The 48,119-nt window shown below is 73.5% G+C and carries 49 protein-coding genes, 2 tRNA genes and 1 riboswitch (1 of these 52 cut by a window edge); of the genes, 30 read left to right on the top strand and 21 right to left on the bottom strand.

Annotated elements, in window-relative coordinates; all coding sequences use genetic code 11:
- Nucleotides 1-30: 30 nt before the first annotated feature.
- The 6 genes from RB150_00710 to cutA are packed head-to-tail and all read right to left on the bottom strand — an operon-like array spanning nt 31 to nt 6,071.
- Nucleotides 31-480: a hypothetical protein gene (locus RB150_00710; GenBank protein MDQ7819062.1), complete on the bottom strand. Its 450-nt coding sequence runs from the start codon at nt 478-480 to the stop codon at nt 31-33.
- Between the two features lie 36 nt (nt 481-516).
- Nucleotides 517-1,413: an EamA family transporter gene (locus RB150_00705; protein ID MDQ7819061.1), complete on the bottom strand. Its 897-nt coding sequence runs from the start codon at nt 1,411-1,413 to the stop codon at nt 517-519.
- Between the two features lie 22 nt (nt 1,414-1,435).
- Nucleotides 1,436-2,287 carry a DUF2877 domain-containing protein gene (locus RB150_00700; protein ID MDQ7819060.1) on the bottom strand — a complete coding sequence of 284 codons (852 nt, stop codon included), beginning with the start codon at nt 2,285-2,287 and terminating at the stop codon, nt 1,436-1,438.
- A 12-nt stretch (nt 2,288-2,299) separates the two neighbouring features.
- Nucleotides 2,300-2,863 carry a (2Fe-2S)-binding protein gene (locus RB150_00695; protein MDQ7819059.1) on the bottom strand — a complete coding sequence of 188 codons (564 nt, stop codon included), beginning with the start codon at nt 2,861-2,863 and terminating at the stop codon, nt 2,300-2,302.
- Complete coding sequence (locus RB150_00690) at nt 2,863-3,732, bottom strand: xanthine dehydrogenase family protein subunit M (GenBank protein MDQ7819058.1); 870 nt, start codon at nt 3,730-3,732, stop codon at nt 2,863-2,865. Before RB150_00690 ends, RB150_00695 begins: the two co-directional genes overlap by 1 nt.
- Entirely contained in the window at nt 3,729-6,071 is a 2,343-nt protein-coding gene (gene cutA, locus RB150_00685) for an aerobic carbon-monoxide dehydrogenase large subunit (GenBank protein MDQ7819057.1), read from the bottom strand. Before cutA ends, RB150_00690 begins: the two co-directional genes overlap by 4 nt.
- A gap of 158 nt (nt 6,072-6,229) precedes the next feature.
- On the opposite strand from cutA, the gene RB150_00680 reads away from it, so the two are divergent.
- From RB150_00680 to RB150_00650, 7 genes are all read left to right on the top strand, one after another.
- Nucleotides 6,230-8,359, top strand: a complete 2,130-nt coding sequence (locus RB150_00680; GenBank protein MDQ7819056.1) for an acetoacetate--CoA ligase — start codon at nt 6,230-6,232, stop codon at nt 8,357-8,359.
- Nucleotides 8,259-8,651, top strand: coding sequence for a carbon monoxide dehydrogenase subunit G (locus RB150_00675; GenBank protein ID MDQ7819055.1), 393 nt, complete (start codon nt 8,259-8,261; stop codon nt 8,649-8,651). Before RB150_00680 ends, RB150_00675 begins: the two co-directional genes overlap by 101 nt.
- Nucleotides 8,652-8,655: 4 nt before the next feature.
- On the top strand, nt 8,656-10,977 hold the full coding sequence (locus RB150_00670) for a xanthine dehydrogenase family protein molybdopterin-binding subunit (protein MDQ7819054.1): 2,322 nt from the start codon (nt 8,656-8,658) through the stop codon (nt 10,975-10,977).
- A gap of 98 nt (nt 10,978-11,075) precedes the next feature.
- Complete coding sequence (locus RB150_00665) at nt 11,076-12,023, top strand: MoxR family ATPase (protein ID MDQ7819053.1); 948 nt, start codon at nt 11,076-11,078, stop codon at nt 12,021-12,023.
- A complete protein-coding gene (locus RB150_00660; GenBank protein ID MDQ7819052.1) occupies nt 12,023-13,165 on the top strand; it encodes a VWA domain-containing protein in 1,143 nt (380 codons plus the stop codon). The genes RB150_00665 and RB150_00660 overlap by 1 nt, the downstream gene beginning before the upstream one ends.
- A gap of 22 nt (nt 13,166-13,187) precedes the next feature.
- Nucleotides 13,188-14,324 (top strand): XdhC family protein, encoded by a 1,137-nt coding sequence (locus RB150_00655; GenBank protein ID MDQ7819051.1) that lies wholly within the window; start codon nt 13,188-13,190, stop codon nt 14,322-14,324.
- A gap of 83 nt (nt 14,325-14,407) precedes the next feature.
- A complete protein-coding gene (locus RB150_00650; GenBank protein MDQ7819050.1) occupies nt 14,408-14,995 on the top strand; it encodes a nucleotidyltransferase family protein in 588 nt (195 codons plus the stop codon).
- 69 nt (nt 14,996-15,064) lie between these two features.
- On the opposite strand, the gene RB150_00645 is transcribed toward RB150_00650, so the two are convergent.
- From RB150_00645 to RB150_00630, 4 genes are all read right to left on the bottom strand, one after another.
- A complete protein-coding gene (locus RB150_00645) occupies nt 15,065-16,948 on the bottom strand; it encodes a phosphodiester glycosidase family protein (GenBank protein ID MDQ7819049.1) in 1,884 nt (627 codons plus the stop codon).
- A gap of 305 nt (nt 16,949-17,253) precedes the next feature.
- A complete protein-coding gene (locus RB150_00640; GenBank protein ID MDQ7819048.1) occupies nt 17,254-18,618 on the bottom strand; it encodes an HD domain-containing protein in 1,365 nt (454 codons plus the stop codon).
- A gap of 3 nt (nt 18,619-18,621) precedes the next feature.
- Entirely contained in the window at nt 18,622-20,667 is a 2,046-nt protein-coding gene (locus RB150_00635) for a HEAT repeat domain-containing protein (protein ID MDQ7819047.1), read from the bottom strand.
- Between the two features lie 93 nt (nt 20,668-20,760).
- Nucleotides 20,761-21,567, bottom strand: coding sequence for a dihydrofolate reductase family protein (locus RB150_00630; GenBank protein ID MDQ7819046.1), 807 nt, complete (start codon nt 21,565-21,567; stop codon nt 20,761-20,763).
- Between the two features lie 96 nt (nt 21,568-21,663).
- Here RB150_00630 and RB150_00625 point away from each other — a divergent pair.
- From RB150_00625 to RB150_00600, 6 genes are all read left to right on the top strand, one after another.
- Nucleotides 21,664-21,742: transfer RNA gene (locus tag RB150_00625), tRNA-Asp, on the top strand.
- A 1-nt stretch (nt 21,743) separates the two neighbouring features.
- Nucleotides 21,744-21,819: transfer RNA gene (locus RB150_00620), tRNA-Phe, on the top strand.
- A 30-nt stretch (nt 21,820-21,849) separates the two neighbouring features.
- Nucleotides 21,850-21,914: riboswitch (Fluoride riboswitch) on the top strand.
- A 21-nt stretch (nt 21,915-21,935) separates the two neighbouring features.
- Complete coding sequence (locus tag RB150_00615; GenBank protein ID MDQ7819045.1) at nt 21,936-22,385, top strand: hypothetical protein; 450 nt, start codon at nt 21,936-21,938, stop codon at nt 22,383-22,385.
- Nucleotides 22,379-22,807: a hypothetical protein gene (locus RB150_00610; protein MDQ7819044.1), complete on the top strand. Its 429-nt coding sequence runs from the start codon at nt 22,379-22,381 to the stop codon at nt 22,805-22,807. The genes RB150_00615 and RB150_00610 overlap by 7 nt, the downstream gene beginning before the upstream one ends.
- A gap of 3 nt (nt 22,808-22,810) precedes the next feature.
- On the top strand, nt 22,811-23,551 hold the full coding sequence (locus RB150_00605) for a DUF6062 family protein (protein MDQ7819043.1): 741 nt from the start codon (nt 22,811-22,813) through the stop codon (nt 23,549-23,551).
- A complete protein-coding gene (locus RB150_00600) occupies nt 23,548-24,738 on the top strand; it encodes an MFS transporter (GenBank protein ID MDQ7819042.1) in 1,191 nt (396 codons plus the stop codon). The genes RB150_00605 and RB150_00600 overlap by 4 nt, the downstream gene beginning before the upstream one ends.
- On the opposite strand, the gene RB150_00595 is transcribed toward RB150_00600, so the two are convergent.
- Nucleotides 24,739-26,166 (bottom strand): FAD-dependent oxidoreductase, encoded by a 1,428-nt coding sequence (locus tag RB150_00595; protein ID MDQ7819041.1) that lies wholly within the window; start codon nt 26,164-26,166, stop codon nt 24,739-24,741. It lies immediately after the preceding gene.
- Between the two features lie 198 nt (nt 26,167-26,364).
- Here RB150_00595 and RB150_00590 point away from each other — a divergent pair, with 198 nt between their 5' ends.
- The 4 genes from RB150_00590 (at nt 26,365) to RB150_00575 (ending at nt 28,322) form a co-directional block, all read left to right on the top strand.
- Nucleotides 26,365-26,685 carry a YtxH domain-containing protein gene (locus tag RB150_00590; protein MDQ7819040.1) on the top strand — a complete coding sequence of 107 codons (321 nt, stop codon included), beginning with the start codon at nt 26,365-26,367 and terminating at the stop codon, nt 26,683-26,685.
- Nucleotides 26,686-26,879: 194 nt separating this feature from the next.
- The gene (locus RB150_00585) at nt 26,880-27,188 is read left to right on the top strand and encodes a metalloregulator ArsR/SmtB family transcription factor (protein MDQ7819039.1); all 309 of its coding nucleotides are present in this window, start codon (nt 26,880-26,882) and stop codon (nt 27,186-27,188) included.
- Nucleotide 27,189: 1 nt separating this feature from the next.
- On the top strand, nt 27,190-27,639 hold the full coding sequence (arsN2, locus tag RB150_00580; GenBank protein MDQ7819038.1) for an arsenic resistance N-acetyltransferase ArsN2: 450 nt from the start codon (nt 27,190-27,192) through the stop codon (nt 27,637-27,639).
- The gene (locus tag RB150_00575; protein MDQ7819037.1) at nt 27,636-28,322 is read left to right on the top strand and encodes a methyltransferase domain-containing protein; all 687 of its coding nucleotides are present in this window, start codon (nt 27,636-27,638) and stop codon (nt 28,320-28,322) included. The genes arsN2 and RB150_00575 overlap by 4 nt, the downstream gene beginning before the upstream one ends.
- Before the next feature lie 49 nt (nt 28,323-28,371).
- Here RB150_00575 and proC read toward each other — a convergent pair whose 3' ends face one another.
- Nucleotides 28,372-29,256 carry a pyrroline-5-carboxylate reductase gene (proC, locus tag RB150_00570; GenBank protein MDQ7819036.1) on the bottom strand — a complete coding sequence of 295 codons (885 nt, stop codon included), beginning with the start codon at nt 29,254-29,256 and terminating at the stop codon, nt 28,372-28,374.
- Between the two features lie 239 nt (nt 29,257-29,495).
- The gene (locus tag RB150_00565) at nt 29,496-30,152 is read right to left on the bottom strand and encodes a hypothetical protein (protein MDQ7819035.1); all 657 of its coding nucleotides are present in this window, start codon (nt 30,150-30,152) and stop codon (nt 29,496-29,498) included.
- Between the two features lie 163 nt (nt 30,153-30,315).
- On the opposite strand from RB150_00565, the gene RB150_00560 reads away from it, so the two are divergent.
- Both RB150_00560 and RB150_00555 read left to right on the top strand, forming a co-directional pair.
- Entirely contained in the window at nt 30,316-30,519 is a 204-nt protein-coding gene (locus RB150_00560; protein ID MDQ7819034.1) for a hypothetical protein, read from the top strand.
- 4 nt (nt 30,520-30,523) lie between these two features.
- Nucleotides 30,524-30,904 (top strand): cupin domain-containing protein, encoded by a 381-nt coding sequence (locus RB150_00555; protein MDQ7819033.1) that lies wholly within the window; start codon nt 30,524-30,526, stop codon nt 30,902-30,904.
- Here RB150_00555 and RB150_00550 read toward each other — a convergent pair.
- The 5 genes from RB150_00550 to solA all read right to left on the bottom strand — a co-directional run bounded on the left by RB150_00550 (nt 30,898) and on the right by solA (nt 35,664).
- Nucleotides 30,898-31,818: a cobalamin-binding protein gene (locus RB150_00550; protein MDQ7819032.1), complete on the bottom strand. Its 921-nt coding sequence runs from the start codon at nt 31,816-31,818 to the stop codon at nt 30,898-30,900. The two genes, RB150_00555 and RB150_00550, sit on opposite strands and share 7 nt — an antisense overlap.
- Nucleotides 31,819-31,903: 85 nt before the next feature.
- On the bottom strand, nt 31,904-33,049 hold the full coding sequence (locus RB150_00545) for a DEAD/DEAH box helicase (GenBank protein ID MDQ7819031.1): 1,146 nt from the start codon (nt 33,047-33,049) through the stop codon (nt 31,904-31,906).
- 203 nt (nt 33,050-33,252) lie between these two features.
- Nucleotides 33,253-33,630 carry an RNA-binding protein gene (locus tag RB150_00540; protein ID MDQ7819030.1) on the bottom strand — a complete coding sequence of 126 codons (378 nt, stop codon included), beginning with the start codon at nt 33,628-33,630 and terminating at the stop codon, nt 33,253-33,255.
- A 36-nt stretch (nt 33,631-33,666) separates the two neighbouring features.
- Nucleotides 33,667-34,485: a hypothetical protein gene (locus RB150_00535; GenBank protein ID MDQ7819029.1), complete on the bottom strand. Its 819-nt coding sequence runs from the start codon at nt 34,483-34,485 to the stop codon at nt 33,667-33,669.
- Nucleotides 34,486-34,527: 42 nt separating this feature from the next.
- The gene (gene solA / locus RB150_00530) at nt 34,528-35,664 is read right to left on the bottom strand and encodes an N-methyl-L-tryptophan oxidase (GenBank protein MDQ7819028.1); all 1,137 of its coding nucleotides are present in this window, start codon (nt 35,662-35,664) and stop codon (nt 34,528-34,530) included.
- Nucleotides 35,665-35,803: 139 nt separating this feature from the next.
- On the opposite strand from solA, the gene RB150_00525 reads away from it, so the two are divergent.
- The 4 genes from RB150_00525 (at nt 35,804) to RB150_00510 (ending at nt 40,990) form a co-directional block, all read left to right on the top strand.
- The gene (locus RB150_00525) at nt 35,804-38,050 is read left to right on the top strand and encodes a DEAD/DEAH box helicase (GenBank protein ID MDQ7819027.1); all 2,247 of its coding nucleotides are present in this window, start codon (nt 35,804-35,806) and stop codon (nt 38,048-38,050) included.
- A 157-nt stretch (nt 38,051-38,207) separates the two neighbouring features.
- Nucleotides 38,208-38,939 (top strand): ImmA/IrrE family metallo-endopeptidase, encoded by a 732-nt coding sequence (locus RB150_00520; GenBank protein ID MDQ7819026.1) that lies wholly within the window; start codon nt 38,208-38,210, stop codon nt 38,937-38,939.
- 136 nt (nt 38,940-39,075) lie between these two features.
- Nucleotides 39,076-40,236 carry a C45 family peptidase gene (locus tag RB150_00515; protein MDQ7819025.1) on the top strand — a complete coding sequence of 387 codons (1,161 nt, stop codon included), beginning with the start codon at nt 39,076-39,078 and terminating at the stop codon, nt 40,234-40,236.
- A gap of 1 nt (nt 40,237) precedes the next feature.
- Nucleotides 40,238-40,990 (top strand): sulfite exporter TauE/SafE family protein, encoded by a 753-nt coding sequence (locus RB150_00510; protein ID MDQ7819024.1) that lies wholly within the window; start codon nt 40,238-40,240, stop codon nt 40,988-40,990.
- Between the two features lie 75 nt (nt 40,991-41,065).
- On the opposite strand, the gene RB150_00505 is transcribed toward RB150_00510, so the two are convergent.
- Nucleotides 41,066-42,055: a Gfo/Idh/MocA family oxidoreductase gene (locus tag RB150_00505; GenBank protein MDQ7819023.1), complete on the bottom strand. Its 990-nt coding sequence runs from the start codon at nt 42,053-42,055 to the stop codon at nt 41,066-41,068.
- Entirely contained in the window at nt 42,052-42,690 is a 639-nt protein-coding gene (locus RB150_00500) for an exopolysaccharide biosynthesis protein (GenBank protein ID MDQ7819022.1), read from the bottom strand. Before RB150_00500 ends, RB150_00505 begins: the two co-directional genes overlap by 4 nt.
- A gap of 110 nt (nt 42,691-42,800) precedes the next feature.
- Here RB150_00500 and RB150_00495 point away from each other — a divergent pair, with 110 nt between their 5' ends.
- The 7 genes from RB150_00495 to RB150_00465 all read left to right on the top strand — a co-directional run bounded on the left by RB150_00495 (nt 42,801) and on the right by RB150_00465 (nt 47,679).
- Nucleotides 42,801-43,187: a hypothetical protein gene (locus tag RB150_00495; protein ID MDQ7819021.1), complete on the top strand. Its 387-nt coding sequence runs from the start codon at nt 42,801-42,803 to the stop codon at nt 43,185-43,187.
- A complete protein-coding gene (locus RB150_00490; GenBank protein ID MDQ7819020.1) occupies nt 43,184-43,609 on the top strand; it encodes a hypothetical protein in 426 nt (141 codons plus the stop codon). The genes RB150_00495 and RB150_00490 overlap by 4 nt, the downstream gene beginning before the upstream one ends.
- The gene (locus tag RB150_00485; GenBank protein MDQ7819019.1) at nt 43,599-44,108 is read left to right on the top strand and encodes a GAF domain-containing protein; all 510 of its coding nucleotides are present in this window, start codon (nt 43,599-43,601) and stop codon (nt 44,106-44,108) included. The genes RB150_00490 and RB150_00485 overlap by 11 nt, the downstream gene beginning before the upstream one ends.
- 27 nt (nt 44,109-44,135) lie before the next feature.
- Nucleotides 44,136-44,840, top strand: a complete 705-nt coding sequence (locus RB150_00480; protein ID MDQ7819018.1) for an SDR family NAD(P)-dependent oxidoreductase — start codon at nt 44,136-44,138, stop codon at nt 44,838-44,840.
- A 111-nt stretch (nt 44,841-44,951) separates the two neighbouring features.
- On the top strand, nt 44,952-45,764 hold the full coding sequence (locus tag RB150_00475) for an ABC transporter ATP-binding protein (GenBank protein ID MDQ7819017.1): 813 nt from the start codon (nt 44,952-44,954) through the stop codon (nt 45,762-45,764).
- Nucleotides 45,761-46,639, top strand: coding sequence for an ABC transporter permease (locus RB150_00470; GenBank protein ID MDQ7819016.1), 879 nt, complete (start codon nt 45,761-45,763; stop codon nt 46,637-46,639). Before RB150_00475 ends, RB150_00470 begins: the two co-directional genes overlap by 4 nt.
- A gap of 17 nt (nt 46,640-46,656) precedes the next feature.
- Nucleotides 46,657-47,679, top strand: a complete 1,023-nt coding sequence (locus tag RB150_00465) for an ABC transporter substrate-binding protein (GenBank protein MDQ7819015.1) — start codon at nt 46,657-46,659, stop codon at nt 47,677-47,679.
- 47 nt (nt 47,680-47,726) lie between these two features.
- Here RB150_00465 and RB150_00460 read toward each other — a convergent pair whose 3' ends face one another.
- Nucleotides 47,727-48,119: the 3' portion of a fumarylacetoacetate hydrolase family protein gene (locus RB150_00460; protein MDQ7819014.1), read on the bottom strand. It continues 312 nt past the right edge of the window; 393 of the gene's 705 nt are visible here — the last part of the coding sequence; its start codon lies off the right edge, out of view; its stop codon occupies nt 47,727-47,729.

Raw genomic sequence — 48,119 nt, 5'->3', positions numbered from 1 at the left:
TCCCTCTTCCCTCTTCCTTCTTCCTTCCTCTTACTGCGCCACCAGCTTCATCAACTCCGCGACTCCGCGGGCGGCGTTCTTTGCCTGATCCAGCGCCTGCGCCTTCAGCCCGGCCACCGCCAGGTCGGCGGCCGCCTGGACCACCAGCGCCCACGCCATCCCCTGGGGATCGGCCCGCAGGTCCACCAGCACTCCTCCGCCCTGTCCCTGGCAGGGATTGTCCCACGCCGGGTTGACGTTCTTGCCTTTGGGGCCCTCCAGGCAGGCGATGGCGTGCCCCAGGTGCTCCCGCACGTAGCTCAGCGACGTCCCCTCCGAGGCGAACGACGCGTGGGCGGCGGCAGTGCGGGCCTGCGCCTTGTAGGCTCCGGCGGTGGTCTGCTGCGGTCGGGTCTGGGTGTGGTAGGGTGCGTATGCCACTCCGCCCAGGCCGGCGACCAGGCCCAAGGCTACCGCGATGACGACGACCGTGCGCACCATGGCTGTCACCCCCCACAGAACTGTGAGCGGGCATGCTCACAGATCTGTCACATCCCGGTCAGCCCGCGCCGGGTCGGGAGTCTGCACGAGGAGGACGCCGGCGAGGATGGCCAGGGCGCCGGCCACCTGGACGGCGCCCAGCGCCTCGCCGAGGATGAGGACAGCCGCCGCGCTGCCCACCACCGGTTCCACCGTGGCGGTCAGGCTGGCCACGGTCCCGCTGATGGAGCGCAGGCCGTACAGGAACAGACCGAACGGCACCACGGTCCCGCAGACGACGATGAGGGCCATCAGGACCCACTCGGCCGGCGTGTACGGCCGGCCGTAGGCCGACCAGGGCGGGACGATCAGGCTCCACACGACGGCGCCCGTTCCCAGGGCGTACAGCAACATGCGGGCGGCCCCCGCCTCCCGGGCCGGGCCGCGGCCCAGGAGGACGTACGCGGCGAATGCGACGGCCGCTCCCATGCCGCTCAGCACGCCCAGGGGGTCCGCGCGGAGGCCCTCGCCCCCGGTGACCAGGGCGTACGTTCCGGCGACGGTCAGCGCGATGGCCGCGGCCCGCCGGGGCGTCAGCGGCTCGCCGCCGATCAGGCGGCCGTACACCGCCACCAGGACCGGTGCGGTGTACTGCAGGAACAGGGCGGTCGGCACGCCGGCCAGGTGGATGGCCAGGTAGTACGCGCTCTGGGCGCCGGTCATGGACAGTCCCAGCAGGACCAGGGGGACCGCCAGGCGGCGGGGCACCCGCACCGGCATCCGTGAGGCGGCGAACGCCGCCAGGAGGACCGCGCTGGCCGCCGTCAGGCGGATCTCCACCAGCGTCCAGGGGTCCACGCCGCGGGTGAACAGAATCTTGGCCACCACCCCGGACAGGCCCCAGCAGGTGGCGGCTCCGGCCACGCACAGGATCCCGCGCAGGCGGGGGGTCATGGACCGGCGGCCGATCGGACGGTCAGGCCGGGGGCACCAGCGCCTGCGCGGCCAGGAGGAATCCGCCCAGCATGTCGGCCCCCGACGTCTCGCCCAACGCCAGGAGGCGCGCGGCGGCCCGGCGGACGGCGTCGGGGTCGGACTCGGCCAGGGCATCCCGCAGGTGGTGCCAGTCCCCTCCGGCTTCCCCCCGCGCGGCCGCGGCCAGGTAGGCGGCGCTGATGCGCGTCGTGCGGGAGATGGCTTGTCCGGCGATCAGGGACCTCAGGTCGGGCCGCCGGGTCGGCCAGAGGGACAGGGCGAGCAGGCACCCGGTGAGGACGTCGTCCCCGGAGGGGGTCAGGCCCGGGCCCAGTCCTGCCAGCCCTCGGGCGGCCGCGCCGAGGGCGCGGGCGTCCCGGTCGCGGAGCCCCGTGGCCAGGGCTGCCAGTGCCGGCTGTGCCCGTCGGGCGAGAGGGCCATCGTCCGTCCCTCCCGCGGCCACGCGGCCCAGTCCGTTGGGGGACGCGCCGTCCAGGAGCAGGCGTCGCAGGAGGGCGAGGTGATCGTCCAGGTGCGCCGGCATGCCGGCCCAGGGAGCAAGGAGCGGATCCCAGGGAACAGCCGGGCGCAGGTCCACCTCAAGGGCATCTCCGATCCGGATCCGGTCGCCACCTGCGGCCGCGGGCGCGCCCGCGGGCACGCCGGCCAGCGGCGGGGTGCCCTCCACCACCACGGCGAACGGGCCGGCCGGCAGGTCGCCCGCGACCACCGCCACCACCTCCCCGTCCAGATCCAGGTAGCAGCTGCGGGCGAACGTGGCCAGAACCCCGCCCCGGCATTCGGCGCTCAGGCGCGGCAGGACCGTGCGGCCCACCAGCCGCGCCCGCCACATAAGCTTCAACCTTCAACCCCCACCGCTCTCGCCACGCATCCGCCGGGCGGCATCGGCGATGGCCGCCACGATCCCCTGATACCCTGTGCACCGGCACAGGTTGCCGGCGATGGCCTGGCGGATCTCCTCGGTGGTGGGGCGGGGATTCTCCTGCAGAAACGCCAGCGCCGTCATCAAAAATCCCGGGGTGCAGAACCCGCACTGCAACCCGTGGTGTTCCCGGAACGCCTCCTGCAGGGGGTGCAGGCGCTCGGGGGTGCCCAGGGCCTCCACCGTCGTGACCTCGGCACCGTCCGCCTGGACCGCCAGCATCAGGCAGCTGCGCACCGGCTCCCCGTTCAGCAGGACCGTGCACGCCCCGCACACGCCGTGCTCGCAGCCCAGGTGAGTGCCCGTGAGGCCCGCGTGGCCGCGGATGAAGTCGGCCAGCGTGGTCCGCACGTCCACCTCGGCCTGGTACACCGTGCCGTTGATGCGCACGGCCACGTCCTGCCGGCTGACGGGGACCGGGGCGGAGGGCGACGGCTGCCGGGAGCGCCGGGTGCCTCGCCGCGCAGGAGTCACGCCGCGTCCCATCACTCCACCTCCCGGGCCCGCTGGACGGCCAGCCGCAGGGCCCGCTCGGCCAGCACGCCGGCCACCTCGCGCCGGTAGGCGGCGGAGGCGTGGATGTCGCTGTCGGGCTGCAGCCGCGCCTCCACCGCCGTGCGCACCTCCGCGCACACCGCCGCCGTCAGCTCGCGCCCCTCGGCCGCCTCCTCGGCCTCGGGCACGCGCACCGGTGTCGGCCCCACACCCGTGAACGCCAGGCGCACTCCCCGGCAGCGGTTCTCCGATACTCGCGCCAGCACCGCCACCCCCACCAGGGCAAAGTCACCGTGGCGGCGGGCCACCTCCAGGAAGGCCGTGCCCGCGTCCCCGTGGGCCGGCAGGCGCACCTCCACCAGCAGGTCCTCCGGCCCGAGGACGGTGGTCAGGTAGGAGACGAAGAACTCCGCGGCCGGGACCGTCCGGGTGCCCCCGGGGCCCCGCACCACCACGGAGCCGTCCAGCGCCACCAGGACCGCCGGCAGCTCGGCAGAGGGGTCGGCGTGGGCGATGCTGCCGCCCACCGTCCCGCGGGTGCGGATGGGCGGATGCCCGATCAGGGGCAGCGCGTCCGCCAGCAGGGGCAGCCGCCGGCGCACCACCGGGGACCGCTCGGCAGTCCGCTGCCGGGTCATGGCGCCAATGATCACCTGGCCGTCTTCCTCCCGGATGTAGTCCAGTTCCCGCACCCGGTTCAGGTCCACGAGGACTGCCGGACGGGCCAGGCGCAGGTTGAGCAGGGGCATCAGGCTCTGGCCTCCCGCCAGGAGCTTGGCCTCCGGGCCGTGGGCGGCCAGCAGGCTCACGACCTGGTCCACCGACGCGGGCGCGGCGTACCGGAAAGGCGGCGGTTTCATGACGGAGTGCGCTGACGCGCGGCGCGGATCAGCTCCCGCAGCCGGTTGGGGCTCAGCGGCATCTCGGTGATCTTCACCCCGAACTCCGCCAGGGCATCCTCCAGCGCCTGGGCGAACAGGGCCGGCACCGGGATGACCCCCGCCTCCCCGGCGCCCTTGATGCCCAGGGGATTCAGCGGTGAGGGGGTCTCCAGGTGCGCCACCTCCACCTCCGGGATCTCCATGGCGGTGGGCAGCAGGTAGTCCATGAAGGTCTGGGTCAGCAGCTGGCCGCTGCTGTCGTACACCAGCTTTTCGTAAAACACCCCGCCGATGCCCTGGGCCACCCCGCCCCGGATCTGGCCCTCCAGGATCTTGGGATTGATCACCCGGCCGCAGTCGTGCACCACCACGTACCGCAGAAACCGCACCTGGCCCGTCTCGGGGTCCACCTCCACCAGGGCGGCGTGGACGCCGTTGGGGAAGGTGCCCCGGGGCGGGGCGAAGTAGCGGCTGGCCTCCAGCCCCGGCTGTTCCCACTCCGCGGGGATGGTGCCGCGCAGGGGATTGGCGAGGACGGCGATCTCCCCCAGGCTGAGAGACCGCGCCGGGGCGCCGCGCACGTACACCCGCCCGCCTTCCAGGACCAGGTCCTCGACCCGCGCCTCCAGCGCCGTGGCGGCCACCTTCAACGCCTTCTCCCGCACCGCCTGGGCGGCCAGGTGCACGGCGGTGCCGGCCACCACCGCGGCGCGGCTGGCGAAGGTCCCGGTCCCCCACCCGAACGCCCCGCTGTCCCCGGTGGTGACCACCACGTCCTCCACCGGCACGCTCAGCGCGTCGGCGATGATCTGGGCGAAGGACGTGAAGTGCCCCTGTCCCTGGGTGCCCACGCTGGTGGCCGCGTGCACCTTGCCCGAGGGCTCCACCGTCACCCGGCACCCCTCGTAGGGGCCGATGCCCGAGCCCTCCACATAGCAGGCCACCCCCAGCCCCACGTACCGGCCCTCCCGGCGGTAGCGGGCCTTCTCCTCCGGCCAGCGGTCATAGCCGATCATCTCCAGGGCCCGCTCCAGGGTGGCCGGATAGTTGCCGCTGTCGTAGATCAGCGGCGCATTGTCCTGGTAGATCAGCCCCACGTTGTAGGGGAACTCGTGGGGCTGGATGAAGTTGCGCCGGCGCACCTCCACCCGGTCCAGCCCCAGGGTCTCCGCCACCCGGTCCAGCAGCCGCTCCATCACGAAGACGCCGTGGGGCCGCCCCGCTCCCCGGTAGGGGCTGACGATGGTCTTGGTGGTGAACACCGCCCGGAACTCGCAGTGGTAGTTGGGGATCTTGTAGGGCCCCGGCAGGGTGGTGCTGGCCACGATGGGCACGATCAGGCCGTAGGGGATGTAGGCGCCGGCGTCATACAGGAAGTCGGTGCGCACGGCGAGGATGCGGCCGTCCCGGTCGGTGGCGATGGCCGCGTCGTGGATCTGCTCCCGCTCCTGGTTCATGGCCAGGAAGCACTCCCGGCGGTCCTCGATCCACTTGACCGGGCGGCCCAGCCGCATGGCGGCGTAGGGGACCAGCACCTCTTCCGGGTAGAACATCATGATCTTGGGGCCGAACCCGCCGCCGATGTCGGGGGCGATGACCCGCACCTGCGCCTGGGACAGCCCCAGCAGCCGGGCCAGGCCGTTGCGGATGGGGATGGGGGCCTGGGTGGAGTCCCACACCACCAGCTGGCGCATCCGCGGGTCCCACTGGGCCACCACGCCCCGGGTCTCCAGGGGGGCGGCGGTTCCCCGGTCGATCACAAAGCGCTCCCGCACCACCACCGGCGCCCGGGCAAAGGCGTCTTCCACGTTGCCCACCCGCTGGGCGTAGTGGGCGCACACGTTGGTGCCGATGTCCTCGTGGACCAGCGGGGCGTCGGGCTGCACCGCCGCCAGGAGGTCCACCACCGGCGGCAGGGGCTGGTAGTCCACCTCGATGAGCTCGGCGGCGTCCTCGGCCCGGTACCGGCTGTCGGCGACCACGAATGCCACCGGCTCGCCCACGTGGCGCACCTTGTCGGCGGCCAGGGCGTACTGGGTCTTGTGGTGCACCAGGGCCGGGTGGGGGATCAGTTTCGGCAGCGGCCCGGCCAGGGCGGGGGGCAGGTCGGCGTGGGTGAACACCGCCACCACGCCCGGCGCCTGGAGGGCCCGGCTGGCGTCGATGCGGCGGATGCGGGCGTGGGCGTGGGGGCTGCGCAGCACGGCCGCGTGCAGCATGCCCGGCAGGGTGATGTCGTCCACGTAGGTGCCCCGACCGGTGAGCAGCCGGGGGTCTTCCAGGCGGGAAATGGGAGCGCCGAAATACCGCGTCGCCATGGTTGAGCTCAGAACGCCGCCCGCCGCGCGGGGCGGCGGGAACGATAGGAGAAGTTCTACGCCCGGCGGGAGACTCCTGGAGGCGGCGGGGTCATGGACGGTCGGCGGCGGCGGATGGTACAGTACGGAGTGCGCACGGTGTGCGCGGTCAGACGCCTATGATCCAGCCCCTGTGGGTGCCCTCCGAGGACCGGATCCGTGCGGCCGCCATGACCGCGTTCATGGAGGTGGTCAACCGGCGGCACGGCCTGGCCCTGCGGTCCTACCGGGAGCTGTGGGGGTGGTCGGTCGACCACATCGCCGACTGCTGGGCCGCGGTGTGGGACTTCGTGGGCATCATCGCCTCCCGGGGCTACGACCAGGTGGTGGACGACCTGACCCGGTTCCCGGGGGCGCGCTGGTGCGTGGGCGCGCGGCTGAACTTCGCCCAGAACCTGCTGCGCCATGGGGACAGTCCCCACCCGGCCCTGCTGTTCCGCTCCGAGGACGGCCGGCGGCGGGTGCTCACCTACGCCGAGCTCCGGCGGGAGGTGGGGCGGCTCGCCGCCTCGCTGCGGGCGGTGGGCGTCCAGCCGGGGGATCGGGTGGTCGCCTACATGCCCAACGTGCCCGAGACCGTCATCGCCATGCTGGCGGCCGCCAGCCTGGGGGCCACCTGGGCCTCGTGCGCCACCGACCTGGGCCCCGCGGCCGCCCTGGACCGGCTGGGGCAACTCAGCCCGGTGGTCCTGTTCACCGCCGACGGCTACGTCTACAAGGGGGAGCGCTACGACACCCGGGAGAAGGCCGCGGCGGTGGCCGCCGGGATCCCCTCCCTGCGCCAGGTGGTGGTCGTGCCCTCTGCCGCCGGGGACGGGGAGCCCGGGCCGATCCCCCGCGCCGTCCGGTGGGAGGAGTTCCTGGCGCCGGAGGCGTCCCCGGAGTATGTCCAGCTGCCCTTCGACCACCCGCTCTACATCATGTTCTCGTCCGGCACCACCGGCAAACCCAAGTGCATGGTCCAGGGCGCCGGCGGCGTCCTGCTCAACCACCTCAAGGAGCTGGTCCTGCACACCGACCTGACTGCCCGCGACCGCATCGTGTACCTGACCACGTGCAGCTGGATGATGTGGAACTGGCTGGTGTCCGCCCTGGCGGTGGGGGCCACGGTGGTGCTGTACGACGGCCACCCGGCCTGGCCGCGCCCGGACGCCCTGTGGAAGATGGTGGAGGAGGAACGGCTGACGGTGGTGGGGGTGAGCGCCAGCTACCTGAACGCCCTGCGGGCGGCGGGCGTGCGGCCGGCGGCCACCTGCGACCTGTCGTCGCTGCGGGAGATCTCCCAGACCGGGTCGCCCCTGTCGCCTGAGGGCTTCGCCTACGTCTATCGGGAGATCAAGGCCGACGTCCACCTCAACTCCATCTCGGGCGGCACCGACATCAACGGCTGTTTCGCCGCCGGCAGCCCCACCCTGCCGGTGTATCCCGGCCAGACCCAGGGCCCGGCGCTGGCCATGCGCGTCCGGGCCTACGACGAGGAGGGATCCCCCGTCTACGACCGGCCCGGGGAGCTGGTGTGCGAGGCGCCGGCCCCGTCCATGCCGCTGTACTTCTGGGACGATCCCGACGGCCGCAAGTACCTGGAGGCGTACTTCACCTTCTACCCGCACCGCCGGGTGTGGCGGCACGGGGACTACATCACCATCCACAGCGACACCGGCGGGATCACCTTCCACGGCCGGTCCGACACCGTGCTGAAGCCGTCGGGGGTGCGGATCGGGACGGCGGAGATCTACAACGTGGTGGAGAAGCTGGAGGGGGTGGCCGACAGCCTGGCGGTGGGGCAGCCCTGGGGCGGTGACCAGCGCATCGTCCTGTTCGTCAAGATGGCTCCGGGGCACGCCTTCGGCCCCGAGGTGGCGGACCGGATCCGGCGCGCCCTGCGGGAGCAGGCGTCTCCCCGCCACGTCCCCGCGGTGATCCTGGAGGCGCCGGACATCCCCTACACGTTGAATATGAAGAAGGTGGAGAGCGCGGTGGCCAACATCCTGGCCGGCCGGCCGGTGGTCAACCGGGAGGCGCTGATCAACCCGGAGACGCTGGCCTACTTCGAGAGGATCCGGGACGAGCTCCTGCGTCTTCCGGACCAGCGAGGAGGCGCCCATGAAGGTGGAAGGGACGTACACCCTGGCGGCTCCCCGTCAGAAGGTGTGGGAGCTGCTGAACGACCCGGAGGTTCTGGCGCGGGCCACTCCGGGGATCACCCGTCTCGTCCCCCAGGGAGTGGACACGTACCGGGCCACCATTGAGGTCGGGGTGGGCCCGGTCCGGGGAACCTACGAAGGACAGGTGAGGATCGCCGACCGGGCGCCCCCGGAAAGGATCCGCCTGGAGGTGGAGGGCGGCGGCCGGCCGGGGACCATCCGGGCCGTGGGCGAACTGCGCCTGGAGGAGCGGGACGGCCAGACGCTGGTGACCTACACCGGGGACGCCCAGGTGACCGGGCTGATCGCCAGCGTGGGGCACCGGCTTATCGGCGGGGTGGCCCGGCAGATGGCCGTGGAGTTCTTCAAAGCCCTCGAGCGCGAGCTGGCCCGCTGAGCCCATGGCCCTCTCCCGCGCGCTGGGCGCCCGGATCCGACGCCGCGAAGATCCCCGGTTGATCACGGGCACGGCCACCTACGTGGACGACATCGTCCTGCCGGGGATGCTGCACGTGGTCCTGGTCCGCAGCCCTCACGCCCACGCCCGCATCGCCGCCCTGGACCTCTCCGCCGCCCGCCGGGCCCCCGGCGTGGTGGCGGTGTGGACGGGGGACGACATCCGCGCGCGCTGCGGCCCCCTGCCCGTCGGCCCGCGCATCCGGGAGATGAAGGTCCCCCGGCGGTATCCGCTGGTGGTGGACGGCGTGGTCCGCCACGTGGGCGACCCGGTGGCGGCGGTGGTGGCCACCACCCCCGCACTGGCCCGGGATGCGGCCGACCTGGTCGAGGTGCGCTACGACCCGCTGCCCCCGGTGGTGGACGTGGAGCAGGCGGCCGCCCCGGGGGCGCCGGTCATCCACCCCGAGCTGGGCACCAACGTCTGCTACCGGATGACGTTCGGCGAGCCGGTGGACGACGCGCTGGGCGGCGCCGACGTGGTGGTGTCCCTGCGCATCGTCCAGCAGCGCCTGATCGCGGTGGCCATGGAGACCCGGGGGGTGGTGGCCGACCCGCGCGGCGGGGAGCTGACCGTGTGGACGTCCACCCAGATCCCCCACGTGGTCAAGACGGCCCTGGCGGAGATGCTGCGCCTGCCCGAGCACCAGGTGCGGGTGATCGCCCCCGAGGTGGGAGGCGGGTTCGGCAGCAAGCTGGATGTGTACGGGGAAGAGGCGCTGGTGGCGGCCCTGGCCCTGGCCCTGGGCCGGCCGGTCAAGTGGGTGGAAACCCGCCGGGAGAACTTCCTGGCCACCGTCCAGGGCCGCGGCCACGTGGAGTACGTGGACCTGGGCGCCCGCCGGGACGGCACCCTGCTTGCCCTGCGGGTGCGCGTGCTGGCCGACCTGGGCGCCTACTCCCAGCTGCTGACCCCGGGCGTGCCCACCAATACGGGGTTGATGGCCTGCGGCTGCTACCACATCCCCCGCGCCTTCGCCGAGGTCACCGGGGTGTTCACCACCCTGCCGCCCACCGACGCCTACCGGGGGGCCGGCCGCCCGGAGGCCACATTCCTCATCGAGCGGGCCATGGACGTGCTGGCGGCCCGGCTGCGGATGGACCCGGCGGAGGTGCGGCGGCGCAACTTCATTCCGCCCGACGCGTTCCCGTACCGCACCCCCACCGGGGCCACGTACGACACCGGCAACTACGCGGCGGCGCTGGACCGGGCCCTGCAGATGGTCGGCTACGCGGCCCTGCGGGAGGAGCAGCGCCGCCTGCGGGAGCGGGGGCGGTACCTGGGCATCGGGATCAGCAGCTACGTGGAGATCACCGGCCTGGGCGCGGCGGCGGGGCTGCCCGGCGGGCGGTGGGAGAGCGCCACGGTGCGGGTGGAGCCCACCGGCTCGGTGGTGGTCCTGACGGGGGCGTCACCCCACGGCCAGGGGGAGGAGACCACCTTCGCCCAGATCGTCAGCGATCGCCTGGGCGTGTCCGTGGAGGACGTCCGGGTGGTCCACGGGGACACCCGCGCCGTGCCCTACGGCGTGGGCACCTTCGGCAGCCGCACCACTCCCGTGGGGGGCTCGGCGGTGTACCTGGCCTGCCAGCGGGTGCGGGACAAGGCACTCCGGCTGGCCGCCCACCTGCTGGAGGCGTCGCCGGCGGACATCGTCTGGGAGAGCGACCGCCTGGCCGTGCGGGGCAGCCCGGACCGGGCGCTGTCGTTTGCGGAGGTGGCCCGCGCCGCCTACAAGGGGGCGCGCCTGCCGCCGGGGGAGGAGCCCGGGCTGGAGGCCACGGCGGTGTTCGGCTCGCCGGAGACGGTCTTCCCGTTCGGCACCCACGTGTGCGTCGTGGAGGTGGATCCCGAGACCGGGCAGGTCCACGTCCTCCGCTACGTGGCGGTGGACGACTGCGGGACCGTCCTCAACCCCCTGCTGGTGGCCGGACAGGTGCACGGCGGCGTGGTGCAGGGGCTGGCCCAGGCCCTGTTCGAGGAGGCCGTCTTTGACGGCCAGGGGCAGCCGCTGACGGCGAGCCTGCTGGACTATGCGGTGCCCCGGGCCACCCACGTGCCGGTGATGGAACTGGCCCACACCGTGACCCCCACGCCCCACAACCCGCTGGGGGCCAAGGGCGTGGGAGAGGCCGGCACCATCGGCGCGACCCCCGCGGTGGTGAACGCGGTCCTGGACGCCCTGGATCCGGCCGGGGTCGAGCACCTGGACATGCCCCTCACCCCGCGCAAGATCTGGGAGGCCCTGCGCGTCCGCAGGCGGTGACAGGCACCGTCACCGCCTGCCGCCGGCGCCTTTTTCCCGTATAATGAGCAGGGGATGGATGCGCCATCCCCGTTGCGTTTCTCACAGGCAGAGGGGCCATGCATCCGGAGATCCAGCGCATTCAGGCCATGCTCGACGCTCAGGGCTACGTGGCCGACGAGGCCCTGGCCACCTCGGTGTACCTGGCCATCCGGCTGCGCAAGCCGCTGCTGATCGAGGGCGCGGCCGGGGTCGGCAAGACCGAGGTGGCCAAGGTCATGGCCCGCGCCCTGGACACCGACCTGATCCGCCTGCAGTGCTACGAAGGGCTGGACGCCACCACGTCCCTGTACGAGTGGAATTACCAGCGCCAGCTCCTGCACATCCGCCTGCAGGAGCACAGCGATCTTCCCCTGGACGCGCGCGAGCGGGAGATCTTCAGCGAGCCGTTCCTGCTCAAGCGGCCGCTGCTGCAGGCCATCACCCACCACCGGCCGCCGGTCCTGCTCATCGACGAGGTGGACCGCGCCGACGAGGAGTGGGAGGCATTCCTGCTGGAGGTGCTGTCCGACTGGCAGGTCACCATCCCCGAGATCGGGACCATCGCGGCCCGCCACATCCCCTACGTGGTCCTCACCAGCAACCGCACCCGGGAGCTGGGCGACGCCCTGCGCCGCCGCTGCCTGTACCTGTGGATCGACTACCCGACTTTCGAGAAGGAGCTGGCCATCGTGCGGCGCAAGGTGCCGGAGGTGAACGGCCAGCTGGCCGAGCAGATCGCCGCCTTCATGCAGATGGTGCGCCGCGCGCGCCTGGAGAAGACCCCGGGCCTGGCCGAAACCCTGGACTGGAGCGCCGCCCTCATCGCCCTCCACCGCGACCACCTGGACCGGGAGGCCGTGGAGCAGACCCTGGGAGTGCTGTTCAAGCACCGGGACGACGCCGAGAAGATCCGGGGCCAGTGGCTGGACCACCTGCTGCGGGGCCTGGAGGAGATGTCCCGCCAGCCGCGCCCCTGGACCCAGGACACGGTGGCTCAGGTGGCGGACCAGGTCCTGCCCCGCTGATGACGGTGCCCGGCGACCTCACCGCGCACGTGGTCGGCTTCTGCCGGGCCCTGCGGGTCCGGGGGCTCGCCGTGGGACCGCGGGAGGCCGCCGACGCCCTGCGGGCGCTGGCGGCCGTGGACGTGGGCGACCGGCGGGAGTGCTATCTGGCCCTGCGGGCGGTCCTGACATCCCGCCAGGAAGACCTGGCGGTGTTCGACCAGGTCTTCGCCGAGTACTGGAATCCGCCGTCCCCCTCCGCCCCGGGCGCGGAGGGACCTGAGGCGGCCGCGCCCGCGGGCCCGGAGGGAGAGCAGGCCGCCGTTCCCCAGGTGCTGGCGTGGCTGGACGACGCCCTGACTCCCTCCGACGGGGAGGAGGCCACGGCGGCGTACAGCCCGGTGGACGTCCTCACCCACAAGGACTTCAGCGCCTTCAGCGCCGACGAGCTGGCCGAGGTCAGCCGCCTGGTGGTGGCCATCGCCCGGCGGATCGCCACGCGCCTGTCCCGGCGCATGCGGGCCGCCCGCCGGGGCCACCTGGTGGATCTGCGCCGGACCCTCCGCTACAGTCTGCGCCGCGGCGGGGAGGTCATCGACCTGGCATACCGCCGCCGGCGGATCCGCAAGACCCGGGTGGTGGTCCTGGCCGACGTGAGCGGGTCCATGGACGTGTACAGCCGTTTCCTGGTCCAGTTCGTCTTCGCCCTGCAGCACACCCTGGGCCAGGTGGAGACCATGGTCTTCAGCACCCGCCTCACCCGGGTGACCGATGCCCTGTCCGAGGCCGACCTGCGCACCGCCCTGGACCAGGTGGCCCGCCAGGTGCCCGACTGGTCGGGCGGGACGAAGATCGGGGCGAGCCTGCGACAGTTCCTGGACCGATACGGGGACGGCCTGCTGGGCCCCCGGACGGTGGTCATCATCATCAGCGACGGGTGGGATACCGGAGACATCGAGGTCCTGGACGGGGCCATGCGGGAGCTGCGCGCCCGGGCGGGACGGGTCATCTGGCTGAATCCGCTGCTGGGCAGCCCGGGGTACGAGCCCATCTGCCAGGGGATGCGCACGGCTTTGCCCTACGTGGACGTCTTTGCGTCCGCCCACAACCTGGACAGCCTGCGCCGGCTGGAGCGGCACCTGGCTTTGCGCGGCCGCCCGTAGCCGGCGGGGAGGGAGCGGGACCATGAAAGAGCTGGCGGAGATCCTGGACGCCATGGAGCGCTTCGCCCGCGCCGGGGAATCCATGGCCCTGGCCACCATCGTGGGGGTGCGCGGGTCCACCTACCGGCGGGAGGGGGCGCGTCTGCTGCTGACCCGCAGCCAGCAGATGGTCGGCAACATCAGCGGCGGCTGCCTGGAAAGCGACGTGATGGTGGTGGCCGACGAGGTGATGCGCACGGGGCAGCCCCGCCTGGTGACCTATGACCTGACCGCCGACGACGACGTGGTGTGGGGGCTGGGGCTGGGGTGCAACGGCGCCGTGGACATCTTCATCGAACCCGTGGACCCGTCGGCGGAGGTGTTCGGGCTGTACCGGCGCGCCATCGCCGAGGAGCGGCCGCTGGCCGTGGTCACGGTCCTGGGCGGGGCGGCGCCGGCCGGAGCCCGGCTGGCGCTGTGGCCGGACGGCGCTCCGGTGGGCACCCTGGGTGACCCGGACCTGGACCGGCGGGCGGCGCGGGCGGCGGCGGCCGCCCTGGACGAGGGCGCCTCCCGGGTGCACACCCTGGCGGGCGGGCGCGGAGAGGCCACGTGCTTCGTGGAGGTGCTGCGCCCGCCGATCCGGCTGGTGGTGTGCGGCGCCGGGCACGACGCCATCCCGGTGGTGCAGCTGGCCGCGGCGGTGGGCTGGCGCGTGGTGGTGGCGGATTCCCGGGAGCGCTTCCTCTCGCCCCAGCGGTTTCCCGGCGCCCGGCAGTTCGTGCACGCCGAGCCGGCTGAGGCGGCCCGCCGCGTGCCCACAGACCGCCGCACCTACGTGGTGATCATGACCCACAACTACCTGCACGACCGGGACCTGCTGCGCGGCTTTCTGGGCACCGAGGTCCCCTACATCGGGATGCTGGGCCCCCGGGCCCGCACCGAGAAGATCCTGGCGGATCTGCGCCGGGACGGGGTGGCGATCGCCGACGCGGACCTGGCGCGGATCTACGGGCCCGTCGGCCTGGACGTGGGGGCGGACACCCCCGAGGAGATTGCCCTGGCGGTGGTCGGAGAGATCCAGGCCGTCCAGGCCGGGCGGCGCGCCGGGTTCCTGCGGGAGCGCCCGGGCCCCATTCACCAGACGGTGGACCGCCCCACCCGGACCCCGGGAGCCTGATCCGCCACCGTGACCGCGCCGGGACCTTCTCGCGCCCGCCCGACGGTCCGCCCGGGGCGGTGGGCCGGCCCTGCCGGTGACCCGTGAGCGACGCCGTCCCCGTCGCCGCCGTGGTGCTGGCCGCCGGCAGCAGTCGCCGCATGGGGCGGCCCAAGCTCCTGCTGACGTACCGCGGCCGGCCTCTGCTGGTCCGGGTGGTGGAGGCGGCGTGGGAGGGAGGCTGCGACCCGGTGGTGGTCGTCCTGGGCGCCGACGCCGACCGCTACCGGCCCGTTCTGGAGGGGACACCGGCCACGGTGGTGGAGAACCCCGACCATGCCGAAGGCATGAGCACGTCCATCCGCGCGGGCATCCAGGCCCTGCCCGAGGACACCCGCGCGGTCGTGATCCTCCTGGCGGACCAGCCGTTCATCGACGCCGGCACCGTCCGGCGGCTGCGGGAGGTCTACCAGACCACCCAGAGCAAGATCGTCGCCTGCCGCTACGGAGACGTGGTGGGGGTCCCCGTGCTGTTTGACCGCGCCCTGTTCCTGGAGCTGCTGGTGCTGGATGGGGACCAGGGAGCCCGCCAGGTGCTGCGGACCTATCCCCGGCACGTCGTGACCGTCGAGATTCCCCCCGAGGCCGCGCGCGACATCGACACGCCCGACGACGCGGCACTGCTGGAATAAGGGAAAAGGGAAAAGGGAAAAAGGAAAAGGGCAAACTGCGTTAGAGGCTCCCTGTTCCCTCTTCCCTTTTTACGGTCCCGCCGGGAGGACGACCAGCGCCGCCGGCACCATGCGCTCGCCGGTTTCGTCGGCGGGCCGGTTCATCAGTCGGCCTCCGGCCACCAGGGTGCTGGAGCCGCCGCCGTCGAGGTTGATCCCGTCCACCGCGCCCAGCCGGTACAGCTCCAGGGCCAGCTCCACCAGCGTCATCCCCAGACTGTGGGTGGGCTGCCGGCCGTCCACCACCACCAGCGCGATGCGGCCGTCGGCAAGGATGCCCAGGGCCGTCCGGGGATGGCGGAGGGACACCAGGGTGGCGGGGAAACCTTCGTCGGACACCAGCTGGCCGCCGGCCAGCAGCCGCGGCCCCCCGCCCACGGCGTGCCTGACCCGCTCCCAGCGGGGGTCGCCGGACGCCGGCACCAGGCGGACCTGCACGTCCACCGGCGTGCCCGCCGCCAGGTGCTGCAGGATCCACTGGCGTGCCCGCCCGTGGCCCGAGATCACGACTCCGTCGGGAGGAATCGCCGTGTTTCCCCGTCCGTCGGTAACGGCGACGACCACGCCCCCGCGCACGACCGCCTCCGCGCCGTAGGGGTTGGTCCGGGTGGAGGTGTCGAACGGCGGCCGGTACAGGATCAGCTCGTGGGGGCCGCGCTCGCGGTTGACCCCGTCCAGGGTTGCCCGGGCGTCGGGGGTGACCACCGCGGCGTCCCAGCCGACCCGGTCGATGACCACTCCGCCGTCGTCGGTCAGCCCCGCGCAGGAACGCTGGGGGTCCGGCTCGCTGAGCAGCGCGCCGTCCACCATCAGGCACCCCAGGGGATCCCCGGACGGGCTGAAGAAATTGGCGTTCACCGCCGCCAGGGCCCGCAGACGCCGGGCCACGTCGGTGGTGCGGACCCGCCGCATCCGCTGGCCGTCGCCGACGGCGGGGCGGATCTGCAGCCCCCGACGGGTGTCCACCACCACCGCCGCTACCCGGAACGGCCCCGGCAGGATGTCGGGGTTCGCCACCGTCTGGACCACCCACGTGGGATAGCCCTCGGATGCCAGTTCGTCCCGCGCCAGCGCCGCCTCCGCGGGGGTGGCGAAGGCTCCCACCCGCACCTTGTACAGCCCGTCCACAAATTCCACCACGACCGGCAGCCCGCGGGCCTCCACGGCCGCCGCCAGCCGCCGCGCGTTGTCCTCGCTGGTGAAGGCGCCGACCTGCACCCGCCAGAGGGGCGGGATCCGCAGGACGCCGCGGCGCTCGACCAGCAGGTCCAGCCCCTCCGCGCCCAGCGCGTACCGCAGCCGCAGACCCTGCTCCGAGGCCAGCAGGGCGCCGCCGACCAGTCCCGCGGCCTCCGCCCGCGTGAGGGCGGCGGAGGGGCGGAACTGCGCCGCGGGGGGTTCCTGCCACAGCGGGGGATCGGTGCGCGCCGCCACGGCGATGGCGCCGCGCAGCGCCGGCGGCAGCTCGGCCACGTCGTCGTACAGGGGCGGCTCGTCGGCGAGCGCCACGGCCTCAAAGGCATATCCCAGAGCTGACACCACCTGGGCCACTGCGTCCGCCCGCGTGACCGGCGCATCCGGCGCGAAGGTCTGTCCGCGGGGAACCAGCCCGAAGACGACGGCCGCCTCCACGTACGGGGCGAGCGGGTGGGAGGCGGGAACGTCCGTGACGGCAGACGACGACGGACGCAGCGGAAGGCCCAGCGCCCGGACCAGCCAGGCGATGAACTCGGCGCGTGTCACCGCCAGATCGGGGGAGAACAGGCCGCCGGTGACGTCGACGATCCCGCGCCGGACCAGGAGCCGGATGCGGTCCTCGGCCCAGTGTCCCGCCGCATCGGTGGCGGGGGGCTGGGCCTGGACCGCGAGGGGCAGCAGGAGGATACTGACCAGGGCGCAGGCCAGGACGCGCATCCGGGCGTTGAGGTTCCCTCAGGCTCCGCCATCTCCCTGCGTCGCCGCACGCGGGCGTTCGCCCCCAAATTTTGTGGCCATGGACGGAAGGAAAACGACATGTGGTGGCGAACTAATGTGCGCGACGGTCACAGGACCGTCCATTCTGCGTGGGGCGCCCGACGGCAGCCCCGGCGCAACGCGGGGGAGGGTGGTCCATGGCCAAGAAGAAGGCCAAGAAGAAGAAGTAACGACCCAACGGATGTTGGGTGAAACAAGAGGACGGCGCAGTGTGCCGCCTCTTGTTTTTGTTCCGATGTCCGGCCCTAGGCGGCCGAGGACTGCAGGACGGCCGCGGCGTCCACGCCGGCATCCGCGGGATCCACGCCGGTCACGATCCACCTGTCCGCGGCGACCGCCAGATCGACGACCTCCGCCGGGCGGCCATCGCGGACCACCTGGACCACCGGGCAGTTCACCCGGCTCTCGGCGGGCCGGACCACCACGGCCACCTCGCCGGTGTTGAGCTGCACCAGGCTGCCCACCGGATAGACACCCATCATCTTCAGGAACACCTTGCCCACCACCGGGTCGTAGATGCTGCCCAGCCCGACGGCGATCCACTTCATGGCCAGGTCGGGGCGCAGCGGGCGCTGGGTGCCCCGGCGGGCCGACGTCACCGTGTCGTAGGTGTCCGCCACGGCGACGATGCGGGAGAACAGGTGCGGGCGGACCCCGCCGGCGGGCTCGGGGTAGCCGGAACCGTCGGCGTGCAGGTGGTGCTCCAGGGCGCACACCATGGCCAGCCGGCCCAGGCCGTCCAGGTCGCGCAGGATGTTGGCCCCGTGGGCGGGGTGCCGGTCCAGCGCGGACTGCTCGTCGGGCTCCAGGGGCGTGGCGCGGTTGAGCAGGTCGGGACCGACGCGCACCTTGCCGATGTCGTGCAGCAGGGCGCCCATGCCAAGGGCCATCAGCGCCTCCCGGCTGAGCTCCAGCCGGGTGCCGATCACCAGGGCCAGCAGCGCCACGTTGACGGCGTGGTAGGCGCTGGATTCGTCGTGGCTCCGGTCAGCCATCAGCGCCAGCAGGGCGGACCGGTTCTCCAGGACCACCTCGATCGCCGCCGAGAGGAAGACCCGGGCGCGGCGCATGTCCAGAGGCTGGCGGCGCACTGCCTGGGCGCGGAGCTCCTGGGCCACCAGGGTCCCCGCCTGGTAGGCGCTGGCCGGCTCGACCTCCACGGGCATCTCGGTGGGGGGCGCCTCCCGAGGGGACTCCACGGTGACATGCTGCACCCCGGACTCCGCGAGGACGGCCGCCGGCCCGCCGCGGGCGCGCACGACGGCGGTCGGCGTGGTGAGCAGGTTCACGAAGGCGTGCGCCTCCTGAGCGCTGATCCCCCGGCGGATCGCGCACACCCCCACGCCCCGCTCCAGGCAGGCGGTGAGCAGAGCGGCATACCGCAGGCTCTCCTCGGGCAGCATCTGGTTGTCCAGGAAGAACGTGTCCTCGTAGATCTGGAAGGTGATGACGTCCCGGTCCCGCAGCAGCAGGTCCAGCAGCTGCACCAGGTCGTCCAGGGCGCGCCGGACGACCGGGTGCTCGGGAGGGTACATGGCCCGGTGCTTGCAGGCGGTGGCGAGGTACCGCAGCAGCGTGGCCGTGACCGAGGAGCTCCGCGGGCGCGTCACGGACTATTCCCTCCGGGCGGCGGACCCGCCCTGCCGCAGCCGGGCCAGCGCGGTCCGGGCGGCCCGGGCGACCTCGCGGTCGCGGCGGCGCAGCCGGAACGGCGAGCTCACGCGCCGCAGCGCCGGAATCGCCTCCTGGGCGCCGGAGGCGGCCAGGAGGTCAATGACCCGCAGGCGCAGGTGCGGGCGGGTCCCGGTGTCGGGCCGCATGAGCAGGTCGGCCAGGGCCCCGACGGCCCGCCGGACCGTCTCCGGCCGCAGGTGGCGCACGCATGCCTCCCGGACGTCCAGGTCCGGGTCCGGCAGGAAGGCCAGCAGGGCGGCCTGGGCGTCTGCCCCGGGCAGGGGGCCCAGGGCCGCCACCACCTCCCGGCGCACCACGGGATCGGGGTGGCGGGTCGCCGACCGCAGGGCGGACAGAGCCCGGGGTGTCCGGATGTGGGCCAGCGGCAGGACAGCGGCGCGGGCCACGGCGGCGGTGCGGTCGAGCAGGGCGGCCCCCAGAGCGTCCACCGCCGTATCCCCCATGCGGACCAGAACGGCCGTCAGCGCCTGTCGGCGCGCCGGGTCCCGCTCACCCGAGGCGGCGCGGACCAGGTCGGCGGCCAGGCCCGGGCCGAGCGCGCGCCAGGCCTCCAGCAGCGGGTGGTCCTCGGGCCAGGCCAGCAGTTCGCGGGCCGAGAGGCGGGTGGCCATTCCCACCACGATCCGGCGCACTCCCGTGCGGGCGGCGTCGCCCACCCGGCCGGGCGCCCGCAGGACCGGCGCCAGGTAAGAGACGACGGCGGCCGCCACGTCCGTCGCGCCCCGCTCCAGCAGAGCGGCCACGTCGGCGTCCACCGCGGCCAGGGTGGCCTCAAGTTCCTGGACGTCCGACTCCGCGCGGGCCAGACGCGCCAGGGCCAGAGCGTGCGCCTGGAGGACCGCGTCCTCGTCCACCCGCGCGTCCTTCCGCAGGGCGGCGATCTCCTCGTCGGTGACCTGCAGGCTGTCGTCAGACACCTGGTAGTCGGAGAGGTCCTGGGGGATGTCCCGGACCCACGGGGGCAGCCGCAGTTCCTCGGGGACCGGCGGCAGGTCCAGGGTGCGCCCGGTGTGCTGGCTCACCAGGGCCAGCGCGTCGCGCGCCTTGTCGGGGTCAAAGGGAAGGCCCTGGGCCACCTGCGCGGCCTGCGGGGGCGGGGTGCCCTCCTCCAGGCAGGGAATGACCATGCGGGCGATCTGCTCGCTGGTCATCGCCGCCAGCAGGGCCCGCGCCGACAGGTCCTGGGCGGCCCGCTCCAGCACGGTCCGGTGCACGTCGCGGGCCTGCGGGTCGGACAGGTCCGTCACCGCCGCCGCCAGGTGCTGCAGAAGCTGCTGGGACTCGGCGGCGGGGGTGTCCGCGATCAGACGGTCCACCGCGGCCAGCGCGGCGTACACCCGCCGGCCCAGGGCTGCACCCTCGGCGGTGTCGGCGAACGCCTGGCGGGTCCGCTCCACCAGGACGGCCAGCAGCCGGGCGGCATGCTGAGGCCCGGCTCGCAGCACACCCACCAGCGCCGCCCGCTCCGCAGCCGACAGGGAGCCGTCCAGCAGGCGGTGGTACGTCTCCAGGGAGATCTGGGCGGGGTCGTCCTCCCCCGGGCGCAGCTCCACCACCCGCGCGCGCTCGATGCGGTGGGCGACCAGCAGTCCCGCCAGCCCTCCCTCCCGCAGGATGGCGTCCGGGTCCGTGGTCACCACGTCCAGCAGCCGGTGGAGCTCGTCCTCGGCGATGCCCGGCAGCAGGATCAGCTGCCAGACGCCGGCCGAGTACAGCTGCAGGGCCAGGCTGTCGATGGACTCGCCTCCCTCAAACGGCCGTCCTTCCAGGATCAGGCCGTCCCGGTGGGTTTCCAGGACGAATCCACCGTAACGCTCGTGGAAGGAGGCGAGGGTGGCCGCCAGAGCCTGCACCGTCTGGGCGCGCAGCGGGTGCCCCGCCGCGTACAGCCGGCGGGATTTCACCGCTGCGTTCAGGCGCCGCACCACTGCGGCCGCCGCCTGGGCCCGGCCCGAGACGCTCATGGCGGAAAAAGCCTCCATCCTAGAAGAAATGCCCGGGATCTTCCAGGGAAACTCCTGGGTCAGACTCGCGGAGCAGGAATCCTGCCGGGCCTGTCAGGGGGACGTCAGGCGAAAGCGCAGGTAGACCTCCCGCAGGCCGCCCTCCCGGTAGTGGTAGAGGCTGACCACGTCCAGGGGACCCGCTCTCACCGGGCCGGCGAACAGGCGCGGCTGGGAGGGGTCTCCACCAATGCGCAGGGTCACCGTCAGGAACACCTCGTCCAGCAGGGCGGCCCGCGCCAGGGCGGCGGCCAGAGTGGGACCGCCCTCGCACAGCAGCCGGCGGACCCCCCGCCCGGCCAGGTGGTGCAGGGCTTCCTCCAGGTCCACGCCGCCGTCCGGGCCGGCCGGCACGATCTCCACGGGCACTCCCCGGGCGCGGACCTGCGCGATGTCGGCGGGGGCGGCCCGGGGCGTGGTGAGGATGAGGCGGTCGAAGTCGGTGCGCCGGAAGAACTCCTTGCCGAACACCTCCGGCGCGAACCGGCAGGTGGCGCTGAGCAGGACCGCCGGGGGGTTGGGCGGCTGTCCTGCCCGCCGGCGCCGCTCCTGCAATTCGGGGTGGGTGGTCACCACCACGTCGTCCCGGCGCAGGGTGCCGGCGCCGGAGAGGACCGCGTCGGCGTGCACCCGCAGCTGGCGGAACAGGTGGTGGTCCACCTCGGTGCCGATGGTCCACGCCGACCCGCCGACGACCGTCTGCCCGTCGAGGGTCTGGACCATATTCAGGTACACGAACGGGCGCCCCGGGCGTCCGGCGGGCAGCTCCAGGTCCGCGTAGACCGCGTCCAGGGGGACGGCGCGGGGATAGGGTTCGCGGGCGTGGTAGACCAGGTCCAGGTGCGACGGCAGCGCTGTCACGGAGGACCTCGCAGGAAACGGTGAGATCTCCGACCCCTGTTCCTTCTTCCCTCGTGCCTCTGTTCTCCTGTATAATGCCCTGTGCGGGAGCGGAGCGGGGGCGTGGTGTAGCCTGGTTCAACACACCTGCCTGTCACGCAGGAGATCGCGGGTTCAAATCCCGTCGCTCCCGCCATGCCGGGGTAGCTCAGCTGGTAGAGCGCGGGCCTGAAGAGCCCGGCGTCGGCGGTTCAAGTCCGTCCCCCGGCACCAGGGCGGCTGTCGCGCGTCGGCAGCCTGCCCACGGGAAGAGGCGATGGAGCCCGCGTCATCGCCCGTTTCGGCGGGCTGATGGCTCCTACCGGAAGGCGGTAGGAGCTGTATTGTTTATGGCGGACACACCCGTGACCGTCCGCATCGTCCTGACCGACGAAGACTACCGCCGGCTGGCCACCTTCCTGCGCGCGCGGGGGCGGTCGGAAGCGGACGGATTCGTCTGGCTGGTCCGGGAGGGCGTCCGCCACTACGGTGCGGACCAGGAGGCGTGGGACGCCTCCGCCGACGGCCCCCGGGCCCGGGAACTCCAGTGGCGGGAAGCCCGCGCCCACCTGCTGCTGATGCGTACGCGGGCGGCGGAACTGGAGGCCCGGGTGGCCGAGCTGCGGGAGGCGGTCGCCACCCTCAGCCCCCGCTACCAGAAGCTGCGGGCGGCTCTGTTCGCCCTCCAGCGTGAGCGCCAGGCCCTGACGGCGTCGTCCGCCGTTCACCCACCCGCCCCCGCGCCCCGGGGGCTGATCGCCCGCCTGCGGGAGGTGCTCCTGCGCGCCCGGCCATGGTGACCATCACGCTGGTCCTGGAGCCTGCGCTGTGGGCTCGGGTCCTGGATCTGGCCCGGGCTCAGGGGTGGTCGCCCGAAGACGCGGTCCTGATCCTGCTGGGCTATGGGGCGGCCGCGCACGCGGACGGCCATGAGCACGGCGCCGCGGACGCCCTGGGCGCGGCCCGCGCAGAGCTGGCGCTGCTGCGCCACCGGGTGTTCGAGGCCCGGGAGGCCGTCAGGGACCTGCAGATGAACGTCACGGGGCTGACGGCGTCCATCGCCCAGGCCGAGAAATCTCTGGCCCTGCTGGAGCCTCTGGTCGGACGCCTGAGGACGCCGGGAGGGCGGGCCTCCGCGGCGCAGGAAGAACCGTCGGCGCGAGAGAGGCTGTTCGCGTTCCTGGCGCGCCACCACCAGGATCCCCCGGCATCCCGGAAGTGACCCATGCCGGCGCATCCCACCTCGTCTCCGGAGGTCCCGCCCGACGACATCACCATGGTCAAGGTGCGGGAGGCCCTGCGGGAGGGCGGCTGTCCGGTCTGCCGTGTCATCTCCGCATCGGTGCGCCGGTACCTGTGGGGATTCCTGTACGAACAGGTCAACGATCCCGGGGTCCGGGACGCACTGCTGCGGTCCCGGGGGTTTTGTCGCCACCACGCCTGGATGCTGACCCAGTTTTACGACACCCTGGGCGTGTCCATCGTCTACCACCATCTGGTGCAGGAACTCGCCCGGGACCTGCGGGCTGTCGCCGAGGGCGTCCGCCGGCTCCGCGGATCCGGGCCTGTGCCGCGCCTGCCGTCGCCCACCCAGCCCTGCCCGGCCTGTCGGGTGGCGCGCCAGGCGGAGCACAACGCGCTGGAGGCGGTGGTGCAGCGTCTGGATGACGAGCAGGTGCGCGCCAGGCTGGGCACCGACGCGCCCCTGTGCCTGCCGCACCTGCGGGCCGCGTGGGACCTGGCCCCCGACGCCCGCGCGCGCCAGCTGCTGGCCGCGCTGCAGGTGGCCGCGCTGGAGGTGCTGGGGCGCCAGCTGGAGGAGTTCATCCGCAAGCAGGACTACCGCTTCCGGCACGAAGGGCTGAGCGCCGGAGAAGGGACGGCGTGGACCCGGGCCATCGAGGTCCTGGTGGGCCGCGATCCCCTGGACGACCGTCGGCGGGCCGGTTCCCGGGGGTCAGGATGACCGTGCGGGAGGCAACGCGTCCGACCACGCAGGCGCTGCGGTTCATCGTCCTGCTGGGTGTGGTGAGCCTGGCGGCCGACATGACCTACGAGGGCGCCCGCAGCGTCATCGGCCCGTTCCTGGGCGTCCTGGGCGCCGGCGCCGTCGTGGTGGCGACCACTTCCGGTCTGGGAGAGCTCGCCGGCTACGGGCTGCGGGCGGTCTCCGGCTACCTCAGCGACCGCACGGGACGCTACTGGGCCGTCACCGGCGTCGGCTACGCTGTCAACCTGCTGGCCGTGCCGCTGCTGGCGCTGGCCGGCCGGTGGGAGGTGGCTGCCGGGTTGATCGTGGCCGAACGGATCGGCAAGGCGGTCCGCACCCCCGCCCGGGACGCCATGCTGTCCCACGCCGCCGCGGCCGTGGGCCGGGGGTGGGGATTCGGCCTGCACGAAGCCCTGGATCAGGTGGGAGCGGTGGCGGGTCCGCTGCTGGTGGCGGCGATTCTGGGGGCGGGCGGAAGTTATCGGACAGCCTTCGCGGTGCTGGCGGTCCCCGCCGTGGTGGCCCTGGCCACGCTGCGGCTGGCGCGCGTGTCGTTCCCGTCCCCCCGGCGCCTGGAGGTGGAGACCCCGTCGGTGCCGGCCGGACTGCCGCGCGGGTTCTGGCTGTACCTGGCCGCCGCCGGCCTGGTGGCCGCCGGGTATGCCGACTTTCCCCTGGTGGCCTTCCACGTGGCGCGGAACGGGCTGGTGGCGGAGGCCGGGATCCCGGCGCTGTACGCCCTGGCCATGACCGTGGACGCCCTGGCGGCTCTGCTGGTCGGCCGGCTGTTCGACCGCGTGGGCTTCCCGGCCCTGGCGGGGGCCGTGGCGGCCGCCGCCCTGTTTGCGCCCCTGGTCTTCCTGGGGGCACTGCCCGCGGTGCTGGCGGGGGTGGCGCTGTGGGGTGTGGGCATGGGCGCCCAGGAGTCGTCCATGCGCGCGGCGGTGGCGGTCATGGTCGGGCCGCAGCGCCGCGGCGCGGCCTTCGGCCTGTTCCACGCCTGGTATGGACTCACCTGGTTTGCCGGCAGCGCCCTGATGGGTGTCCTGTACGAGACCTCTCCGGCCCATGCGGCGGCGTTCTCGCTCGGCGCCCAGGCGGCGGCGGTTCCCCTGCTGGTCGCGGCGGCGCGGGCGGACGGCCGCCCGCGCCGGCCCGCCTGATCAGGGCGCAGACGCGCTGAGGCGCGCCTTCTCGGCGTGCCCGCGGCGAGCCGCCGGCAGGTAGGCTCCCGCCGCCACCAGGCGGCGCTGCAGCTCGCCGATCAGGCGGGGGTCGGCCGCCAGACGGGCGGGCGTGACGCCGTGCTCCAGCGCCAGGGCGGCGGCCTCCCCGGCGGCCTCTCCCAGCGCCATCCCGGTGGGGATGATCCGCAGCGACCCCCACGCCAGGTGGGTGGCCGACAGGGCTTTGCCGACCACCATCAGGTTGTCTGCGCCCCGGGCCACCAGGGCCCGGAAGGGCACCGTGTACACCCGGCGCACCGGGCGCAGGAGGTTGGGCTGGCCGCGGGCGTAGGGGTGCAGGTCCATGGGATACGAGGCCACCGCGATGCGGTCGGGGAAGACCCGCTCGTGCATGATGTCGTCGGCGGTCATGCGGTACAGCCCGATGGTGTGGCGGGTCTCGCGGATGTACAGGTGCGGGGCCGCCCCCACCAGGGTGGCAGCGGCAAAGCCGGGGGCTGTCTCGCGCAGGAACGCCACCACCGCGGGCAGTTCGGCTTCTGCCAGCGCCCGGCCCTGGGCCACCGAGGCGGGGTCGGTCCCGTCCACGTCGAAGATCTGCAGGGCGTTGACCAGCACAGTTCCGTCGCTCTGCCATCCCAGGTTCAGGTCGAACAGGCCCAGCCGGGGGGAGGACGGGACGTAGCGGCGGGCGATCTGGCTGTACCCCCATGCGTACCGGCCGCGGACGCCTCCCCGGCGGTGGGGCACGTCTTCGGCGGCGATGTAGCGGGCGACGGCGGCCGGGTCCACCCCGGACAGCCGGAAGATCAGGGTGGCGGCCTGGGTGCGCCGGTCCCGTCCGCCGTCCTCCCGGCCCACGGTGAACGGCACGCCGCTGGCCGCGGCCAGCGCGCCGTCGTCGCTGGCGTCGATGACCTGGCGGGCCCGCACCGTCCAGGGCTCGCCGGTCTGGAGATCCGCCACCACCGCCCCGGCCAGCGCCCCGGAGGTCAGAAGCGGTCGGACCACCGCGGTGTGGGTCCGGACCAGGACGCGGGGCTGTGAGCGGACGAGGTCGTCGAAGACCTGCTGCGCCCGGCCGATGTCGAAGGTCTGTCCCAACTGCTGGTAGACGAGGGCGAACAGGCCTCCCGCGAGCAGCTGTCCCCGGGGCGTCCGGTTGAGGTCCAGCATGTTCAGCCAGGCCAGGGTGATGTCGCCCCCGATCGCCTCGCGGGACTCGACCAGCAGGACGGTCCTTCCGCGGCGCGCGGCGGCCACGGCGGCGGCGAGGCCCGGCGGCGCGCCCCCCACCACCAGGACGTCCACCGCCGCGGCCCCGGCGGCCGGCGGGCGGTCCACCGCCGCCACGCCCACCACCACGACGGCCGCTGCGACTGCGGCGCCGATCGCCCTGTCCATCGACAGTCTCCCACTCCCCCACGGCTAGCGCGCGCCCGTGCCGGGTGGTTCCCGGCCCGGGAGGCCGGCTATCTCCCTCTATGCCCGGCGGGACCCTGTCCAGGCGTGGCCTTGCGGGGCGGGCGCATACATAAGCGGGCGCATATATAATGGGAAGTGGACTTCACGCCTGCGCATGCGCGCGGAGGAGGGACCGTCATGGCCAACCGCAGCGAGTTCATCGCGGGACTCGTGGTCGGCGCGCTCGTGGGGGTGGGCCTGGGCCTGCTGCTGGCACCCCGGGCAGGGGAGGAGACCCGCGGGCGGCTGCGGAGTAAGGCCGACGAGGTGGCCGACCTGCTGCGCGGCCGGGCCCGCGACGTGACCGACCAGCTGAAGGAGACGGTGGAGGAGCTGGGCAGCAAGATGCGCAGCAGTGCCGAGGAGGTGACCGCGCGGGTCCAGAAGGCGCTGGACGAGCAGGTGCAGAAGCTGCGCGCCGCCCTGGACCGCTCGCCGGCCCCTCCCGAGCGCAACTGACCGGCGGGGACACTGGCCGGGGCGCGGACGGCCCGCGCCCCGGCTTTTTGCAAATTGAATATATTGACAAATTTCGATACTTCGTCTACAGTACCACCGTCGTGAGGCTCATCGGTTCTGCCCGCGCCTCCTCGCCCGGCGCCCGCCGGGGCGGGCCCCTCCGCCGGCCGTGCTGCCGCGGACGCTGCGCGTCGGTGGTGGCCGCGACCCGGCTGGACCGGACAGACCTGGAGCGCCGGGCGCGCGCGCTGGCCGCGGCGGGCGACCCGGTGCGCCTGGCCATGCTGACGCTGCTGGCCCGCCACCGGGCGCTGTGCGTGTGCGAGATCCAGGCCGCCTTCCCCCTGGGCCAGCCCACCGTCTCCCACCACCTGCGGGTGTTGCGGGAGGCCGGGGTGGTGGACGTCGTACGCCGGGGCCGGTGGGCGTACTACTCCGTGCGGCGCGACGCTCTGGCGGACCTGGCCCGGGGGATGCTGGCGTTGACTCGATCGGAGGTGTGAGGTGGAAATCCGTCCCGCCGCGCCCTCCCATCTGCCCGTCGTCCGGGACCTGCTGGCCGCCGCCGGCCTGCCCGACGGCGGCCTGCCCGAGCAGCTCGAAGGCTTCGTGGTCGCCACCGACGGCGACCAGGTGGTCGGGTGCGCGGGGATGGAGGTCTACGGAGCCTGCGGCCTGCTGCGCTCGGTGGCAGTGCGGCCGGACCGCCGCAGGCGCGGCGTGGGGCGGGCCCTGGTGGCGCGCCTGATCGCCCGCGCCCGCGCGGCGGGAGTGGCCGCCATCTACCTCCTCACGACCGACGCCGTGGACTACTTCGCCCGGCTGGGGTTCGAGCCACTGGATCGGGACCAGGTCCCGCCTGAGGTCAGGCGGTCGGCGCGGTTTTCGGCGGAGTGCTGCGCCGCCGCTCGGGCGATGCGCCTGGGGCTGCGGGAGAGGGAGGAGACGCCGTGATCTCTCCGGAGGATCTCAAGCGACAGGTGCGGGAGCACTACGCCCGCGCCGCCGGTGGCGGCTGCGGGTGCGCCGGTGCCTGCTGTGCGCCGGGGGTGGCCGAGGCCGCCGCCCAGGGCCTGGGCTGCGGGTTCCCCCTGGCCTACGCCGACCTGCAGCCCGGCGAGGTGGTCGTGGACCTGGGGTCCGGCACAGGCGGCGACGTGATCCGGGCGGCGCGGCAGGTCGGGCCGGCGGGCCGGGCGATCGGTGTGGACATGACGGCCGAGATGGTGGAGCGGGCGCGCGCCACCGCGAGGGAGGCCGCCGTGCCCCACGCCGAGTTCCTCCTGGGCGAGGTCGAACGCCTGCCTCTGGCGGACGGATCGGTTGACGTGGTCATCAGCAACTGCGTCCTCAACCTGGTCCCCGACAAGGCGGCGGCGTTCCGGGAGGCGTTCCGGGTGCTGCGGCCGGGGGGGCGCCTGGTGGTCTCCGACATCGTCTCCCGGGGGCGTCTGCCCGACTCCGTGCGCGCGGACGCCCGGGCGTGGGCGGCCTGCGTGGGCGGCGCCCTCGACGTCGAGGAGTATCTGGCGCTCCTCCGCGGCGCCGGCTGCGACCCGGTGGAGGTGGTGGACGCCGCGCCGGCCGCGTCCGGTCAGGTCTTCAGCATCACGGTCCGGGCCCGCAAGCCTGACTGAATCTACGCAATCTGCGCGATCTGCGCAATCCGGCGCGATCTGCGCACTCCTAGGTCCCCGCCGCGCGGGCGGGGCCGTCTCCTCCGGCAGGCGCGGCGCGGTCGGCAAACTGCTCGGCCATCTCCCGGGCGCGCTCGGCGGCGCGGGAGATCGCGTCCCGCACCGCCCGGGCGAACCCGCGGTCTTCCAGGACGCCCAGGGCCGCCATGGTCGTCCCCCCCGGGGACGTGACCCGCTGCCGCAGCTCACTCGGGTCGGCCGCCGACTCGGCCAGCATGCGGGCCGCCCCCACCAGGGTCTGCACCGCCAGGCGCCGGGCCAGTTCCCCGCTGAGGCCCAGGTCGGTGCCGGCGTGGATCATCGCCTCGATGAGCCGGTAGACGTAGGCGGGCCCGCTGCCCGACAGGCCGGTGACCACGTCCAGGACATCCTCGGAGACCACCACCGTGTCTCCCACGGCTTCGAACATGCGGACGGCGGTGGCCAGGTGGCCCTCGGTCGCGTGGCGGCCCGGGGTCAGCGCGGTGGCCGAGGCCAGGACCGCCGCCGAGGTGTTGGGCATCGCCCGGACCACCGGAACGCCCGGCAGCGCGGCCTCCAGCGTGGCCAGGGGGATGCCGGCGATGACCGAGATCACCAGCTGGTCGGACCGCACCCGGCCGGCAATCTCGGCCAGCACCTCCCGGGTGTCCCGGGGCTTGACGGCCAGGACCAGGACCGAGGCGGCGTGCAGGAGGGGGTCCTTGGCTGGCGTCACCCGCACGCCGTAGCGGGCGCCCACGGCCAGCAGCCGCTCGCGGTTGGAGCGGTTGGTGACCCAGATGTCCTCCGGAGGGACCACGGTGCGGCCCAGCAGCCCCCGCAGCAGGGCGTCGGCCATATTGCCGGCGCCGACCATCCCGATGACCAGGTGCGACACGCCTGCCACCTCCATCAAACGCACGCGCCCTCCCGCCGCAAGGGCGGAAGGGCGTTCCGCGGTACCACCTTACTTCCGGCCGGGACGCCGCGTCCCGAAGACCGGCACTCTCCGCCGTTCTATCGGCCGGCGACCCGGCCCGCTTAGGACCCCAGGGGGGTCGGTCGCGGGCGGCTCAGGGGTGGGAGGCCCCGTCATCGCGCATGTGGCGCATACTGTAGCATGTTCCCGCCATCCCCGCAAGGGGTGCGCCCCTACATCCACCGGTGCCGCCCCCGGTAGATCTCCACCACCGGCCCCGTCGGGTGGAGGCGGCGGTACTCCCGGAACTGACGCAGCAGCCGGTGGTAGCGCCGGTCCGACGAGCGCAGGCGGCGGTGGGGGATCCGCAGCAGGTAGCGCTCCACCTTCCACACGTTCCGCCGCGAGAACCGCCAGTCGTATCCGCCCAACGCGCGCAGGTCGGCCAGCTGGTACCCGGTGATGCGCCCGGTGTAGTCCACGTAGGGGTCGAAGTAACTCCACACCAGGTCCCGCAGGCTGCGGAACACCGGCCGGCGACCGTGCAGCCCCGCGTCCCGGGACCGGCCCACGCTGCCCCACCGCCCCCGCCGCCGGAACACGAACAGGACGTGGTCGATGCCGTCCTGGGACTCAAAACTCAGCAGCAGCGGCGGATAGCCGTGCTGCTCCAGGATGACGGCGGCCGCCAGGGCCGCCTCCAGGCAGTGGGCCGTCCCCCGCCGGATCACCTCCCGGAAAGAGCGCAGGGTCTCCCCGTGCCTCTCCCAGTTGTACCGCAGCGACCGCAGGAAGGCCTGGACCTGCTCGGGGGTGCGGTGAGACTGGATGATCCGCCGCTCGCGCCGGGTGAACGCCTCCGGTGGGGGCGGCCGGTAACCGCCGGTCACGGGCGCAGTAGTTCGCAGGGCCCGCCCGGGATGCCTCCTGCCGCCGGCCGTCCGGGGAAATGGCGGGCGGCGCGTCGAAATCCCCGCCCGGAACCGGCCGGCGCCGTTCGCCGCGGTCACGCGGGAGCGCCGCGCGTACTCGTGTCGGGCCAGGAGGTTTCCCATGGCCGTTCGCCAGCCGCCGTTCGCGTCACCTGACGAGGAACGGGCGTACCTCATGAAGGTCAAGGAGGAACTGGATGCCTGCCGGACCAAGGAGGACGTGGTGCGGGTGTGGCAGGCCCATTACCTCCGGATCGGTCACCGCAAGCTGGGCCGGCTGCTGCTGGGCCGCAGCGTGGACGACCTGGTGCGGGGCAGGGAGTGAGCCGATGGACGTCCTGTGGCCGGATCCCCGTCAGGCGGTCCCCCCGGAGCGGCCGGAGTACTTTGCCGGGACCGTGCGCCTGCACTACCTGCGCCGGCCGGAGGCCGGCGGCGCCGAGCTCATCGCCGTCTACTTCGACCCCGGCGCCCGGACCATTCCCCACGTCCACCACGCGGACCAGGTCCTGGTCTTCGTGGACGGCGAGGGGGTGGTGGCCACCGCCGAGGGGCGGCGGATCCTGCGCGCCGGGCAGATCGCGGTCATCCCCGGGGGTACCTGGCACTGGCACGGCGCGACGCGGACTTCCGCCGCCTGCCACATCTCCATCAAGGCGGCCGGCCCCACCGACTGGGGCGTGGAGCGCCGGGACTGGGAGGACTACTGAGAGGTGTCGGACAGGGACGCCCAGGCCCCCGTCGGCAGGTCGATGCGGACGGCCCCCGGGTGCAGCAGCGAGGCGAGGACCTCCACCCCGGTGGCGATCCGGGGCCCGGGTCGGTTGAAGTAGGCAGACGCATCGGTGAGGTAGACGCGGCCGGCGCGGGCCGCCGGCAGGTCGTCCCATCCGGGGCGGGCGGTGAGCAGGGAGATCTCCCTCCGCGCGCGGGCCACGTCGAACCCGCACGGCATCACCACCACCACGTCGGGGCGTGCGGCCGCCACCTCCTGCCAGGAGGCGGCATACGAGGGGCGCCCCGCCCGGCCGAGAACGTCCTGGCCGCCGGCGATCTCGACCATCTCCGGGACCCAATGCCCGGCGATGAAGAGCGGGTCCAGCCACTCCAGGCAGACCACCCGGGGACGGGGGCGTCCGGCGGTGGCCTGCCGCACGCGGTCGATCCGCGCGCGCAGGCCGGCCGCGAGATCTGCGGCCCGGGCGCGGCGGCCGGTCAGGTCGCCGACCAGGCGGATGGCGTCCAGAATGCCCGCCAAGTCCTGCGGTTCCAGCGAGACGATCCTCGGCTGGGCGTCCAGGATCCGGGCCGCCGCGGTGACCTGCGTGTAGGAGGGCGCGCACACCGCGCACAGTTCCTGGGTGAGGATCAGGTCGGGCCGCAGGGCCGCCAGGCGTGCCGCGTCCAGGTGGTAGACGCTGGTGCCGCGGTGGACAGCCTCGCGGACGCGGGCGTCGATCACCCCGCTGGGCAGGTCGGCGCCTACCACGGCCTGGCTCAGGACCGGCGTGCCGGCGATCTCCGGAGGGTAGTCGCAGTCGTGGGAGATGCCGACCAGGCGGTCCCGCAGGCCGAGGGCACACACGATCTCCGTGGCGCCGGGCAGCAGCGACACGATGCGCACGCCCTGCCCTTTTGGCGCCCGGGTCCGGGATCCCTGCTGCCGGACCGCCGGGGGATCGTCCGGCGCGGGGTGCGGGCGGTGCGGGTTAGGCCTGGTAGATGTTGAGCGGGTGTTTGCGCAGGGCCGGCCCCAGCGCCCGACGCAGGTCGTCGAACATGGCGATGTCGTGCTGGCTCACGAAGGTGATGGCCACTCCCGGCCGCCCCGCGCGCGCCGTCCGGCCCACCCGGTGGATGTAGGTCTCCACGTCCTCGGGCATGTCGAAGTTGATCACGTGGGAGACCTCGGGCAGGTCCAACCCCCGGGCCGCCACGTTGGTGGCCACCAGCACGGGCGTGCGCCGCGAGGCGAACTCCCGCAAGGCCCGCAGGCGGGCGCCCTGGGGCAGGCCGCCGTGCAGCAGGCCCACCCGGAGGTCGCGCGCAAGGGCCCGGGCCAGGCGGTCGGCGCGGTGCTGGGTCCGGCGGAACACCAGCGCGGCCTCCACCGGTTCGGTGCGCAGCAGGCGCCGCAGCGCCCGCACCTTGTCCTGCTCGGCCACCTCCAGGTAGAACTGGGTGACGGTGGGAACCGTCGGACGGTCGGCGGTGATGCGGATCCACACCGGCTGGCGCATCTGCGCCTCGGCCACGGCCCGCACCTCGGCCGGCATGGTGGCGGAGAACAGCGCCGTCTGGCGGGTCCGGGGCGTGTGGCCGAGGATGCGGGTGACGTCGGGCAGGAAGCCCATGTCCAGCATCCGGTCGGCCTCGTCCAGGATCACGGTGGCGGCGGCGTCCAGGCGGACCGTGCCGCGGCGCAGGTGGTCCAGCAGGCGGCCGGGCGTCGCCACGATCAGGTGCGGGCCCCGGCGCAGTTCCTGGATCTGTGCGTCCATCGAGGCCCCGCCGAACAGGGCCGCAGGACGCAGTCCCCGCGGCTGGCCCAGCGCCTGCAGGTCCTGGGCCACCTGGAGGGCGAGCTCGCGGGTGGGGACCAGGACCAGGGCCTGTCCCTGCCGGCGGGCGGGGTCCAGCCGCTCCGCCAGAGGGATTCCGTACGCGCCGGTCTTGCCGGAACCGGTCTGGGCCTGCCCGACCACGTCGCGGCCCTCCCGCAGCAGCGGGATGACCCGCACCTGGATGGGGGTCGGGTGAGTCCAGCCCAGCGCGGCCACGGCCCGCGCCGTCTCCGGGCGAACCACCAGGTCTCCGAACCGGGCCGGCGCGGGTGCAATAACTGACGACATCATATACATAAGCCTCCTTCGCCCCCGGCTGTGCCGGGGCGGGGTGTGCCGGCATCTGCGCGTGTCTCGCCGGTCCCACCCCTGCGAAGAAGGCCCGCCGACACACACGCGAGGGACGCCGTCAGCGGCGCCCCTCGCAGAACGCATTTATGACGACGTCCTCAGGCTAGCATATCCGGCCCCCGACGTCAAATGGCCCTGGCGCGCTACCAGCGCGGCCGACGGTCGCGCCGCTCGCGGCGCCGTCCCCGCCCGCCTCCACCCCGCCCCGAGCGCTCGCCGCCTCCACCGCCGGACCACCCGCCCGGCCGCCCACCGCCTCCGCCATATCCCCGCCCGCCGGACGGGCCCTGAGGCCGCGGGCGGGCCTCGTTGACGATCAGCGTCCGACCTTTGAACTCCTTGCCGTGCATCGCCGCAATCGCCTCGGCCATCCGCTCGGCCGGGATCTCGACGAAGCCGAACCCCCGCTCGGCGAGCAGGCGCGTGTCGCTCACCGGGCCCCAGGTGGTGAACAGGCCGCGCAGCTCCTCCTCGGTGGTGTCGTAGGACAGGTTGCCGACAAACAACCGCTTGGTGCTCATCACATCCGCCACTCCTCTCCTGTGGGATCGGGCCGGCTAGGGGGACCGCGCTCCGTTGGACGTCCCGGCGGAGGCCGGGCCGAACTTCTCGCGCACGCGTTCTGCCCGGGGCAGCGAGCGCACCGGGTCCTGGTAGGCGAACTGCAGCAGGCGCCGGGCGGCCGGACCGGCGTACGTCAACTCCCAGGTACCGTCCGCGCGCGCACGCACCACGCCGCCGTCCACTCCGGCGTGACGGTCCAGCGCCCGGCGCAGCTCGGCCACGAACCGGCCGGGGCCGGCCAGCGAGGCCACGGGTCGGCGTCCCGCCCGCAGGCGGCCGCCGCCCTCCAGGTAGCCCCGGACGAAATGGTCCAGCAACCCGGCGGGAATCAGCCCCACGGGGACCGAGCCGGCGGCCGGGTCCTCGGGGACCCCCCAGTCAGCCAGCATGCGGCCCAGGTCCCGGTCGCGGATGTACGCCTGCAGCCCGTCCCGGCTGCTGCGGCACCACTCGCAGGTGGGATGCCCGGCGCACAGGTCCTCCACCAGGGCGGCCACGTGGGCGGTGTCCCGGGGGTCCACGGTGAGGACGAGGGTGGGGGCAGGACCCTGCGGGAACAGCCGGCCGGCAGCGGCGATGTACCCGACCCAGTAAGCCTGGATCCCTCCGCGACCGCGCCGGGCGTGCTGGCGCAGGTGGAAGGGCGTGGGCAGGCGGTCGTCGGACCGGCGCCGGAGGATGGCGGCCACCGCCGACAGCGGCAGCCCGTGCTTGGCGGCGATAGTAGCAGGTGGAAGCCCCGCGGCAAAATCGGCGTGGATGGTGAAGAGCTGGTACGGATCCCGCCGCGGGAGCCGGCGGGTAGGCGTCACAGGTGGAGCATACCACGTTTTCGGCCCCCGCTCCAGCCTGCCCTAGCGGGCCAGGGCGGGTCGGCGGGGGTCGAACAGGGCAATGGGGTGTCGCGTGCGGCCCAGCAGCGCCAGGTCGGCGGCGATCTCTCCCACCACCGGGGCGAACTTGAACCCGTGGCCGGAAAACCCGCAGGCCAGCACCACCTGGGGGTGGCGGGGGTGCAGGCCGATGACGAAGTGCCCGTCGGGGGTGTTGGTGTACATGCAGGTGGCGGTGCCGGCCAGGTCCCCGGCGGCGTCGGGGAGGAAGGCGGCCAGCAGCGCCCGCATGGCGTCCACCTCTTCCGCCGCGACGTCGCGCCGGATGGTCTGGGGTGTGCAGGCCTCGCCGCTGTGGTGGCGCGCCACCTTCACCGCGCCGTCGGCCTGGGCCGGAAAGCCATAAAAGAACGCCCCGGGGCGGTGCTCGCAGATGTAGATGGGAAAGTGCTCAGGGTCGAACAGGTCGCGCCTGCGGGGACGGAACCAGTACATCACATTGCGCTCTACCACCAGGGGCAGGTCCAGATCCTGGAGCACCTCCGGCGCCCACGGCCCCGGACACAGGACCAGGCGGGAGGCCCGGTATGTCGCGCGGGGGGTCTCCACCGTGACGCCGTGGGAGCCGGCGTCCCACCGTAACGCGGGCTCGTCGTAGACCAGACGTGCCCCGGCGTCGGCGGCCGCCCGGAGGTGGGCGCCCACGCACGCTTCCGGATCCAGCACGCCCGCCCGCGGTTCCGCCACCGCCACGAATCCGGCCGGCGGGCGGAATGCGGGGTAGCGGCGGACGATCTCGTCGGGCTCCAGCACCTCGCAGGGCAGGCCGTGCCGCCGGGCGCTGTCCAGCGCCCCCCGGACCAGCTCCCCGTCAGCGGGCCCCAGCATCAGCCCTCCGGTGATCCGCAGCAGCGGCTCCCCAGATCGGGCCTGCAGCTCGTCCCACAGGTCGTAGCTGCGCTGGACCAGGGGGACGTAGTCGGGGTGCTCGAAGTATGCCTCGCGGATGATCCGCGAGCGACCGTGGGACGCCCCCCGGTCGTGGGGCGGGGCGTACCGGTCCAGACCCACCACCCGCGCTCCCCGGCGCGCCAGGTGGTAGGCGGCGGCGCCGCCCATGGCGCCCAGGCCCACGACCAGCACGTCCGCGGTGACCATCAAGAGGAGGTTCGCCTCCCCGCAGGCGCATCCCCCCGCGCCCTCCGGGTACGGACACATGTTGTGAAATGCTCGATTCTGTTCTTCTCACCGACCGCGGGTGGCGGGAGCCGCGGACGTCCACTATCATAGAACCCACATGACCGCGTCCACGCCCGCGCCCCGGCCGACGGTGCGCCGACCCACCTCCGGCCGGCTGCGCGCGCTGCTGCACGATGTCGGCACGCCCCCGCCCGGCCCCTTCGTCCCGGCCCCGTTCCAGGAGGCGGCCCTGGCGGCGGTGCGCACCTTCGACGTGCTGGTGTGCGCGCCCACCGGCAGCGGCAAGACCTGGATTGCCGAGCAGGCCATCGGCGAGCTGCTGGCCGCCGGCGGGTCGGCCTGGTACACCACCCCGCTGAAGGCGCTGTCCAACCAGAAGTTCCACCGGTTCACCGGCCTGTACGGGGCCGAGTCGGTGGGCCTGCTCACCGGCGAGCGGCGCATCAACGCCCAGGCTCCGGTGATCGTGGCCACCACCGAGATCCTCCGCAACGCCCTGTACGGCGAGCGCCTGGCCCCCGACCTCATCGTCCTCGACGAGGCCCACTACCTGGCCGACCGGGAGCGGGGCACGGCCTGGGAGGAGATCCTGCTGCTGGCCCCGCCGCGGTCGCGGCTGCTGCTGCTGTCGGCCACCTTTCCCAACGCCGAGGTGGTGGCCGGCTGGCTGGCGGAGGTGCGGGGCCGCAGGCCGGAGGTGATCGTCGAGCGCACCCGCCCCGTGCCCCTGCGGTACGTGCTGGCCGATGGCCGGGGCCGCCTGCTGGCCCCGGACGCCCTGGGCCATCTGCCGCCCGACGGGCGGGCGCCCGGGTGGCTGGCGGGGCTGCTGCGCGACCTGGAGCACTACAACCTCCTCCCGGCCATCCTGTTCTATCCGTCGCGGCGCCAGTGCGACGAGGCCGTGCGGGAACTGGCCGGGCTGCGGGCGTTCGGGCCCGAACTGCGCGCCGCGGCCCTGGCCCGGTGGGAGCGGGACTACCCGTTCTTGCGGTCCCACCCCTTCCGCTCCATCCTCATCGACGCCGGGGTGGCCCCCCACCACGCGGGACACACCACCGCCTGGCGGCTGGCCGTGGAGGACCTGCTGGCCCGGGGCCTGGTGCGGGTGGTGTGCGCCACCACCACCCTGGCCGCCGGGCTGGACGTGCCGGCCCGCACCGTGATCCTGTCCACCCTGGTGCGCCACAGCCCGGAGGGCCCCGTCCTGCTGTCGGCCACCGAGTTCCACCAGATGAGCGGACGCGCAGGACGCCGGGGCAAGGACACGGTCGGGGTGGTGGTCCTGCCGGCGACCACCCGGGACGAGGCCCGGGAGGGGCTGTCGCTGATCGACGCCGAGCCCGAGCCGGTGACCTCCGCATTCAGCCCGGGCTACGTGCAGGTCCTCAACCTCCTGCGGCGGTCTTCTCTGGACGAGGCCCTGCAGTTCCTGCAGCGGTCGCTGGCGGCCTACGAGCGGCGGGAGGAGGTCCGGCGCCTGCGGGAGGCCATCGCCGCCATCCCTCCCGACGACCTTGCGGAGCGCCCGTGCGATGACCGTCTGGTCACCCGCGGCCGGTACGAGCGGATGCAGGAGCGCCTGGCCCGCCTGCGCCGGTCGCGCGCCGAGGAGGAGGCCGCCCGGGTGGCCGCCGACCTGGCGGCCTGGCCGTGCGCGTCCTGCCCGGTGGAGGGCCGCTGTCTGCAGACGCTGGAAGCGTTGCGGTCCCGGGAGTTGCGGCGCTCGTCGCTGCGGCAGGCCCTGCACGCGGTCGAGGGGTCCCTGGCCGACGAATTCCTCCGGCGGGCGGCGGTCCTGCGGCGGCTGGGCTACCTGGACGACGCACACCGCCTGACCCCCGACGGCCTGTGGGCCTCCGAGCTGCGGCATCCGCGGGTCCTGATCCTCGCCGAGATCGTCCGCCGCAGCCTGATCGGCGGGTCCACGGCCCTGTGGGCGGCGGCGGCCGGCGCCCTGGCCACCGAGCGGGCCCCCTACCGCGGGGGGGAGGCCGGCCTGCATGTGCTGGCGCGCCTGGCCCAGGAGCTGGACCTCCTGGAACGCCAGCACGCCGTGCCGCCCGACGACCTGTCCCGCCAGTTCGAGCCGGAGTGGGAACCGCGCGCGCGACGGCGGATCCCCTCGCCGGCGGACCGCCGGGCGGATGTGGTGGTGGCCTGGATGCGCGGGGCGGACTGGCCGACCCTTGTGGCCCACAGCCAGGCCGAGGAAGGCGACCTGCAGCGGATCGTCCTCCAGGCGGCCGAGGTGCTGATGCAGGTGGAGGGGCTGCCGTTTCCCGACGTGCGGGCCGCCGCCCGCGACGCCCGCCTGCGCCTGCTGCGGCCGCCGGTCGTGTGACGCCTTGACTGCGTTGAAGGTTGGAGGTTGGCGGTTGAAGTTTTTCCCTTTTCCTTTTCCCCTCTTCCCTCTTCCTTCTTCCCTCTTCCCTTCTCCACAAGGATTCCCCCGTCCCGGAGGGGAAATCCCCGCCTGCGGCGGTGTGCCCGTGAGGTCGATGCGTCACTGTCCGGTCTGCGACAGCGAGATGTCCCCGCGCTTTGCCAGCGAGTGCGAGCCTCCGGTGGCGTGGGCGTGCCTGGAGTGCGGCCTGCTGCAGCTGGAAAGCGGCGGCCGGCCGTTCACCCCCGAGCAGGCCGAGGCGGTGGCCGCCCTGGCCCCCGCCGTCTCCTCCCGCCGCAGCCGGCCGGCGTCGGCCGCAGCCGCCCAGGCCCGCGAGATCCTGGACACCTTCGGAGCCGACGTCCCCGTGGACGTGGAGGCCCTGGCGCAGCGGCTGGGCTTCGCCGTCCAGTGGCGCAGCCTGCCCGGCGGCGTGCGCGGGACCGTGGGCGGGGAGGAAGGGCACCGCGTGCTGGTCCTCAACCGCGACTACCCGTTCCGCACCGAGGCCGAGCGGCGGTGGGCGGTGGCCGAAGAGCTGGCCCACGCCGTCCTCGGCCACGGCACCCTGGTGGCCAGCGAGGAACCCGGCGGCCCTCCGGCGCTGCAGGAGCCCGCCCGCCGGGCGAGGGAGCGCGAGGCCCGCGCGTTCGCGGCCGAGCTGCTGATGCCGGCCGCCCGGGTCCGCCAGGCGTTCGCCCGGGAGCAGGCCATCATCCTGCGCGCCCTGGGGACCCAGGAGCGGGCGGAGGCCGTCCGCACCGTGGTGGCCGACCTGGCGCGGGAGTTCCGGGTCTCCCAGCAGGCGATGCGCCTGCGCCTGGCCGAGCTGGGCCTGCTGGCTTAGCAGTCCGCCTCTCTCCATCCGCGGGCCGGTCGGTCTGTCGCCATCCCTCTGGCCAGGACTCCGCGCGGGGGAGTCTGTGTCCGTGGCCATCTCACCGATCCTGGGGAAATGCCAGGACGCCGACGGAAGAGGCCGCATGGCTGACCGCCAGGGTCTGGCGCTCCGGCGCCGAACCGAAACGTCCATGAGCGCCCTGATGGTGCTGGACCTGCCCCCGGAGCCCGCCGCCAGCGGGTGGGAGCACGGCCGAGCCGCCCGCGACCTCATCGCCGCCAACCTGGCGGTGTACTTCGACCGGTTCGCCCGGGAGGCGCACCTGTCTGCGGCGCAGGTGCGGGAGCGCGCCCGGGCGTACCTGCCCGTCATCGAGGGCGCCGACCCCGGCTACGCCACCGCCCTGCGGGCCCTGGCCGAGGGCAGCGGATTGCCCCTGGAGGACCTGACGGCGCTCAACGTCCGCTACGAGCTGCTGTACAGCCAGTATTCCGCCCTCAACCGCGCTCGGCTGCGCCTGCCGTCCGGGTGCACGGCCGTCGCCGTGACGCCCGAGGCATCGGCCGACGGCCACCTGTGGCTGGCGCAGAACTGGGACTGGTTTCCCCAGGTGCGGGGCGTGATGATGCGGACGGCCGGCCGGGACGGCCTGCGGGTGGTCGCGTTCACCGAGGCCGGCATCGTGGGAGGCAAGATCGGCCTCAACGCGGCCGGGCTGGGCCTGGCGGTCAACGGGCTGCTGTCCACCGACGACGACTGGGCGCGCCTGAGGTCACCCTTCCACGTGCGGACGTGGAAGATCCTCGGCCTGGCGTCGGCGGACGACGCCGTGGAGGTCATCGCCGGGGAGGAGCGCGCCTGCTCCGCCAACTTCCTCCTCGGGCAGGCCGACGGGACCGCGCGGGTCGTGGACGTGGAGGCCGCCCCGCGCGCGGTCCGCCTGCTGTCGCCGTCCGGGGGCGTCCTGGTCCACGCCAACCACTTCGAGGATTCCCGCGCGCTGGGAGTCGACCAGCCCCTGGCCGAGGAGCGGGCGTCCACCTACCACCGGGCCGCGCGGGCGCGGCGGCTGCTGCAGGCGTCCCGGGAACGGGGCGGGATCTCCCGGGATGATCTGATGCGGGTGCTGCGGGACCACGACGGTCGCCCCGAGTCGGTCTGCCGGCACCTCAATCCCGCCCTGCCGGAGGAGGAGCGGGTGCAGACGGTGGTGTCGGTGGTGATGGACCTGTCGGCGCGACGCCTGTACGTGGCGGCGGGCCCGCCCTGCGAGGCCGACTACCGGGAGATCCCGCTGGCCTGACGTGGACGGCGCTCTGGCTCCCAACGGTGCGTTCGCCCTTGTCATGCTGGTGGTGGCATTCGCGTCGGCGGTCAAGGGCGCGCTGGGATTCGGCTTTCCCCTGATCGCGGTGCCCCTGGCGGCCAACCTGATCGGCGCCCGCACCGCGGTGGTGCTCATTGCCGTCGCGGTGGTCTTCAGCAACTTCCTGATCCTGTCCCGGGGCGGGGCCCGCCGGGAGGACCTGCCCCGCTTCGGCGGGCTGCTGGTGGGCGTGGTGGCGGGGACGGTGGTGGGCGCCCAGTTCCTGCGCCGCCTGGACCCCCAGGTCTTATCGGTCCTGGTGGGCGTCACGGCCGTGGCGCTGGGCGGGGCGGGGCTGGTCGATCGGTCCCCCGCCGTTCCCGCCCGCGCCGAGCGGCTGGTGGGTCCCGCGGTGGGCCTGGCGGCCGGAGTGATGGGCGGGATCACCGGCATCTTCGCCCCCCTGATCGCCGCCTACGTCCAGTCGCTGCCCGTGGACAAGCGCGGCTTCGTGTTCTGGCTCACCCTGTCGTTCTTTGTGGGCGGACTCACCCAGGTGGTCAGCTACTGGCGGCTGGGCCTGTACACGCCCCGCCTGCTGGCCTACGCCGTGGTGACCTTTCTGCCGGTGGTGGTGGGGACCCGGGCGGGATTCTGGATCCAGGACCGGCTGCCCGGCCCCCTGTTCCGGCGGCTGGTCCTGTTCCTGGTCCTGCTGAGCGGGGTCAACCTGATCGTGCGGGGTCTATGAGAGTTGACACCGGAGGGAAGAGGGAAGAGGGAAAAAGGAAAAGGGAAAAGGGTAAAACCTTCAACGTCCCGACCTTCACCGCTTCCCGATCCTCACCGTCTCTCCCGTGCGCGCGGAGGCGGCCAGGGCGTCCAGCACCCGCATGTTGGCCACGGCGTCCTCGGGCGGGTAGCGCGGAGGGCGGTCCTCCAGCAGGCACCGCCCCATATGGTCGAGCATCCGGGTGTACTGGTTGGTCCCCTCCACCACCAGCTGCTCCTCCCGGTCCCCGCGGCGCACCACGAGGACCGCCGGCTCTTCCTCCGGCTGAAACGGCCGGGGCAGGGTGATGGTGCCCGCGGTGCCCACCACCTCCGCCATCTGCCGGTACGGCGCCCGCAGGCCGCAGTCCACCAGGGCGGCGGCGCCGGCGCACGCCAGCCCCGCTGCCAGCCTCACGTCCACGCCCCCCTCGAAGACGGCCGCTGCCCACGCCGTGTGGGGCTCGCCCAGCAGCAGGCGGCTCAGGTTGACCCCGTAGCAGCCCACGTCCAGCAGCCCGCCGCCGCCCAGGGTGGGGTCGAGCCGGATGTCCTCGGGCCGGGCCACGGTGAACGTGAACGCGGCCCGCACCAGCCAGGGCGTGCCCACCGCGCCGTCGCGCACCAGATGCTGCAGGGTCTCGATCTGGGGGTGGAACCGGTACATGAAGGCTTCCTGCAGCAGGACCCCGGCACGCCGGCAGGCGTCCACCATCTCCGCCGCCTCCCGGCTGGACACCGCCAGGGGCTTCTCGCACAGGACGTGCTTGCCGGCCTGGGCCGCCCGGATCGTCCACTCCCGGTGGAGGCTGTTGGGCAGGGGAGTGTAGACGGCGTCCACGTCCGGATCGGCCAGGAGCTCCTCGTAGCTGCCGTAGGCCCGGGGGATCCCGAACCGATCCGCCACCTCCCGCGCCCGCGCCGGATCGCGGCTGGCCACCGCGACGGCCACGCCGGTCTCGCTGCGCAGGAGGGCAGGCAGGACCCGCCGCACGGCGATGCGGGCCGTGCTGAGGATGCCCCAGCGGATCCGCCGCCCGCTCATCGCACCCTCTCCCGGACCCGAGCCAGCCACTCGGCCAGCGCCTGAACCAGCGCCACCAGGGCCCCCGCGCCCGCGGCCGCCGCGGCCACCACCGACGCCGTGAGGGCCAGGCCGGCGCCGAGCACCACCGCGTCGCGGTTCAGCAGGCCCACGCCCAGGACCAGGACCGTGAGGGCGGGGAGGGTGTTGAGAAACGGGAGTGGCGACAGGAGGATCACCCCCAGCAGGAGGACGGCCAGCGCCACCACCCGCATCACGACCCGCTGGTCCAGGCCGGCCAGCCGCGGCCGCGAGTAGCGCTCCACCCGCCGGAGCAGGGGCAGGCCGCGTTCCCGCAGCGCCCGCACCGCAGCCGCGCTGAGCCGGTAGCGGCGGACCCGAGCCGGCAGCCAGGGGCGGGGCAGCCCGGCCAGCATCTGGGCGGCCAGGATGATGTACAGCAGGCCGACGGTGGCCGCCGACCCCGGCGGCAGTACGGGGATCAGGGTGGGCAGGGCCAGGACAACCATGATCAGACCGAACCCACGCTCGGCCACCCGGTCGGCCAGCTCGCCCACGGTCAGGTCACGGTCGCCCAGCGCCTCGGCCAGCACAGTGGACAGCGGGGCGGACTCGGGCGGCAGCGGGGAGGTCATCTGACTCACGGCGCTCGCCAGCAGAGTTCCACCGGCGCCGGCGTCCTCCCTGTCGGGCAGGAACCGCGCCCGGGCGGAGGGAACTCGTCCTCACCTGGGGCGGGCGGACGATGACGCGCGGGCGGGCGATGGTGGCGATCGCGGCGGCGGCCCTGGTGGGGGCGGCGGCCGCTCCGGCGGCCCAGGTGGCGCGCAACCTCGCCGAGAACGTCCTGGGGCCGGGGACCGTGCGGTGGGTGGTCGTCTCACCCGACGGCCAGCGCATCGACATTGCGTGGGACACCGTGCTCTACCACCCGGGCCACACCGTGCAGCGCAACCGGGAGCAGATGCGGGGCGAGGCGGAGCTGGCCACCGGCGCCATCATGGGCGTGCTGTGGCCGCAGGTCATCCACTACGCCATGCTGCGGGGCGGCCGCACCCTGGCCCGGGGGTGGCGGACCCGGGAGGGAGAGTTCGGCATCACCTACGCCGCCGAACTGGGAGGGTCCCCGTGACGCCACAGGTGCCGTTCACCTCCGAGGAGCGCAGGGTCCTGGCCGGCATCGTGCGCCAGGTCTGGCGGGCCTTCCAGGTCTACGTGACCGTGGCCGTCGAGCGGGGGCCCGCGTCGGCCCGCCCGGCCCTGGAGGAACTGGCCCGGTGGGCCGCGGCCCGACGGCGGGAACTGGCATCCCGCGCGCCGGCTCTGAGTCCTGCGGCCCTGCGGGCGGGGCGGGACCTGCTGGACGACGTGGAGTCGGTCAGCCGGCAGGTCCTGGCCATGGTGGCCGCCGCCAGCGCCTCGGCGCCTCCGGAACAGGCGGAAGAGCGGTTGCTGGGGATCGTGGAGGGGGTCCTGGGGTGGACCGGCCTGATGGCTTCCCAGCTGGGGTTGGCGCGACACCTGCGCCCCAGCACGCTGTGGCATGAGCGCTGACCGGCGGGAGGGGGTCGTGCCCGGGTTCGACGACGCCTACCGCGACATCCTGGATCTCGCCCGCCGTCCCGACGCCGCCCAGGCCATCGTGGACTACCTGCACGACCGCTTCCCCGCGTACTCCTGGGTGGGGCTGTACTGGGTGGAGGGCGGCGACCTGGTCCTGGGCGAGTGGCGGGGGCCGCAGGCCACCCGGCACACGCGCATCCCCATCGGCACCGGCATCTGCGGAGCCGCCGCCGCCTCGGGCCGGACCGAGGTGGTTCCCGACGTCAGCCGCGACCCCCGCTACCTGGCGTGCTTTCCCTCCACCCGCTCGGAGATCGTGGTCCCCATCGTCGACGGCGGGCGGGTGGTGGGGGAGATCGACATCGACAGCACCGTGCCCAACGCGTTCGGGGCCGAAGACCAGCGCTTCCTGGAGCGGGTGGCCGCCGTCCTGGCCGAGGTCCGCCGGCGGCAGGGTGCGCGGTCCGGCACCGCCCCGCCGGGTTCCTGACGTCTGGTGCCCGGCACGCCTTCCGCGATGCTGGGGGATACCGTCGCCGTCGTCACCGGCGCCGCCGGCAGCCTGGGCCGCGAGACGGTGCGGGCGTGTCTGGCGGAGGGGGCGCAGGTGGTGGCCGCCGACGTGGCCGACGTCGCGGCGGCGCTGGATCTGCCCGCGGACCTGCGGGACCGGTGCGCGGCGGTGCGCGCCGACGTCTCCACCGAGGCGGGGGCGGCGGCGATGGCGGAGGCCGCCCTGGCCCGCTTCGGCCGGATCGACGCCCTCCTGTGCCTGGTCGGCGGGTGGGAGGGAGGCCGCGGCGTGCACGAGGCACCCCTGGACGAGTGGGCCCGCATGCTCACCCTCAACCTCACCACGGCGGTCCTGTGCTGCCGGACCGTCCTGCCCCACATGCTGGCGCGCCGCACCGGAAGGATTGTGACCGTGGGATCCCGGACCGCGGTCCAGCCCGCCCCCCGGCAGGCGGCCTACAACGCCGCCAAGGCGGCCGTGGTCGCCTTCAGCCGGACCCTGGCCGAGGAGGTCAAGGACCAGGGGATCGTCGTCACCTGCGTCCTGCCTTCCATCTTGGACACCGAGGCCAACCGCCGGGCGTTTCCCCGGGCCGACCCGAGCCGGTGGGTGAAGCCGGCGGAGCTGGCGCGGGTCCTGGCGTTTCTCGCGTCCCCCGCAGCCGCGCCGCTGGCGGGCGCGGTCATCCCCGTGTACGGCCGCGCCTGAGGGCCGGTTGCGCACTCACGATCCCGGGGCGCCTGGAGGAAACCCCTCCCAGGGACGCCAACTACACAGGAAATTCACGGCTTGCCGGAACTCTCTGCCGGAGGAGATTCGATGCCCGACGGTTCAGTCATCGTCGCCCGGCACGTGTACAAGGTCTTTGTCTCTCGCGGCGGTCGCCAGCCCCGGGCGGCGCTGGCCCTGCGGGATGTCTCGCTGGACGTGGGCCGCGGCCGGTTCGTCAGCCTGGTGGGTCCGTCGGGATGCGGCAAATCCACCTTCCTCAACATGATCGCCGGACTGGTCCGGCCCACCGAGGGCGAGATTCTGTTCGACGGCCGCCCGGTCACGGGCGTCAACACCCGGGTGGGTTACATCACCCAGGACGACAACCTGCTGCCCTGGCGGAGCCTTCAGGAGAATGTGGAGCTGGCCCTGGAGTTCCGGGGCGTGCCCGCCGGGCGGCGGCGGGAGCTGGCCGCGCGGTACATCGCGCAGGTGGGCCTGGCGGGGTTTGAGCACCACTATCCCCACGAGCTGTCCGGGGGCATGCGCAAGCGCACGGCGCTGATCCGCACCCTGATCTACGACCCCGACGTGCTGCTGATGGACGAGCCCTTCGGCCCCCTGGACGCTCAGACCCGGGTGATCCTGCAGGATGAGCTCCTGAAATTGTGGGAGGGCAGCGGCAAGACGGTGGTTTTCGTCACCCATGATCTGGTGGAGGCCATCGCGCTGTCCGACGACATCGCGCTGTTCAGCCGCGGCCCCGGGACCATCAAGCGGGTGTACCAAGTCCCCCTGCCCCGGCCGCGGGACGTCTTTCACATCCACGCGGCTCCCGGGTTTGCCGCATTTTACGACCGGCTGTGGCGGGACCTGCGGGAGGAGATCGCCGCGACGGAGCTGGAGGTGGGGACACCGTGAGCGTGCGGGATCTGGCGGTGCGACCCGTGGGGGGTGTCGACGACCGCGGGGCGCGGCTGGTGAGGGAGGCGGAGCAGGCGGAGCGGTCGCGCCTGCGGGCGGCAGGGCGGGCCATCACCGCGGGGCGGCTGGCGTTCGCGGCGGCGGCCCTCCTGGGGTGGGAGCTGAGTTCGGGGCGGATCGTAGACCAGTTCTTTGTGAGCAAGCCCACCCACATCGCCGCCTCCCTGTGGGCGATGCTGGTCCGCGAACAGCTGCTGTACCACCTGCAGTTCACGGTGGTCGAGGCGCTGGCGGGGTACGTCCTGGGTGCGGCTGCCGGCCTGGTCCTGGGGTTTGTCCTGGCACGGTCGGACCTGGTGTACCGGATCGTGGAGCCCTTCCTGGTGGCGTTTTACGGGATCCCCCGCATCGCCCTGGCGCCCCTGTTCATCCTGTGGTTTGGCATCGGCATCGCCAGCAAGATCGCCGTCGCGGCCGTGATGGTGTTCTTCATCGTGTTCATCAACACCATCGCCGGCATCCGGGCGGCCCCGCCGCAGCTGCTGCAGGTGGCCCGGGTGATGGGCGCGTCCCAGTGGGACCTGACGCGTAAGGTGGTCTTTCCGGCGGCGACGCCGTTCGTGGTGGCCGCCCTGCAGATCACCGTTCCCCAGGCCATGATCGGCGCCATCGTGGGCGAGTTCATCTCCAGCAACCGGGGCGTGGGCCACCTGATCAGCCGCGCCGCCGGCTGGCTGGACACGCCCGGCCTGTTCGCCGGCATCGTGGCGCTGCTGGCCGTCGTCCTGCTGATGAACCTGGGGATCACGGCCCTGGGGAATCACCTGATGCGTTGGAGTCCGCGGCACGGAAGCCTGCGGGACATACCCTGAAGCGGGAGGGGAGAACGATGCGGGTGCATCGGTGGGTGGTCTGGGCGGGTGCCCTGGTCCTGGCGCTGGTGGTGTGGTCGGCCGGCGCCGCGGCCCAGGTCCCGCGGGTTCGGATCCGAGAGGCGCACACCGGGACGCTGTTCATGGCTCCCGTGTACATCGCCGAGGCCGCCGGCTACATGGCCCAGGAGGGCATCGACCTGGAGCTGATCGAGGTCGAGAGCGGCGCGCTGGGCATCGCCGCCCTGGTCTCCGGGCAGGTGCAGTTCTTTGACGCCGACCCGTTCCAGGCGGTGCAGCTGCGCCGCCAGGGGCGGCAGATCCTGTTCATCTACAACCTGACCAGGCGGGTCACGCTGGATCTGGTGATGCACCCGGAGGTCGCCCGGCAGCGGGGGGTCAGTCGCAGCAGCCCTCTGGCCCAGCGCTTTGCCGCCCTCCGGGGCCTGCGGCTGGGCATCACCCGGCCCGGGGCGGCCACCGACGTATACATGCGGTATTACCTGCGCCGGGCGGGAGCGGACCCCGACCGGGACGCTCAGCTGATCGCGGTGGGAGGAGGGGCCAGCCTGCTGGCGGCCCTGCGGACCCGGCAGATCGACGCCTTCCACCTGTCGGCGCCCACCCCCCAGCTGGCCGAGCGCGACGGGTTCGGGGTCATGATCATCAAGTCCTCGGCGGGAGACGTGCCCGAACTGGATAACTTTCTGTACACCGGCATCTCCGTCCACAACGTCTACGCCAACCAGAACGGCGACGTGCTGCGCCGCTGGGTCCGGGCGGTGAACCGGGCCAACGCCCTGATGCGTCAGGATCCGGCCGCGGCCATCACCCACCTGCGCAAGTACTTCCCGCGCACCGACCCCGACGTGCTGGCCCTTGCCCTGCGGGACATTACGCCCGCGCTGTCTCCCGACGGCCGGATGACCGAGGAGATGATGGAGAAGCACCTGGCCTTCATGCTGGAAACCGGGCAGATTCCCTTCAAGCCCTCGGCCAAGGAAGGCATCCTCTGGACCAACCGGTTCCTGGGGCCGTAGCGTCCTCCGTCCCCGGCGGGCCACCCCCGCCGGGGACGGCGCATACATCACCCGCGGGGGGCCACCACCCGGTTGCGCAGGACCCCGATGCCCTCCACCTCCGCCTCCATCACGTCGCCGGGCTGCAGCCACCGGGGCGGGGAGAACCCCATCCCCACCCCTTCGGGGGTGCCGGTGGCCAGGATGTCGCCGGGCTCCACGGTCATCCCCGCCGACAGGGTTTCGATCAGCTGCGCCACCGAGAAGATCATCTTGGCGGTGGTGGAATCCTGGCGGATCTCCCCGTTGATCCGCATCCGCAGCGACAGGGCCTGGGGGTCGGGCAGGGCCGAGCGGTGGACGATCCACGGCCCCAGGGGGGCGAACGTGTCCAGGGACTTGCCCTTGAACCACTGCTGGTGGCGGCGCTGCAGGTCCCGGGCGGTCACGTCGTTGAGGAT

Source organism: Armatimonadota bacterium, assembly GCA_031081675.1.
GTDB lineage: Bacteria > Sysuimicrobiota > Sysuimicrobiia > Sysuimicrobiales > Kaftiobacteriaceae > Calidihabitans > Calidihabitans tengchongensis.
Note: the sequence above shows the minus strand (reverse complement) of the source record. Positions and strands in the feature narration are given on the sequence as shown.

Coding starts and splice junctions, on each gene's coding strand:
- RB150_00700 (MDQ7819060.1), bottom strand. CDS start 2,287: ATGTGGCGGGCGCGGCTGGTGGGCCGCACGGTCCTGCCGCGCCTGAGC.
- RB150_00705 (MDQ7819061.1), bottom strand. CDS start 1,413: ATGACCCCCCGCCTGCGCGGGATCCTGTGCGTGGCCGGAGCCGCCACC.
- RB150_00505 (MDQ7819023.1), bottom strand. CDS start 42,055: ATGAGCGGGCGGCGGATCCGCTGGGGCATCCTCAGCACGGCCCGCATC.
- RB150_00590 (MDQ7819040.1), top strand. CDS start 26,365: ATGGCCAACCGCAGCGAGTTCATCGCGGGACTCGTGGTCGGCGCGCTC.
- RB150_00645 (MDQ7819049.1), bottom strand. CDS start 16,948: ATGCGCGTCCTGGCCTGCGCCCTGGTCAGTATCCTCCTGCTGCCCCTC.
- RB150_00500 (MDQ7819022.1), bottom strand. CDS start 42,690: ATGACCTCCCCGCTGCCGCCCGAGTCCGCCCCGCTGTCCACTGTGCTG.
- RB150_00560 (MDQ7819034.1), top strand. CDS start 30,316: ATGGCCGTTCGCCAGCCGCCGTTCGCGTCACCTGACGAGGAACGGGCG.
- RB150_00545 (MDQ7819031.1), bottom strand. CDS start 33,049: ATGATGTCGTCAGTTATTGCACCCGCGCCGGCCCGGTTCGGAGACCTG.
- RB150_00600 (MDQ7819042.1), top strand. CDS start 23,548: ATGACCGTGCGGGAGGCAACGCGTCCGACCACGCAGGCGCTGCGGTTC.
- RB150_00710 (MDQ7819062.1), bottom strand. CDS start 480: ATGGTGCGCACGGTCGTCGTCATCGCGGTAGCCTTGGGCCTGGTCGCC.
- RB150_00660 (MDQ7819052.1), top strand. CDS start 12,023: ATGACGGTGCCCGGCGACCTCACCGCGCACGTGGTCGGCTTCTGCCGG.
- RB150_00665 (MDQ7819053.1), top strand. CDS start 11,076: ATGCATCCGGAGATCCAGCGCATTCAGGCCATGCTCGACGCTCAGGGC.
- RB150_00520 (MDQ7819026.1), top strand. CDS start 38,208: ATGCGTCACTGTCCGGTCTGCGACAGCGAGATGTCCCCGCGCTTTGCC.
- RB150_00555 (MDQ7819033.1), top strand. CDS start 30,524: ATGGACGTCCTGTGGCCGGATCCCCGTCAGGCGGTCCCCCCGGAGCGG.
- RB150_00540 (MDQ7819030.1), bottom strand. CDS start 33,630: ATGAGCACCAAGCGGTTGTTTGTCGGCAACCTGTCCTACGACACCACC.
- RB150_00635 (MDQ7819047.1), bottom strand. CDS start 20,667: ATGAGCGTCTCGGGCCGGGCCCAGGCGGCGGCCGCAGTGGTGCGGCGC.
- RB150_00695 (MDQ7819059.1), bottom strand. CDS start 2,863: ATGGGACGCGGCGTGACTCCTGCGCGGCGAGGCACCCGGCGCTCCCGG.
- RB150_00465 (MDQ7819015.1), top strand. CDS start 46,657: ATGCGGGTGCATCGGTGGGTGGTCTGGGCGGGTGCCCTGGTCCTGGCG.
- solA (MDQ7819028.1), bottom strand. CDS start 35,664: ATGGTCACCGCGGACGTGCTGGTCGTGGGCCTGGGCGCCATGGGCGGC.
- RB150_00670 (MDQ7819054.1), top strand. CDS start 8,656: ATGGCCCTCTCCCGCGCGCTGGGCGCCCGGATCCGACGCCGCGAAGAT.
- RB150_00595 (MDQ7819041.1), bottom strand. CDS start 26,166: ATGGACAGGGCGATCGGCGCCGCAGTCGCAGCGGCCGTCGTGGTGGTG.
- RB150_00615 (MDQ7819045.1), top strand. CDS start 21,936: ATGGCGGACACACCCGTGACCGTCCGCATCGTCCTGACCGACGAAGAC.
- RB150_00690 (MDQ7819058.1), bottom strand. CDS start 3,732: ATGAAACCGCCGCCTTTCCGGTACGCCGCGCCCGCGTCGGTGGACCAG.
- cutA (MDQ7819057.1), bottom strand. CDS start 6,071: ATGGCGACGCGGTATTTCGGCGCTCCCATTTCCCGCCTGGAAGACCCC.
- RB150_00525 (MDQ7819027.1), top strand. CDS start 35,804: ATGACCGCGTCCACGCCCGCGCCCCGGCCGACGGTGCGCCGACCCACC.
- RB150_00655 (MDQ7819051.1), top strand. CDS start 13,188: ATGAAAGAGCTGGCGGAGATCCTGGACGCCATGGAGCGCTTCGCCCGC.
- RB150_00605 (MDQ7819043.1), top strand. CDS start 22,811: ATGCCGGCGCATCCCACCTCGTCTCCGGAGGTCCCGCCCGACGACATC.
- RB150_00485 (MDQ7819019.1), top strand. CDS start 43,599: ATGAGCGCTGACCGGCGGGAGGGGGTCGTGCCCGGGTTCGACGACGCC.
- RB150_00515 (MDQ7819025.1), top strand. CDS start 39,076: ATGGCTGACCGCCAGGGTCTGGCGCTCCGGCGCCGAACCGAAACGTCC.
- RB150_00680 (MDQ7819056.1), top strand. CDS start 6,230: ATGATCCAGCCCCTGTGGGTGCCCTCCGAGGACCGGATCCGTGCGGCC.
- RB150_00495 (MDQ7819021.1), top strand. CDS start 42,801: ATGACGCGCGGGCGGGCGATGGTGGCGATCGCGGCGGCGGCCCTGGTG.
- RB150_00610 (MDQ7819044.1), top strand. CDS start 22,379: ATGGTGACCATCACGCTGGTCCTGGAGCCTGCGCTGTGGGCTCGGGTC.
- RB150_00475 (MDQ7819017.1), top strand. CDS start 44,952: ATGCCCGACGGTTCAGTCATCGTCGCCCGGCACGTGTACAAGGTCTTT.
- RB150_00480 (MDQ7819018.1), top strand. CDS start 44,136: ATGCTGGGGGATACCGTCGCCGTCGTCACCGGCGCCGCCGGCAGCCTG.
- proC (MDQ7819036.1), bottom strand. CDS start 29,256: ATGGAGGTGGCAGGCGTGTCGCACCTGGTCATCGGGATGGTCGGCGCC.